Origin of the sequence: Actinomadura soli (assembly GCF_005889715.1) — a bacterium.
GTDB classification, from domain to species: domain Bacteria; phylum Actinomycetota; class Actinomycetes; order Streptosporangiales; family Streptosporangiaceae; genus Spirillospora; species Spirillospora soli.
On the sequence record NZ_VCKW01000014.1, the window covers coordinates 1 to 56551 of the forward strand.

Genomic DNA, 56551 nt, shown 5'->3' on the forward strand with positions numbered 1-56551 from the left:
ACCCAGCCCCGCCCTTATGCCCGCGTTAAGGATGGCCTGAGTGAGACTTATTCGGCTCTCGTCCGCCTGAGCCTCGGGGAGTCGCCCAGCGAGCCGCTCACCTGCGAAAACAAGGGAGGGAAGCCAGAGGAACAGGTCGGCACTGTCGATCTAGGTCGGCTAAGCCAACCTGTGCAGGCGCGTTAGGGGACGAGAGTGTTGCGGGTCTTCGTCGCCGTGGGATCGTCCGCGACCTCGTTAAGGAAGTGTTGGGTTCGAGGGTTAGGGGCGTGGTTTTACGGCGTAGGCGGTTAGGCGGGTTGTTAGGCGTCGGGTGCTGACGTTGTGCCAGTCTGAGCGGCGGGGTGGCCAGGCGTAGCAGGGCAGGCCGTCGCTGATGAGGTCCTCGATGCCCGGCAGGCCGAGTGACCCGGCGGCGAACTCGTACAGGGGGACGAGGCGCGGCACGATGATGCCGTAGTCGAGGGCGCGCGGGAGCGGGCCTTCGGCGGCGACGAGGTCTTCGACGCGCAGGCCGCGCAGCGGGTATCGCTCGGGGAAGGCGCGGCGGAGGTCGAGGAAGAATCCGACCGTGCCGCTGCGGGGGTCGCCGAGGAGGCGGCCGAGTGGGGCGAACGGGCCTAGGGCGAGGCGAGGGCGCGCGACCAGGGCGTGTGCGTACAGGACGCGGACCAGCGCGACGTTCATCATGAAGCGCTCGGCGGGTAGTTCCGACAGGGCGAGCGTGCTGTTCTGGAGGTAACCGGTGACGACGCTGGCGTTATGGGCGCGGTACCAGGCGGCGGGCGATGGTTTGTGGAGGAACTCTCCCCACAGCAAAACGCTGCGCGAGGACGGCTCGCCGTAGTGGCCATCGGCCAGCAGCGAGGCTTCGGTCTTGTCGCATAGAAGGCGGTCGTTGACGGCACGCCACCAAGGGCTGCCCGGCGGGTCGCCGTTGGGTGGGTTCAGTACGCCGCGGGCGATCTCCCAGCGGAGGAAGCTCAGTTCCGCGCGGCCGTAGCGGTCACCGGCGTAGAAGTCGGCGGCTAGCCGCATGCGCGCGGCCGCGCCGTCCGCGATCCGCCGGACCCGCAGGGCGGCCGCGTGCGCCGCGTCGATCATGCCTGGCCTCCCGGAACCCATTCCGCCTGCCTTCACCCACGGACGCGTCCCGGTCGCGGGTTCAACCTCTAAGATGAAAGCCGGGGGTGGTGGACGTGGGCAAGCACAACAAGCCGGCGACGCGAGCCTGCCCCGGCTGCAACGGGACCGGCACGAGCACCGCCAGTGGCGAGAAGTGCAACGTCTGCCGCGGTACGGGACGTATCTGACAACGCGCCCGCCGGGGGTCAGCGGGGGCCGCTCAGGCCGGACACGGCGCGCAGTCTGCCGGGGCGCAGGCCGGCCAAGGCTTCGGACGTGGCGTCGTCTGCGGGCAGGTAGGTGACGAGGACCTGGTCGTCGCCCGCCGGCAGTTCGAGGGTCTCGTACGCCAGTCGCAGCTCACCTACGTCGGGATGGACGAACCGTTCGACGCCCGAGCGCCGGGGCAGCCGTGGAGGGGCCTTGCCGCGCTCGCCGAACGGCGCGCCGGCGGTGATGATCAGCTCGTCGACGAGTCGTGTGAGATGCGTGTTGCCGGATGGGAAGGCGGCTCGGAGGCCGGCCACGCGTTCGTCGGCGACGCGGTCCCAGTCGGGGTAGACGGTTCTGGCGCGGGTGTCGGTGAAGACGTAGCGGACGAGGTTCGGCGGGTCTCCGTCGAGGAGTCCTACGGGGCCGGCGAGGCGTTCGTAGCCGTCCGTCCGGGCGAGCACGTCGCCGAGCATGTTGACGACGATCGCGGGGGTCGGTTCTAGGCGTTCCAGCAGCATCCGGACGGTCGGACGCACCGAGTCGGCGGGCGGCCTCGGGCAGCACTCCCCATCGTCGGACTTGGACAGGATGCGCAGATGGACGCGTTCGTCCGGGGTCATGCGGAGCGCGTCGGCGAGCGAGCCGAGGACCGCCGGCGACGGGTGGCGGTCGCGGCCCTGCTCGAGCCGCGCGAGGTACTCGACGCTGAGCCCGGCGAGTGTGGCGAGCTCGGAGCGGCGCAGGCCCGGCGTCCGGCGGCGTCCCCCTTCGGGCAGCCCGACCTGCGCGGGCGTGACGGCCTCGCGGCACGCGCGCAGGAAACCGCCTAGCTGGTTGTCGCTCACGTCCGCAACGTACCAAGTAGCGGACGCCCGGATCGTGGCCCTGTCAGTGCCTGTCTAAGCCCGGCCTCCCTCGTGGACGCGTGCCCGGCCAACGTGGAAGCACCGACCACGAAGGAGCACACAAATGGCACTCGATCTCGTCGTCATCGTCGCCAGCGTCAGGGAGGGCCGGTACGGGCCTCATTTCGCGAACTGGTTCGCAGAGCGCGCGCGGAAGCACGGGTCGTTCGACGTGGACGTCATCGACCTTGCCGATGTCGCGCTGCCGCCCGCCCTCCCGGCTGGTCCGGAGCAGTTCGAGGCGGGCGACGGCCGTACGCCCGCCATGGCGGACCTCGCGCGGCGACTGGACGGCGCGGACGCGTTCGTCGTCGTGACGCCCGAGTACAACCACAGCTATCCGGCGTCGATCAAGCACCTCATCGACTGGCACCAGTCCGAGTGGCACGCCAAGCCCGTCGGGTTCGTCTCCTACGGCGGGAGGGGCGGCGGGCTGCGGGCGGTCGAGCACCTCCGGCAGGTGTTCACCGAGACGCATTCGGTGCTCGTCCGCGACCAGGTCAGCTTCGATCAGCACTGGGGGCTCGTCGACGAGGACGGGAACCTGCTCGACCCGGACGGCCCCGACGCCGCCGCGAAGACGCTTCTGGACCAGTTGCACTGGTGGGCCTCCGTTCTGCATGAGGCGCGCTGCGAAATGCCCTACACGGCCGCCTGAGGCCCGGGGGCGGGGGCCCGGCGCCCGGCGGTGGGGGTCCGAACGCGTCCGCCGGGCGGCATGCGGGTGAAGATCGTGAAGCGGGAGGACGGGGACGCCTCCGAGATGGTTGAATCACGTCCCATGTGGCACTCGTCACAACGATCTTCCCCGTGGCGGCAGTGGTATCAGCCGGGCGTTCCCGGCGAATTAGACATTCCAGACATTCCTGTTACGCAGCTTCTCGACGACGCGGCGGAGCGGTATCCGCGGCGGCCCGCGCTCCTCTTCTTCGGCCGCCGGACCACCTACCGGGAGCTGCGCGCGGCCGTGGACCGGTTCGCCGACGGCCTCCACCGGCTCGGTGTCCAGCCCGGCGACCGGGTGGCGCTGATCCTGCCGAACTGCCCGCAGCAGGTCATCGCGTTCTACGGGGTGCTGCGCCGGGGCGCGATCGCGGTGCAGCACAACCCGCTGTACACCGAGGAGGAGATGCTCCACCAGCTCGCGGACAGCGGTGCCCGCGCCGCCGTCGTGCTGGATCGTTCCTACGCGACGGTGCGCGCGGTCCGCGCCGAGCTCCCGCTTGAGCACATCGTCGTGACGTCGCTGGCCGACTTCCTGCCGGCGGCCAAGCGGATCGCGCTGCGGCTCCCACTGGCGCGGGCGCGGCGGCGGCGGGCGGCCATCACCGCGGACGTGCCGGACGATCCCGGCGTCATCCCTTTCAGCGAAATGCAGCGGCAGCCGCAGGGGCCCGTGCGGCAATTGGAAATCGAGCCGTCGCGGCAACTCGCGGCCATTCAATACACGGGCGGGACAGAAGGGCGTCCCAAGGGCGCCATGCTCACGCACCGGAATCTCGTCGCGAACGCCTGCCAGCAGCACGCGTGGGACCGCGAGAGCCGTCCGGGCGAGGATGTGACGCTGGCGGTCCTGCCGCTGTTCCACTCGTTCGGGTTGATGAGCTGCCTCGTCGCGCCGGTGATGACGGCCGGGGCGGTGGTCCTGCTCCCGCGTTTCGACGCCGACCGCATGCTCGGTGCCATCCGCAAGTACCGTCCGACCATCTTCCCCGGGGTGCCGACGCTCTACGAGCAACTGCTCGACAGCCCGCGGTTCCTGCCGTCCGACCTGAACTCGCTGCGCGTCTTCATCTCGGGCGCGATGGGCCTCGGGCAGAGCACCATCGACCGGCTCGAACGGGTGGGCGCCAAGGGGCTGATCAACTGTTATGGGCTGACGGAGGCGTCCCCTGCCGTCAGCGCGAACCCGCTGGGTGGCAAGGCGCGGAACCTGAGCGTCGGGCTACCGCTCCCCTTGACCGAGGCCGTCATCGTCGACCAGGACGAGCCGACGAGGGTTCTGCCGCCGGGCGAGCCTGGCGAACTGGTCGTCCGCGGGCCGCAGGTGTTCGCCGGCTACTGGAACGCGCCGCTCGCCACCGCGCAGAGCCTGTCGAAGGGGTGGCTCCGCACGGGCGACATAGCGGTGATGGACGAGGACGGCTTCTTCACGATCCTGGAACGCCAGCGCGACATGATCAAGGTCAGCGGGTTCAGTGTCTTCCCGACGGAGGTGGAGAGAATCCTGCGGCGCCATCCGGCCGTCCACGACTGCGCGGTGGTCGGCGTGCCGGACGCCCGGCGCGGGGAGCGCATCATCGCGCACGTGGTGGAGCACCCGGCTTACCTTTTCTCGGCGGACGAACTGCGGCGCCACTGCGAACGCTACCTTTCGCATTACAAAGTGCCCGCGGAATTCCGTCCGCGGACGGAGCTGCCCCGCAACGTCCTAGGGAAGGTCGTCCGGCGGCGGCTCCGCGACGAGATCGTCAACTCGCCCGCGTAGCCCGGCGAACCCTGGTGCATGGGTGGTGGGCTCGCGTGCACGGGTGGTGGGCTCGTTGGTGTGGGCGTGACCGTTCCGTGCCGGGTGGTTGACTGGGCGGGTGCACACCGAGACCGTCCAGCCAGGGCTGTTGGCCCGGCTCATTGAGATCGGGCGCGAGTCGGCGGGCCACGTCACGTCTACGCCTTCCGCAGCGGCGGAGCCGGAGACGCTGTACGACCGGCACGGTGTGCTCGTGGTACGCGTCGGCGACCTGGCGGTGAAGCTGCATCAGGCCGACCGTGAGCACGGGGCCCCATTCCTCGAACGGATACGGCTGGCGGCCACCGTCCCGGACGTTCTGGTCGCTCCGCTGGGCCCGCCGCTCGACGTCGACGGACGGACGGTCACCGTCTACCCCTACGGCGAGCCGGTGGATCCGCAGCAGAAACTGCCCTGGGAGGAGGGTGCGCGGCTTCTGGCGGCGCTCCACTCCACGACGGTTCCGGCAGACGCGCCGTCTTGGGGACGTCCTGCGCGCGTGGCCCGCCGGGTCTCGGAACTGGGGCACGGCCCTGCCGTGGACGTAGTGCGGCGTGCATTCGCCACTCTCCCCGCCTGGATCCGAGGCGAAAACGGCGACGGGCCTCCTGACGCTGCGGAATACCTCATCCATGGGGACTGGCACCTCGGCCAGATGGTCCGCGCACAGGACGGACGGTGGCGGCTCATCGACATCGAAGACCTCGGCAGAGGCGACCCCGCCTGGGACCTCGCGCGTCCGGCCGCGCTCTATTCGGCGGGTGTTCTGCACCCCGATGAGTGGAGCCGCTTCCTGGGCGCGTACCAGGAAGCGGGCGGCCCAGCTGTCCCGGCGGAGGGCGACCCATGGACGTCCCTGGACGTGCCCGCGCGAAGTCTTGCGATCCAGATAGCCGCCACGTGCGTCATATCCGCGGAAAGGGAGGACCGGCCACTGAACGAGCCGGAGCAGGCGATGGTCGACGCCTGCGGAAGAATATCGGCGGCGGGGGACGCGGCATGACGTGGCGCGAAACCTGCCCTACATTTAGCCTCTACCTGGGGATCCATACTGGAAGGAAGACAAGGCGATGCACTGCCCTAAGTGTCGTGGCGTGATGCGGACCTACACCCGCAGCGGAGTCCACATCGAGCAATGTGACAGCTGTCGGGGCATCTTCCTCGACTACGGCGAACTTGAGGCCCTGGCGCAGATGGAGTCGCAGTACCGCGCGGCGCCTCCGCCCGCCGCGGCGCCGGGGTGGGGAGCCGCCCCGCAGGTGCAGCACCATCACCACCACGGTGCGCGTCACCACCGCCCCCACGGGGGGAGCGTCTTCCACATGCTCTTCACCACCTGACCGGTTCCGCACGAGCCGCTCAGGCGACGGTTCGGCGCGGCCCGCCGCCTAGGAACGCCTAGGGGCGGGCCGCGCGTCTGCAATCGAAGGGCCTCTACAGGCGCGGGTCGACGGGCTCGGACTCCAATGCCAGGACGGCGAAGACCGCCTGATGCACGCGCCAGAGCGGTTCGCCCCCGGTGAGCCTGTCGAGCGCCTCAACGCCGAGTGCGTGCTCCCGCATCGCCAGCGATCGCTTGCGGCCGAGCGACCTACCGCGCAGTCGGTCGAGGTTCTCCGGCTCGCCGTAGTCCGGGCCGTAGATGATGCGCAGGTATTCGGGGCCGCGGCATTTGACGCCGGGCTGGACCCGCCTGTCGTCCGGCAACGGCCCCAGCGGCTTGACGACCATGCCCTCGCCGCCCGCGGCGGTGAGCTTCTCCCACCATTCGGTGACGGCGCCCTCCGATTCCGGCGAGTTCAGGTCGGCGGTCACCGAGCCCGTCCGCTGGACGAGGCCGCTCGGGTCACAATCTGCGAGCCGTCCGGCCATGGACATGTGCCAGTCGTGTTCGCGTGCCACGGCCCAGGAGCGGCCTTCTCCGGCGAGGATCTGGAACGGCGCGAGCCGTAGGCCGGTGAGGCCGTCGACCGTCCAGCAGTAGCGCGCGTAGGCGTCGCGGAAGCGGGACGCGTTGGCGGCGCGCCGGTCGATGTGCTCCCGGAGGCCGCCGACGTCGAGGCCGCGTCCTTCCGCTCTCGCGAGGAGGCCGGACGCCATCGGCAAGGCCGCGCGTGCGGCCGCGCCGGTCGCGGCGTACTGCGTGCGGATGAGGTCCATGGCCTTGGCCGACCACGGCAGCAGTTCGCTGTCGATGACGAGCCATCCGGTGCCGAGCTCTTCCCAGAGCCCTGCGGCGCCTATGGCGGAACGGAGCCGGTCCAGTACCTCGGTCGTGCGCGACGGGTCGCGGAAGAAGGAACGTCCGGTGCGGGTGTAGACGGCGCCGGTCGTCCCGTCGTTCACGCCGAAGCGGTCTGCGGCGATCGACGCGTCGCGGCAGACGACGACTATGGCCCGTGAGCCCATGTGCTTCTCTTCGCACACAACGCGGTCGACGCCCTTGTCCCGGTACGCGGCGAGGGCCTCGGCGGGATGCTCCAGGTATCCGGGCAGCGACGACGTCTCGGCCGGGGCCATGGTGGGCGGCAGGTAGACGAGCCAGCGCGGGTCCACCGCGAACCGGCTCATCACCTCCAGCGCCGCCAGCGCGTTCTCCTCCCGGACGGCGACGCGGCCCATCAGGCGGGTCTCGACACCCTGCGCGCCGAGCACGTCCTCGATCTTCAGGACCTCGTCCTCCCGGTGAGCGCCCGCCGCGGCGCCGGCCGGGGCGTTCAGGGGGCGCGTCGGCTCGTACCAGACCTGCCGGGCCGGGACGGAGACCAGCTCACGCTCGGGATAGCGCAGCGCGGTCAGCTTCCCGCCGAACACCGCTCCGGTGTCGAGGCAGATCGTGTTGTTGATCCATTCCGCCTCGGGGACGGGCGTGTGCCCGTACACGACCATGGCCTTGCCCCGGTAGTCGCGCGCCCACGGGTACCGCACGGGCAGGCCGTACTCGTCGGTCTCCCCCGTGGTGTCGCCGTAGAGCGCGAACGACCGGACACGGCCGGACGCACGCCCGTGGTACTCCTCCTTCAGCCCGGCATGGGCCACGACCAGGCGGCCGTCATCCAGGACGTAGTGGCTGATGAGGCCGTCCATGAAGCGGAGTGCGTCGTCGCGGAACTCGTCCGGTACCGCGGAGAGCTGCTCCAGCGACTCGGCGAGGCCGTGCGCTACGCGGACCTTGCGCCCGCGTAGGGCGCGGACGAGTTTCGCCTCGTGGTTGCCCGAGACGCAGAGCGCGTTGCCTGCGGCCACCATGCCCATCACGAGGCGCAGCACGCCCGGCGAATCCGGTCCGCGGTCGACGAGGTCGCCGACGAAGACGGCCGTGCGCCTACCGGGATGGTTCGCGCCCACGGCGAGCCCCTGCGGGTCGCGGTCGATCTCGTAGCCGAGACCGGAGAGGAGGTCCTCCAGCTCGGCGCGGCAGCCGTGCACGTCGCCGAGGATGTCGAACGGCCCGGCCAGCTCCCGCCTGTCGTTCCACGCCTTCTCGTACGCGACCGTCGCGGCGTCGATCTCCTCGACGCCGGTCAGCACGTGGACGCGGCGGAACTCGCGCGCCAGCGACCGCATCCCGCGCCTCAGTTCGCGCCGCTGGCGCGGGATCACATGCGGAGGCAGGTTCCGATCCGGGCGGACGGCGTTCCGGTCGGCAGCGACGCTCTCAGGGACGTCCAGCACGATCGCGACGGACATCACGTCGTGGTCCTTGGCGATCCGCAGCAGCGACTGCCGCGCCGCGCTCTGCACGTTGGTGGCGTCGACCACGGTCAGCAGGCCGCGCCGCAGCCGCTTGGCCACGATGTAGTGCAGCAGGTCGAACGCGTCGCCGGTCGCGGACTGGTCGTTCTCGTCGTCCGACACGACGCCGCGGCAGTGGTCGGACGAGATCACCTGCGTCGGCCGGAAATGCTTGCGCGCGAAGTACGACTTGCCCGAACCGGTCACGCCGACCAGCACGACCAGGCCCATCTCCGGGACCCTGATCTCCGTCATCGGGTGAACACCCCCATCTGCGTCGGCGCGCCGACCTCCGGATCGTCGTCGCCTACGGGCACGTGCCGGACGCGGTAGCCGTGGGCGGCGGCGACCCGGTCCGCCCACGCGCGGAATTCTGCGCGCGTCCACTCGAAACGGTGGTCGGGGTGGCGCATGGCGCCCGGCGCCAGGCCCTCGTAGCGGACGTTGTGCTCGGAGTTCGGCGTCGTCACCACCACGACGCGCGGCCTGGCATACCCGAACACGACCCGTTCCACGGCGCTGAGACGCGGCGGGTCGACGTGCTCGATGACCTCCATCAGCACGGCCGCCTCGTAGTCGCGGAATCGTTCGTCGGTGTAGGTGAGCGCGCCCTGGAAGACGTCCTTGACGCGGTCGTTCGCGCGGCGGGGCTGCTGGTCCCAGCGGAGCCGCCGCCACGCGTGGCTGAGCGCACGGTGCGACACGTCCGTCCCTGAGATCTCGCTGAAGAAATCGTCCTGGGCTAGGCGCGAGAGCAGTTTCCCGGAGCCGCAGCCAAGGTCGATGACGCGCTTGGCGTTCTCGTCCCGCAGTGCTTGCACGACCGACTGGAGACGGCGTTCCGCTAGGGAAACGGGCTGCTCCTCCGACGGTGACTGGTCTTCGCCGTCCTCGACGGCAGGCGGCTCCTCCTCCACCTGCGCGGGGTCGAGCGCCTCCTCGGTCGCGTCTTCGGCGTCGGCGAGACGGCCCAGCGCGGTCCGGACGAGAGCGCGCCGGTTGGCCAGATAGCGGCGGGTGATGGTGCCGCGATCGGGATGCGTGGCGAGCCAGCCCTCCCCGGCGCGGATGAGCTTGTCCACCTCGTCCGGCGCCATCCAGTAGTGCTTGGCGTCGTCCAGGACGGGCAGCAGCACGTAGAGCTGGTTGAGCGCGTCGGCGAGACGCATGGTCCCGGTCAGCGTGAGCGTCACGTACCGGGAGTCGCCCCAGTCGCCGAACTCCGGGTCGAGCGGAACGGGAACGGCCGACATGTCCCAGCCCAATGGCGCGAAGAACCGCTCGGCCTGCCCGGGGCCACCACGGCATGGGAGCGCCGGCAGGACGACCTCTAGCGGAATCGGCGTCTCGGCGAGGTCGGGACGCAGGTCGCAGCGTCCCCGCATGGCGGTGCGGAACACGTTCGCCATGGCCGACGCCAGTAGCGACGACGCCGCGTACGGACGGTCGTTGACGTACTGGCCGAGGGAGAAGTCCGGTGTGCCCCTGCCACGCGTGCGCACGAGCTTGACCGGATCGACGTCCAGCAGCAGCGCCGCCGTGCAACGGGACTCGTCCGCGTCCGGATAGAAGACGTGCGCCGTGCCGAAGGACTGCTCGAACGCCTGCACCTTCCCGGGATGCTTGTGCAGGAGGAATCCCAGGTCGGTCGCCTGGCTCAGGGTAGTGGTGATCGTCAGAAGCACGACGACAAGTCTGGCGGACCAGCCCGAACGCACCACATTCTTTTTTCGCACGGACGGTCTTGCGCGGCTTAAGGCGGACAACAGAAAAGGGATTGCGGTCACGTTTCCGGTACCGCCAGAATCCGGAGCGTTATGAGCAGACATCCGCGCCGGGAGACGGCGCAGGAGACCGTGAGAATCCTCGACCGCGGCGACTACGTGGCGCCGTCCGGCCGCACGGTCTCGATAGGCGACGCCCTGGCCCGCACGGTCCGCGACACGGTTCTGTACCGTCCGGACGAGCTGGACGAGCTACTGCAGCGCCTGCCCGCCGCCGAACCCCGCACTGAGACGCGCATCGAGGTCACCGGCGAGACCACTCTCGCCGCCGCCCTCCGTCTGCGCGGCCAAGAAGCCATTCCCTTCGCGCTGAACTTCGCCTCCGCGAAGAACCCTGGCGGAGGATTCCTGAACGGAGCGCACGCCCAAGAGGAAGGGCTGGCCCGGTCGTCCGGCCTGTACGCCTCGCTGCTTTCGGCCAGGGAGTTCTACGACTTCCACCGTGCACAGGGCGACCTGCTCTACAGCGACCACATGATCTACTCACCGGGCGTGCCGGTGTTCCGGGACGACGCGGGAACACTGCTGGACGACCCGTACGAAGTCGCGTTCCTGACGTCCCCCGCTCCTAACCGTGGCGCCATCCACGACGCCGCGAAGGCGGACCGCATCCGCGACGTGCTTCACCTGCGCGCCCGCAAGCTCCTCGCCGTGGCGCTGGCCAACGGCCACCGGCGGCTGGTCCTCGGCGCCTGGGGCTGCGGTGTCTTCCGCAACGATCCGCGAGAGGTGGCCGAGGTCTTCGCCGAGCTGCTGCAGCCGGGGCAAGAGTTCGCCGACCGTTTCGAGCACGTCGTCTTCGCGGTCTGGGACACCGCCAAGGGCGCCCCCAGGCACGCCGCCTTCCGAAGCGTCTTCGCCTAGAGACCCGCAACGTTCACGATGGCTCCGGCGCATCGACGTAGGACGCGATGCCCCGGATCAGGATGTCGAGGCCGAACTCGAAGCGCGCGTCGCCGCCCGTCTCGGTCAGCTCGTCCGCCATCGCGACGACGTTCGGGTAGCGGTCGGCGGGCAGCGCCTTGAAGAAGTCGCGGATCTCGCCCAGGTAGTGGATGAACTTCTCCATCGCCTCCGCGCCGCCGTTGAGCCTGGCCGAGTAGATCGTGCCCTCGATGGCGTCGGCGTCCACGAACATGCCGAGGGTGTCGACGGCGAGCGCGGCGATCCTCGGAGGAACGCCGCCCGCCCGCATGAGGGCGAGCTGCGCCTCGGCCACCGACAGCAGGTTGGAGCCGGTGGGGATCAGCCCTATCGAGACCTGGGCGATGTCGCGGTGCGAGGTCAGCACGCGGTGGGTCTCCATGGCCAGCTCCTTCAGCTGCTCCTGCCACCGCGCGGGGTCGGGCACGGGCAGCCTGACCTCCCCGGCCACACGGTCCAGCATCAGCTCGCGGAGCTCCTCCTTGCCCGAGACGTGGGCGTAGAGGGAGGCAGCGCCGGTGCCCAGCTCCTGGGCGACGCGGCGCATGGTCGCCGCCTCCAGGCCCTCGGCGTCCAGGACGCGGATCGCGGTGTCGACGATCAGGTCCTGCGAGAGGGGCTGCCTTGCGGGGGCGGCCTTGCGGGGCTTGCGCCCGGGCGGTGTCGGCATGTCCGGGCGTCCGGTGACCACGGCGGGACCTCCCACTTTCGCGATACATCTTGACTTCGGCGAAACGCGATATATCTTCTCCATGAAAGAGAGAAGACGGACCCGGTATCGCCACGAACAGCGTACTTGACGCGAACACCATTCCTAGCTTAGAACACTGTTCCTAACTAACGAACGGTGTTCCCCTTGGGAGGTCCCATGGCCGAGACATTGACGTCCACCACGAAACACGTCGCGGAGGGCGCCTACCGCTGGCGCTGGGTCGCCCTCTTCGTGATCCTCGCCGGCGAGGTCATGGACATGCTGGACGCGCTGATCACCAACATCGCCGCCCCCACGATCCGCGCCGAGCTCGGCGGCTCGGCCGCCACCGTCCAGTGGCTCGCCGCCGGCTACACCCTCGCCATGGCGATCGGCCTCATCACCGGCGGGCGCCTCGGCGACCTGTACGGACGCAGGCGGATGTTCCTGATCGGCGCGGCCGGGTTCACGGCCGCCTCGCTGCTCTGCGGCATCGCCGTCTCGCCCGGGATGCTCGTCGGCGCCCGCGTCACGCAGGGCTTGTTCGGCGCGCTGATGCTGCCGCAGGGCATCGGGCTGATCAAGCAGATGTTCGCGCCGACGGAGATGGCCGCCGCGTTCAGCCTGTTCGGGCCGGTCATGGGCCTGTCGTCGGTCGGCGGGCCGGTGCTGGCCGGCTGGCTGATCGACGCCGACCTGTTCGGCACCGGCTGGCGGATGATCTTCCTGATCAACCTGCCGCTGGGCGCCGCCGCCATCCTCGCCGGGCTGAAATTCCTGCCCGCCGGGCGCTCCGATCACGCGACCCGGCTCGACCTCGCCGGCGCGGCGCTCGCGTCCCTCGCCGCCGGGCTGCTGATCTACCCGCTCGTCCAGGGCCGCGAGCACGACTGGCCCGCCTGGACGTTCCTGATGATGGGCGCCTCGCTCGCCGTCTGGGCCGCGTTCGCCTGGTACGAGTCCCGCAAGCAGCGCTCGGGCGGCGACCCGCTGATCGTCCCGAGCCTGTTCCGCAAGCGCGGCTTCACCGGCGGACTGATCGTCGGCCTGGTGTTCTTCTCCGGCATGGCGGGCCTCGGCCTGGTGCTGTCCCTGTTCTTCCAGATGGGGCTCGGCTTCTCGCCGCTCAAGGCCGGCCTCTCGCAGATCCCGTGGTCGGTCGGCACCGTCCTCGGGTTCGGCGTCGTGCAGGCCGTGCAGCGCTTCGGGCGCAGGGTCATCCACGCGGGCGCCCTCGTCATGGCCGCCGGAATCGCCGGGTTCTACTTCACGCTGCAGTACGCCGGGATCGACGTCACGCCGTGGCAGCTCGTCCCCGCGCTGACCGTGACCGGGCTCGGCATGGGCCTGCTGATGGGGCCGTTCTTCGACACCGCCCTCGCGGGCGTCGAGCCGGCGGAGACGGGCTCCGCGGGCGGCACGCTCACCGCCGTCCAGCAGCTCGGCGCGGCGCTCGGCGCGGCCGTCCTCGGGACGGTCTTCTTCGGCCTGCTGGGCGGGCAGGTGACGAGCGCGGCGGACGGCGGCGCGGCCGGGCTGCGCGAGGACCTCGCCGCCGCGTCCGTCCCCGCCGCCCAGCGGGACCGGATCGCGAACGCTCTGCGCGACTGCGGCCACGACCGCGCCACCGCCAAGGACGCCGCCGCCGTCCCGGCCTCCTGCCACCGGCTCCAGGACGACGTCAAGGCCGCGATCACCGCCGTGCCGCAGTCGGCGCCCGCCGTCCAGAAGGCGGTCGCGGACGCGGGCGAGCGCTCCGCGAAGATCGGCTTCAGCGACGCCATGAAGATCACCCTGTGGGTCGAGGTCGGGCTCCTCGGCCTCACCTTCCTGGCGACCTTCCTGCTGCCCATGCACGCCCGCCCCGAAGAGGAACCCGCCTGACCGGACGCGGCCAGACGGACCCGTCCGGACGCGAAAGGCCCGCCGCGGGGTGCTCCCCGCGGCGGGCCTCCGCGCCTCCGCGCCTCCCGGGACGGTCAGAGCTTGGCCATGACCTCCGCGGCCAGCAGTTCCAGGTGCTCCAGATCCCCGAGATCGAGGACCTGCAGGTACACGCGCTCGGCGCCCAGCTCCGCGAACCGGCCGATCTTGTCGACGAGTTCGCCCGGCGTGCCGGTCAGGCCGTTCGCCCGCAGCTCCGGCACCTCGCGTCCGATGGCGGCGGCGCGGCGGCTCACCTCCGCCTCGTCCCGGCCGCAGCACACGACCTGGGCGACCGAGTAGGCGAGCGGCTTCGTCCGCCCCGCCTCGGCGCAGGCCGCGCGGACGCGGTCGAACGCGGCGGCCGTGCCCTCCGGCTGCGTGAAGGGGACGTTGTACTCGTCGGCGTAGCGGGCCGCGAGCCGCGGTGTCCGCTTCGCCCCGGTCCCGCCGATGATGACCGGCGGGCCGCCCGCCCGGGCGGGCTTGGGCAGCGCGGGCGAGTCGGTGAGCGTGTAGTGCTCACCGCTGAACGAGTAGGTCTCGCCGGACGGCGTCCCCCAGAGACCGGTCAGGATTTCGAGCTGCTCCTCAAGCCGGGCGAACCGCTCCCTCAGGCTCGGGAACGGGATGCCGTACGCGGTGTGCTCCTCCTCGAACCAGCCCGTCCCGAGACCGAGGTCGACGCGTCCCGCGCTCATCCGGTCGACCTGCGCGACGGAGATCGCCAGCGGGCCGGGGTGCCGGAACGTCGCGGCCGTCACCAGCGTGCCGAGCCTGATCCGGCTGGTCTCCCTGGCCAGTGCGCCCAGAGTGATCCACGAGTCGGTCGGGCCCGGGTCGCCCGTCACGTCCCCCATCTTGACGTAGTGGTCCGAGCGGAAGAACGCGTCGAACCCGAGGTCCTCCGCCGCCTTCGCCACGGCCAGCTGTGTCTCGTAAGTCGCCCCTTGCTGGGGCTCGGTGAAGATCCGAAGTCGCATGGTCCCATCCTGCAACCCCCGCGGCCGCGACCATGGCACCGGGTCAGCGGCGCCGGGTGATCCGGGTGCGGGCGACGGCTCCGTTGTCCGTCCGGTCGAGGTCGGTGGTCGGCGAGGCGACCGTCCACGACGACTTCAGCACCGTCCCGGCCCGGACGCTCCGGCGCGGCGCCGCCGTGATGCGCAGCGTCTTGGACTCGCCGGCCCGGAGCGCGCCGACCGAGCACACGTAGGCGCCGCGTGCGGGCAGGCACGCGGTGTTCCGCCCGACGAGCCTGAAGGGCCCCTCGGAAAGGATCATCACGTTCTCGGCCGTGGACGGGCCGCTGTTGCGGACCTTCAGCCGGTACGGGATCTTCGCGCCGGCACGCGCCCGCGTCGGAGTGATCCCGGTGATGGCGAGGTCGGCGGTGGCGGCGACGCGCACGGCCGGGAAGCTCCTGGTGACGCGCGTCCCGGCCCACGCCACCGTCCCGCGAGGGCTGATCCGCTGCCCCGGCTTCGCCCGCTGGGCGACCTTGGCCCTGATCACTCCGCTGACCCTGCCGCCCGGCCGGACGGCGCCCAGCCGGCAGATGACCTTCCACCCGCTGGACGCGCAGTCCCTCGCGCCGGACACGAACGCCAGCGTCTTCGGCAGCGTCGTCCAGAACACCGCCTCACGGGGCCTCGTCCTGCTCGTCTGCAGCTTCCCGCTCTTCGCCTTGGTCTTGGCCTTGGTCTTCGCCTTGCCCGGCTTCGCCTTGACGGTCTTCGGCCGCGCCCTTTCGGCCACGCGGAACGTCCACTTCCACTCGTAGGTGCGGCCAGGGATCACGTCCGCCTTGGGACCGGCCGTGCGGAGCGCCACGACCTTCGCCTTCGCCTTGGGCTTCGCCTTCGGCTTGGGCTTGGCCTGCGTTCTCGGCCTCGGAGGCGGGTTGAGAACACCGTCCAGCCGTATCGGCTGCGAGGCCCGCGGCGGACCATCGGCGTCCGCTCCGGCCGTGGCGGGCACGGCCCCCAGCAGCGGCGCGGCCGTCAGCAGGACGAGACCGCGCACCTTCCATGTCCGGATCACAATGAGCCCCCCGTGGCCTGCGGTTCTTCGTACGGACACATCCGTTGTAGCGACCGCCGGCCGGACCGCATAGCGCCGTGTCGGCGTGTCATTACAGACAGTGACCATTGTTCCACGGGTGCGCCGTCACGGAGGGTCAACCGGATGATTCCGCTGCGCGATCACGGGTGCGCGCTGTTCAATCAGATGGACGGACCGGAACCGCGACCCATGGAGTTGGCATGGCTGTCTTCGGCGTCGACTACGCGTGGGGCCGTCCCGGGGTGGCCGCACTGAAACAGGCCGGGGCGCACTTCGCGTGCCGCTACCTCTCGCACGACACGACCGGCAAGAACCTGACCCGCGCCGAGGCGGACGAGCTCTCCGAGGCGGGCATCTGGCTCGTGGTCGTCTGGGAGACCACCGCGAAGCGGCCCCTGGACGGACGGTCCGCGGGCGCCGCCGACGCCGTGGACGCCGCCGCGCAGGCCGAAGCGTGCGGCATGCCGGGCGACCGGCCGATCTACTTCGCCGCCGACTGGGACGCCTCCCCCGGCCAGCAGGACGAGATCAACGCCTACCTCGACGGCGCCGCGAGCGTCATCGGGCGCGGCCGGGTCGGCCTGTACGCGGGGCACGGGCCGATGAAACGCGCGTTCGACGCCGAGAAGATCGCCTACGGCTGGCAGACCTACGCCTGGTCGGGCGGCCGGTGGGACGCCCGCGCCCAGCTCCAGCAGTACTCCAACGACCACGAGATCAACGGTGTCGCCGTCGACTACGACCGCGCCGTCCAGGACGACTACGGGCAGTGGCGTGTCGGCGTCTCGCCCGGGGAATAGGGCCCGGCCGGGAACGGCGTCCGCGTCGTCCGGAAAGATCCGGTAACTCAGCGGCCTTCGGGTTCGCCGTAGAGCGCCCGGAGGAACGCGAGCGCCATCCGCCGCTTCTCGCCGGGGCCGGTCCGCAGGTCGGCGAAGTAGGCGTTGAGCTCCGCGAGTTCGCGCGGGGTCTCGTCCGCCTCCGCCGGGTCCTGGCCGCCGAGCGGCTCCATCCCCTCGGCGATGCGCGCGAGGTCGCCGGCCCGCCACCGCAGCGCGTCCTCGATGGCGCCGCGGGTCCGCGCCTGCGGCCAGCGCTCCCCCGCCTCCAGGTTGTAGACCGTCTTGACCGTCACCCCGGCCCGCTCCGCCAGCTGCTCCTGCGTCAGCCCGAGCGATCCGCGCCTGGCCACCGCGTACTTGGCGACCCGCTCGCGGTCCACGTCCCCGGCCATGCCGCCCAGCATGCCGGAAACACCAGGAAACATCCACCGCCCCGCCCCCGGGCGCACCGCTCAGACGCGCCAGTTCGCCCGGTACTCCGGGTGGTCGGCGTACGGCGTCGCCAGGAGCCGCAGCGTCGTGCACCCGCCCTCCCGGACGTGCTCGCCGCACGCCTGGCAGACACCCGTCCCGTTCATCCGCGAATGCAGTTCGAGCAGGCGCCGCTTCAGCCGCACCTCGGCCACGACACGCGCCGGCGAATGGCGCGCCATGTGCAGCGCGACGCCCTCCTTGACGAACGAGACGTCCAGCACGTGGTGCGGCCCGAACCCCGGACGGCTCTGCCACGGGTACTCGTTGACGCTCCGCAGCGAAACCGGCCGCTGCAGATGGTCCATCGGCCGCCGTCCCAGCCGGAGCCGCTCCCCGGAATGCGTCTCGACCCACTGCCACCGCTCGTCCCCGGACAGGTCGGGCCCGCCGCTCGGACGCGACCGGTAGTCGGCCGCCCACCGCGCGGTGTCCTCGTCCTCGAAGAGCCGGGCCCGCAGGAACTCCACCAGATCGCTCACAGCCACTCCGTTCAGCCATCGACGCACCCGACACCGATCCTGCCACCGCAAGATCACCCATCGGTCCGGCCCGCGGCGGGCGCCGCGGCTAGCGGACGTGTCAGAAGTCGTCGTGGATGAACGGCGCGAGCGGCACGGCCAGCGCGGCCTCCAGGCGGGTGGCGGCGGACGGCGTGTGCTCGGTCACCGCGCCGACGCGGACCAGCGCGGTCAGGCGCGTGCCGCCGAGATAGACGGCGGCCAGGTCGGCGGCCGACAGGGTCAGGTCGGGGGAGTCCGCGGTCCGGTCGCAGGAGGGCGCGGACCCGGTCTTCAGCCGCCAGCGCCCCTCGTTCGCCGGGATGCGGGGATCGCGGACCTCCAGGACGAACGCGTCGCCGGCGGCCCAGGAACGGGCGCGCAGCGCGGCCGGGACGTCGACGAGCCGCAGCCAGAGCGCGCCGTAGTCGCCCTTGATGGCGACCTGGTCGGGGTCGGCCGCCATGTGCGGGAGCAGGTCGTCCACCGGACGGCCGGGGGCCTTGATGCGGGACGTGAGGTCGATCGACGCCAGGTACCGCCAGAGCGCCGCCTCGGCCTGCGGCGTCTCGGCGACGAAGTCGATGACCATGACCGTCCGGTCAGGGTGCGTGCGGTAGACGGCGTACCCGGCCGGATGGACGACGGCGCGCGGCTCGGTGTAGCCGGGCGCCTCGTGGTCGACCGGCTCCAGGACGATCTGCGCCCACCATTCGGGGTCGCGCAGCAGGCCACCGGGGCGGGACGACAGCGCCCGCGTGTAGATCGGGTCGAGGACCTCCGGGGCGGACGCGAGATCGACCAGCCGGAGCGGCGCGGGATCGGGCGTGGTGCGAAGGTCGAGCGGACGGGTCGTGTCGATCTCCATCGAGATCGCGCGGGTGGCGAGGCCGAAGCCGTACCGCCCGTAGATCAGGCCCTGCGAGGCCCAGAGCGCGGCGACCGGGCGGCCCGCGGCGATCGCGTCCGCGTGCATCCGATCGATCATCGAGGTGAGCACGCCGCGGCGGCGATGGGTGGGCAGCACCCCGACGAAGGTGACCGCCGAGCAGTCGAGGAACCCGCCCGGCACGGCCAGCCGGGCCGGTAGGGACGCGAGCTGCCCGGCCAGGACGCCGTCGTCGTAGGCGCCGAGGCGTTCGGCCCGGCGCGCCGGCCACGCCACGCGGTCGTACTCGTCCTTCTCGATGCGCTGGTGGAACACCAGGGCGGCGAGATCGACCATCTGGTCGACGTCGCCCTCCGGGACCTCCCTGATTTCGATCACGCTTCCACGGTATTCCCCGCCGCAACCCGTTTTCGCAGGTCCGGATGCGCAGGTCAGCGCGGAAGCTCAGCCGTGGACGAGGGTGGCGAGGCACTCCACGTGGTGGGTCATCGGGAAGGCGTCGAAGGCGCGGAGGGTCTCCAGCGTCCAGCCGCGCTCGGCGAAGTAGGCGAGGTCGCGGGCCAGGGTCGCGGGGTCGCAGGACACGTAGGCGATCTTGCGTCCGGCGAGGCGGGTGATGTGCTCGACGACGTCGCGTCCCGCGCCGGTGCGCGGCGGGTCGAGGACGACGAGGTCGGCGCGCCGGACGCGCTCGCCGCGGTGGTGGCCGCCGCCGCGCTTGTTCTGCGCCCGCGACCCGGCGGACGCGCGGCCGAACTCCAGGTCGGCGACGACCTCCTCGACGGGGCCGCGCTCGATGGACACGTTCGGCAGCTCGCGCAGGTTGAACCGGGCGTCGCGGACGGCCTGCCCGTCGGACTCGACGCCGACGACGAGGCCGTCCTGCCCGACCCGGTCGGCGAGGACGCCGGCGAACAGGCCGACGCCGCAGTACAGGTCGAGGGCGATGTCGCCGGGCTTCGGTTCGAGCGCGTCGACGACGGCGTCGGCGAGCAGCTGCGCGGCGCCCGGATGCACCTGCCAGAAGCCGCTGCCGCTGACCTGGTACAGGCGTCCGGACACCTCCTCGCGGACGTACGGGAGGCTCGCGCCGGGTTCGGGCTTGCCGCGGACGAGCCGGACCGGCACGTCCAGCCGGGGCACCTTGATCTTGCGGCGGTCGCGGCCGCGCAGCACGACCAGCCGGTCGCCGGCGGTCGCGGACACGATGCCCTCGACGCCGGACGCGCCCGGCCAGCGCTTGCGCTCGATGCCCATCAGCTCGACGCCCGGGTGGGCGATCAGGCATTCGTCGATCGGCTCGATGTCGTGCGAGCGGTGCCGGCGCAGCCCGACGGCGCCGCCCGAGACGGTGAACTGCACGCGGGTCCGCCATCCGAGCCCCGGCGGCGGCGCGACCTCCGAGTCGACCGGGTAGGGGACCTCCTCGACGGTGACCGTCCGGTCGATCCCGGCGAGGCGCTTGAGCTGCTCCTCCACGACGGCGGCCTTGAGGGCGCGCTGCGCGGGCAGGGAGGCGTGCTGCCAGTCGCAGCCGCCGCAGCGTCCGGGGCCCGCGAACGGGCACGGCGGCGCGACCCGGTCCGGGGACGCCTCGATGATCTCCACGGCGTCCGCGCGGAGGAAGGTCTTCGCGCGCTCGGTGACGCGCGCCCGCACCCGCTCGCCCGGCAGCGCGTGCCGGACGAAGATCACGCGTCCCTCGTGCCGGGCGACGCAGAATCCGCCGTTGGCGACGTTGCCGACCTCCAGGTCGAGGATGTCGGGCAGGACGTCGGGTTCCAGGTCAGTCACGTTCCGAAACATTACCCGCACCGGGACGCGACCCGGTCCGCGGCGGCCGCCGGGACGCGCCGGGGCCGGGCGGCTCGACCCGTCCCTTGAGCCGGTCGGACGACTGGAGCTGCCACGCGACGCTCGTCACCATGACGCCCGGCTGGAACAGCAGCCGCCCCTTGAGCCGCAGCGCGCTCTGGTTGTGCAGGAGCTGCTCCCACCAGTGCCCGACGACGTACTCGGGGATGAACACGGTGACGACGTCGCGCGGGCTCTTGCGCCGGACGCTCTTCACATACGACAGGACGGGACGGGTGATCTCCCGGTACGGCGAGTCGAGGATCTTCAGCGGGACGGGGATGTCGAGCGCGTCCCACTCGTCCTGGAGCCGCTGCGACTCTGCCGCGTCCACCGCGACCGTCACCGCCTCCAGCGTGGACGGACGGGTCGCGCGGGCATACGCCAGCGCCCGCAGCGTCGGCTTGTGGATCTTGGAGACGAGCACGATGCCGTGGATGCGGGCGGGCAGCGCGACGTCCTCGCCGGAGGGCACCAGCTCGACGGCGACCCGGTCGTAGTGCCGCCTGATCCCCTTCATCAGCAGGAACAGCACCGGCATCGCGATGCAGACGATGTAGGCGCCGAGCGCGAACTTGGTGATCAGCACGACGACGAGGACGATGCCGGTGAGGGTGGCGCCGAACGCGTTGATGCCGCGGGAGGTCATCATCCGGCGGCGCTGCGCCGCGTCGGTCTCGGTCGCCAGCAGCCGGTTCCAGTGCCGGACCATGCCGATCTGGCTGACGGTGAACGACACGAACACGCCGACCGTGTACAGCGGGATCAGCCGGCTGACGGACGCGTCGTAGGCGTAGATCAGCAGCCCGGCCATCGTGGCGAGGATGACGATGCCGTTGCTGAAGGCGAGCCGGTCGCCGCGGGTGTGCAGCTGCCGCGGGAGGAAGCGGTTCTGCGCGAGCACCGACCCCAGCACCGGGAACCCGTTGAACGCGGTGTTGGCGGCCAGGAACAGGATCAGCGCGGTCATCGTGGTGACGAGCACGAAGCCCAGCTCGAAGTTGCTGAACACGGTGTGCGCGACCTGCGCGATCACCGGGTCGGCGTGCTCGACCGCCCGCCCGGTCTCCGGGTCGATCAGCCGGCTGCCCTGGTCGGGTTCGGCGAACCTGGCGTCGGTGATGTAGGCGAACGCGATGACGCCGCCGAACAGCGTCATCGCGACGACCCCGAGCGCCAGCAGCGTCTTCGCGGCGTTCTCGCCCTTGGGCTTGCGGAACGCGGGCACGCCGTTGCTGATCGCCTCGACCCCGGTCAGCGCGGCGCAGCCGGACGAGAACGCCCGCAGCAGCAGGAAGACCAGCGCGAACCCGGCGACGTCCGTCTCGTCGCCGCGGACCTCGTAGCCCGCCGTCTCGGCCTCCAGGTCGGCGCCGGCGACCAGCCGGACGAGCCCCCACAGCAGCATGCTGACCATCGCGAACATGAACAGGTACGTCGGGATCGCGAACGCGACCCCGGCCTCCTTGAGGCCCCGCAGGTTCCCGATCGTGAGCAGCACCACGATGCCGATCGCGACGGCGACCTCGTGCGGCCGCATGAAGTTCAGCAGCGCCCCGAGGTTCTCCACCCCCGACGACACCGACACCGCGACCGTCATGACGTAGTCGACCAGCAGCGCGCTCGCGACGACCACGCCCCAGTTGCCGCCGAGGTTCTCGGTGGCGACCTCGAAGTCGCCGCCGCCGCTCTGGTACGCCCGGACGTTCTGCCGGTACGAGGCGACCACCGTCAGCAGGATCACCACCACGGCCGCGGCGACCCACGGCGTGTAGTGGTACATCACCAGGCCGCCGGCGCCCAGCGCGAGGAGGATCTCCTGGGGGGCGTAGGCGACCGACGAGAGGGCGTCGCTGGCGAAGACCGGCAGCGCGATGCGCTTCTTCAGGAGCTGCTCGTGCTGCTGCGCGCTGCTCAGCGCCCGGCCGACGAGCAGCCGCTTCGCAAGGTCCGGAACCTTAGACACGAGAGGAGACTCTAGCTCTTGGACGTGACGCCGCCGTTCCGCCCCCGCGGCCGGGAAGGAGGTGCCGTACCGGGTAGTACTCGCCTGGGCGGATGTGTAGGTTTGCAGCCCGGTAGGGATCATTCACAGGAAACGTTCCTCGGGTGCGGCACGGCATGGGCGGTCGGCGACGGGTGCCGTGCACGGCGCGGGGGGTACAGGGGGAGCGTCCCCCTGGACGGACAGAGGGAACGGCCGTGCATATCGTGATCATGGGATGCGGGCGGGTCGGCTCGACGCTCGCCCACATCCTGGAGGACAAGGGTCACTCGGTGGCCATCATCGACCAGAACCCGGAGGCGTTCCGCCGGCTGCGCAGCGGGTTCCGGGGCCGCCGCATCACCGGGTTCGGGTTCGACCGCGAGGTGATCGCCGAGGCGGGCATCGAGCGCGCGTCCGCGTTCGTGGCCGTCAGCAGCGGCGACAACTCCAACATCATCTCCGCGCGGGTGGCGCGGGAGACGTTCGGCGTCGACAACGTCGTCGCCCGGATCTACGACCCGCGCCGCGCGGAGGTCTACCAGCGGCTCGGCATCCCCACGGTCGCGACCGTCCGGTGGACCGCCGACCAGATCCTGCGGCGGCTGCTCCCCGAGGGCGCCGAGCCGCTGTGGCGCGACCCGACCGGCGCGGTCGTCCTCGCCGAGCTGGACTCCGGGCACCTGTGGGTGGGTGAGAAGGTCGGCGCGCTGGAGGAGCACGCGGGCACGCGGGTAGCGTTCCTGTCGCGGATGGGCGAGGCCCTCGTCCCGGACCGGGACACCGTGATCCAGGACGGAGACATCGTGCACATCATGGCGGGCGCCGACGACGTCGAGCGCGTGAACCTCGCGGTCGCGGCGCGGGACGGGGAGGAGTCCTGATGCGGGTCGCGATCGCCGGGGCGGGCGCGGTGGGCCGGTCCATCGCCCAGGAGCTGCTGGAGAACGGGCACGAGGTGCTCCTGATCGACAAGAGCCCCAAGGCCATCAAGGTGGAGATGGTGCCGCGCGCCGAGTGGCTGCTGGCCGACGCGTGCGAGATCTCCGCGCTGGACGACGCCGCGCTGCAGCGCTGCCAGGTCGTGGTCGCCTCGTCCGGCGACGACAAGGTCAACCTGGTGGTGTCGCTGCTGGCCAAGACCGAGTACGGGGTGCCGCGCGTGGTGGCCCGGATCAACCACCCGAACAACGAGTGGCTGTTCAACGAGTCGTGGGGCGTGGACGTGGCGGTGTCGACGCCGCGGCTGCTGTCGGCGCTGGTGGAGGAGGCGGTCAGCGTCGGCGACCTCGTCCGGCTGATGACGTTCCGGCAGGGCGAGGCGAACCTGGTCGAGCTGACGCTGCCGGAGGACGCGCCGCTCGGCGGGGAGCGGGTCGGGTCGGTGGCCTGGCCGCGCGACACGGCGCTGGTGGCGATCCTGCGCGAGGGCCGGGTGCTCGTCCCGACGGCGGACGACACGCTCGAACCGGGCGACGAGCTGATGTTCGTCGCCAGCCAGGACGTGGAGGACGAACTCGCCGAACTCCTGGGCGGCCACTGAGAAGACGCCCGGAACCCGCCCGGCCGTCGCGGCTAGGCGGGTTCTTTGCGTTCGATGGGGGTGCGGCCGCGGGCGAGGAGCCAGACCATGGCCGCCAGCGCCGCCACCTGCAGCGGCCAGCCCATCGCGATCTTGGCGGCGCCGAGCAGGCCGCTCTGGTCGCCGTCGGCGAGGTAGATCGGGTACTGGACGGCGACGCGGGCGGCGCACGGCAGCACCAGCAGCCAGGTGAGCTTCGAGCAGAGCCTCACGATGCCGGGGTCGCGGCGCCATTCGGTCGGGTCGCCGGTGACGGTGCCGATGATGAAGCCGACGACCGGCCACCGCACCGCGATCGAGAAGATCATCGCGGCGGCGTAGCCGGCGTTGAGGAGGATGCCGGGCAGGAACGCGTCCTCGGCCTTGCCCGAGCGCAGCGCGAAGAACGCGGCGACCGCGATGCCGACGAGGCTGTTCAGGACGAACTGCGGGTTGGAGCGCTGGGCGATCCGGACGGCGAGCAGCAGCACGGCCGCGCCGATGCCGGCGGCGACGGCGGGCTTGATCTCGTCCGTGGTGACGTAGGTGCCGGTGAACGCGATGGTGGGGACGGCGGCCTCGACCATGCCGCGGACGCCGCCGAGCGCCTTGGTGAGCTGGGCGCGCACGGCCGCCTCGACGGTGTCGTGCGCGGCGTTCCCCTCCGCCGGCGCACCGGACGTGCCCGGCGCGGCCGTCGCCCCCGACGCTGCGGGATCACCGGTTTCGGTGTCCGTGCCGTCCTCCCGGCTCGCTTCCACTTCGCTCACGTCGCACTCCCGGGCACCCGGCGCGGCCTCATGAACCGCCGCGCAGCTCGTATCGCGGATTGAACATGACCTTGCGCCCGTCCTGCGTGCTCACCAGCCCTTCGGCGCGCAGCATGCGCCCCGGGTCGATGCCGGCGATCTTGCGGCGGCCGAGCCAGACCAGGCTGATCACGTCGGTGCCGTCGTACAGTTCGGCCTCCAGGGCCGGGGCGCCGCCCCGCGGACGGAGCGTCACCGTACGTAGCGTACCGGCGACGCAGTGGCGCTTGCGCTCGGCGCACTGGGTGATCGGCGTCGCGCCCTCGTCGCCCGAGGATTTCTGCAGCTCTTCGGCCTCCAGCTCGGCCCGGCTCGACGCCATGCGCCGGAGGAAGCGGCGCAGCCCGCCCTTCCCGCGCTCGGCCGATACCTCGTCCATGTCTCGAAGCGTATGGCATCCCCGGACGAATCGGACCCCTTGCCCCGCCCCCGATCGATTCCCTCTCCCCAGGACTTGGAATGAAGCATTCCGTTCTGTTATTATTGGAACAGAGCATTCCGCTCCAACAGGAAGGAAGAGCCGTGGCCGCCACGCTCGACACCTCGGTCTCACCATCTGAGATCCGCCCCGACGCCCCCCAGGAGACCGCGGGCGCGCCCGTTCCTGTGGAAGGACGACCCTCCGGAACGGCGTTGAGCCCGCGCCGCTGGCTCGGCCTCTCCGCGGTCCTGGCCGCCACCCTGCTGAACCTGCTCGACTCGACCGTCGTGAACGTGGCCGCTCCCGCGATCCGCGCGGACCTCGGCGGGTCCTACTCCGCGCTGCAGTGGATGGCCGCCGGGTACACGCTCGCCCTCGCCGTGGCGCTGCTCACCGGCGGGCGGCTCGGTGACATGTTCGGCCGCAAGCCCGTCCTGCTGGTGGGGGCGGCCGGGTTCGTGGTCACCTCGGTGGCCTGCGCGTTCGCCTGGTCGCCCGAGAGCCTGATCGCCGCGCGGGTCGCGCAGGGGCTGTGCGCCGCGGTGATGATCCCGCAGGGCTTCGGGCTGATCCGCGACCTGTTCGGCGCCAAGGACATCGGCAAGGCGTTCGCGCTGTTCGGCCCGGTGATCGGGCTGGCCACGATCCTCGGCCCGGTGGTCGCCGGCCTGCTGGTCGACGCCGACCTGTTCGGCACCGGCTGGCGCGCGATCTTCCTGATCAACATCCCGGTCGGCGCGTACGCGCTGGTCGTCGGCGCGCGGGTCCTGCCGGCCCCGGCCCGGTCGCAGGGGCAGGCCGACCGCTCCGGCGGGCTGGACGTCCCCGGGATGCTGCTCGGCGGCCTCGGCATGAGCATGCTCGTCTACCCGCTCGTCCAGGGCCGTGAGCTGGGCTGGCCGGTCTGGTCGCTGGCGCTGCTCGCCGGTTCGGCGCCCGTCCTCGCCCTGTTCGCGCTGCACCAGCTGCGCCGCGCCCGCCGCGGCCGGACGCCGCTCGTCCGGCTGACCGTGTTCGCCAGCCGCTCCTACAGCTCCGGTGTCCTGTTCGTCGTCGTCTTCTTCGGGCTGATCACCGGGTTCTCGCTGGCCGTCGGGCTGTTCCTGCAGCTCGGGCTCGGCTACACGCCGCTCGCCGCCAGCCTGGCGATGTCGTCCTGGGCGATCGGCGCGTTCGCCGGGTCGGCGTTCTCCGGGATGACCATGAACAGCCTCGGCCGGAAGATCCTGCACCTCGGCCTCGGCATGATGCTCGCCGGGCTGGCCGCCCTGTACGCGGTGTTCGAGACGGCCGGGACGGGCCTCGGCGGCTGGCACCTGGTCGCGCCGCTGCTGCTCTTCGGCGCCGGGATGGGGATGATCTTCGTCCCGCTGTTCGACATCATCGTCGCGGGCATCGCCGACCACGAGGTCGGGTCCGGGTCGGCGGCGCTGGAGTCGATCCAGCAGCTCGGCGCCTCGCTCGGCATCGCGATCCTCGGCACGGTGTTCTTCGGCGCGATCGGCGCGCCGGTGGCCGGGCACTTCGACCCGTCCGCCGCGCTGGACGCCGCGAAGCGGGTCGCCGAGCTGACCCTCGTCCTCACCGCGGTCGCGTTCCTGGTCGCGTTCCTCCTCCCCCGCCGGGCCCGCGCCCACTGAGCCGTCCCGCCGAACTCGCCGTCCGCACCGGGCGGCGTTTTCGGCGTTCCCGGGCCCTCAGGAGCGGCGCAGCCGGGCCGACGCCATCGCGGTGAAGTAGCCGATCTCGGGGACGTTCATCAGCCGGGCGGTCACGAAGTACAGCGCGCCGCCGCCGAGACCGCCGACGGCGAGGGCGAGCAGGGCGGGGAGCCGGTCGCCCGGCAGATGGCCGAACCCCCAGACCGTCGCCGCCGCGAACGCGAGGCCGGGCAGCGCGGCCAGGTGCAGGCGGGTGAGCGCGCGGAGGATGCGGCGCCCGTCCATCCCGCCGAGCCGCCTGCGCAGGACGATCGCCGCGCCCGCCGCGCCGACCAGGTAGAACAGCCCGTACGCGATGGGCAGCCCGAGCACCACCTGCCGTGCCGGGACGAGCCACAGCAGCGCCAGCGCCGTGGCCGCCTGCGCCGCCCCGGCCGGGATGGCGATCAGCCCGGGCGTGCGGGTGTCGCCCAGCGCGTAGAAGACGCGCATGAGCAGCTGATGCAGGGTGAACGGCAGGACCATCACGGCGAAGACCATGAGGACGGCCCCGATGCGGCGCGCCCCGTCCACGCTGAGGCTGCCGTAGGCGAAGAACGTGACCGAGCCGGGGATCGCGAACACCAGCATCCCCAGCCACAGCGGGACGAGCAGCGCGCAGGCCAGCCGCAGGCCGCGGGAGAAGTCGTCCCGGACGAGGTCGCGCCGCCCGTCCGCGACGTGCGCGCTCATCCTCGGCAGCAGCGCCGTGATCACCGACACGGCGATGATCGCGTACGGGAGCTGGAACACGACGAGCGCGAACTTGTACGTGGCGAGCCCGCTCCCCGGGACCGGACGGCCCGCCGCCTCGGCCGCCCGGCCGGCCGCGCGCGTCGCGACGTTCGCGGTCACGAGGACGCCCACCTGCGCGACGACGATGTAGAGCAGCATCCACGACGCGGCCCGCACCGCCTCGCCGAGCCCGGAACCGCGCAGGTCGAGGCGCGGCCGCCAGCGGAACCCGGCGGACCGCAGCATCCACGCGAGCACCGCGCTCTGCGCGATCGTCCCGAACGCGGAGCCGAGGCCGATGAGGGCGAGCTGGCCGTCGGTGACGGTCTCGGCCGTCCGGCCGCGTCCGGCGACCCAGAGGAAGAGCACGCCCGCGGCCATCGTGATCAGGTTGTTGACGACCGGCGCCCACATCGGCGCCCCGAACCGGCGCCGGACGTTCAGCAGCGTGCTCGCCAGCCCGCTGACGCCGATGAAGAAGATCTGGACGAGCAGCAGCCGGGTGAGCAGCACGGCCACCTCGCGCTGCCGGCCCTCGTACCCGCCCGCGTACAGGGAGATCAGCTGGTCGGCGGCGAGCACGGCCACGACGGTCAGCACGGCGAGGGCCACCAGGACGACGCCGAGCAGCCGCCGCTCCGTCGCCGCTCCCCCGTCGGCGTCCCGCATCCGCCGCTTCACCAGGAACGGGACGAAGACGCTCGCGAGCAGCCCGCCGAGCAGCAGCTCGTACACCGTGTACGGGATCATCTCGGCGGCCTGGTAGGCGTCGCCGAGCAGCGCGGTGCCGAGCGCCGCGCCGATCACGACCGTGCGGAGGAAGCCGGTGGCGCGGGAGAAGACCGTCCCGATCGCCATGACGGCGCTGGAGTGCGCGACGCCCGGCGGCGCGGCCTGCGCGGCGCCGCCGATCTCGTCGCGCTCCGAGCCGGGCCGGTCGGCGGTCCCCGGGTCGCCGACGTCGCCGGGGTCGCGGACCGGGACGAGCCCGGTCTCCGGCTCGCCGGGCGGCTCCGCGCGCTCGGCCTCCTCGATGACCAGCGGCATGAGGACCCGGCGCCGGCCGGGTTCGGCCCGTCGCTCGGGTTCGTCCTGTATGTCGGGCTCGTCCACCGTCACCACCCCCGGAGGCGCCAGTATGCCCCGCGGGGTGCCCACCCTCTACGGATGAGCACCCCGCGGAGCCTCGCGGGGGGACGCGGCCTGCCGCCCCCCCGTCCTCCAACCGACGAGCTTCGCTCGACCCCCGTCTGGTCAGTTGAGCGCCGCCTCGACCGCGGGGACCCGGACGGCCCTGCGCGTCGCGCCGTAGGCCGTGGCCCCGGTGAGGACGGCGGCGAGCGCGACCACCGCGAGGTAGGTCCACACGCTTCCGTCCGGGGTGACCGAGTCGCGCCGGGCGAGGCCGAACGGCACGATCGTGAAGACCGACGCGACCGTCCCGACCACCACGCCGGTGACCGCCAGCACCGCCGCCTCCACCGCCGCACCGCCGAGCACCTGGCCGGGCGTCGCGCCGGCGAGCCGCGTCTGGCCGAACTCGCGGCGGCGGTGCGCGGTCGCCGCGATCAGCGTGTTCACCAGCATGATCGCGGTGAACAGCACCACCATGGCGATGACGACGAAGTTCAGCGTCTCGATGTTCTTCTGCTCGTTCGTCTTGGCGAGCCCGGCGGCCTCCAGCGCCGCGTTCTCGGTGGACTGCAGGAACAGCGTGCCGACCGCCGTCGCGACGAACAGGATGACCGGCGTGACCGCGGCGGCCAGCGCGCTCGTCCGGCGGCCCATGGTGTCGGCCGCGAGACCGCCGGCGGCGCCGCCGAACAGCCGCAGCGGACCGGCCACCAGCGCCGTCACCCGCCGCATGATCGCCGGGGCCAGCAGCGACAGCCCGATCGCGGCGAAGATGTCCGCCTGCCCGGACGTCGCCATCGCCATGCTGTCGCCGTCCATCACGGTCACGGTGATCACGGCCTGCTGGACGGCGACCAGCAGGAAGATCACCGCGAACACGACGCGCTTCCTGCTCAGCCTGCCGGTGTCGACGGCCGCGGCCGCCAGCGACTCCGTCACCCGGACGCGGGTCGTGCGGCGCGCGGTGATCAGCGCGGCGCCGACGGCGGACACGACGGTGATCCCGATGCCCATGGACACCGCGATCGGCCCGAAGGTGTACCCGACGTCCGCCGGGACCTGGTCGGTGTCGTGCAGCATGCCCAGCAGCGCGCGGCCGATGAGCATCCCCGGGACGATCCCGAGCAGCGCCGCCGCCACGGCCAGCCCCGCCGCCTCGCCGACGATCATCCGGCCGAGCTGCGCCGGGGTCGCGCCGACGCTCTTCAGCAGCGCCATCTCCACGGCCCGCTGCCGGACCGACAGGGTCAGCGTCGAGGTGACCGCGAAGACCACCAGCAGCAGGCCCCACCCGCCGACGACGTTCGCCATGGTGACGAGCGTCTCCCGAGCCGTCCCGGTCGCGCCGCTCGCCTCCGCCGTGTCCAGCATCGACGCGAACGCCATGATGATCGCCGAGCCGAGGAACATCGCGAGGAAGCTCGCGACGAACGCGCCGGCCCGCCTGCGCAGTGAACTCATCGCCAACTGGAACATCGTCACGCCTCCGTCATCGTCCGCTGACGCTCGACCTCGTCGGCCAGGTGCGTCATCCGCTCGGCGACGGCCTCGGCGGTCGGCGCGGCCTGGTGGCCGACGATCCGCCCGTCCGCCAGGTACAGCACCGCGTTCGCGTAGGACGCGGCGACCGGGTCGTGGGTGACCATCACGACCGTCTGGCCGTGCAGGTGCACCGACTCCTGCAGCAGGCCCAGGACGTCGCGGGCGCTCCGCGTGTCCAGCGCGCCGGTCGGCTCGTCCGCGAACACCACCCGCGGCCGCGTGACCAGCGCCCGCGCGATCGCCACCCGCTGCTGCTGCCCGCCGGACAGCTCCGAGGGCAGGTGGCCGAGCCGCTCGCCCAGCCCGAGGCGCTCAAGGACGTCCCGCGCCTCCCGCCGGTCGGCCTTGCGGCCGGCCAGCTTCAGCGGCAGCAGCACGTTCTGCATCACGTTCAGCGTCGGCAGCAGGTTGAACTGCTGGAAGACGAAACCGATGCGCTGGCGGCGGAACTTCGTCAGCGCGGCCTCGCTGTCCCCCGACAGCGCGGCGCCGTCCACGAACACGCGTCCCTCGGTGGGACGGTCAAGGCCCGCCGCGCACTGCAGCAGCGTGCTCTTGCCCGACCCGGACGGGCCCATCACCGCGGTGAACGACCCGGCCGGCAGCGACAGCGACACGCCGTCCAGCGCGACCACACGGTTGCCGTCCGCGCCGTACACCTTGCGCACGTTCTCCAGGCGGAGCGCCTCGTCCGGCACCTGGCCCGCCGGGTCCGCCGGCCCCGGTCCCCTACGTCCGATCATTGTTTCCCTCCAGCCCGGCGCCCCTTCCCGGTGCGCCTGTGGGAACGAAATTACGGACGGCGACGGCCGCGCAGGATGGGTCCAGCACGCCGATCGGGGTAGGCAAAACCCCACCATTTCCAAGGCTCGGACGACCCCGCCTCGGGCCGGGTCCAGCGCGTCGGGTTACAGTCGCTGGCGGTGCGCCGGGAAGTCTGGTCGGCAGGTCCTGTCAGCCCCATGCCGATCAGGAGGCGCCGTGCCGGCCATCGCCGCGATCGTCATCTTCGTCTGCGCCTACGTCCTGATCGCCTCGGAGCGGGTGCACCGGACGGCGGTGGCCCTCGGCGGCGCGGGCCTGATGCTGCTCCTGCACATCACCGACGCGGAGGACGCGTTCTTCTCCGAAGAGTCCGGGATCGACTGGAACGTAATCTTCCTGCTGCTCGGGATGATGGTCATCGTGTCGGTGCTGCGGCAGACCTCGGCGGCAACGCCACAGCCATCGGCGCCAGCGCCAACGTCGTCGTGCTCGGCATCGCCGCCCGCAACGGCACGCCGATCAGCTTCTGGCGGTTCACCCGCTACGGACTCGTCGTCACCTTCGTCACGGTCGCGCTGGCCACCCCCTACCTCTGGCTCCGCTACCTGTAGGGAATGGGCGAGGATGGAGGGATGGACGAGGTACCTGAGGACTGGGAACGGGCGCTGACGATCGTCGCGCACCCCGACGACCTGGAGTACGGGGCGTCGGCGGCGGTCGCCAAGTGGACGAGCCAGGGCAAGACGGTGACGGAGGTGATGGCGACCCGCGGCGAGGCGGGGATCGACTCGATGGACCCCGCGGAGGTCGCCCGGATCCGCAGCGCGGAGCAGATCGAGGCGGCGCGCGCCGTCGGCGTGGAGGCCGTGGAGTTCCTCGACTTCCAGGACGGCGTGCTGGAGTACGGGCTGCCGCTGCGGCGGGCGCTCGCCGCGGCGATCCGGCGGCACCGGCCCGAGGTGGTGCTGTCGCTGAACTTCCGGGAGTCGTTCCCCGGCGGCGGTTTCAACATGGCCGACCACCGCGTGCTCGGGCTCGCTGTCGCCGACGCGATCAGGGACGCGGCCAACCGGTGGGTGTTCCGCGACCTCGGCCTCGACCCGTGGCAGGGCGTCCGGTTCGCGCTGTTCGGCGGGTCACCGCAGGCCACGCACTACGTGGACGTCACCGGGCATCTGCGCGCCGGCATCGACTCGCTGCTCGCGCACCACGTGTACTTCTCGAACCTGGGCGAGGAGTTCGACGGGGAGGCGTTCCTCACCGGCATCGCCGAGAAGGAGGGGCGCGCCGCGGGCGTCGAGCACGCGATGACGTTCGAGATGATCGAGTGATAGCGCCGGGCGGCGGGCGCCGGGCTCGCTAACGGCGGGCGTTGGGCCGCTTGCCCTTGTTGGACTTGCTGCGTTTACGGGCCCGACGTTTGCGCGTCTTCTTCGACATGTCCCGATTGACCACCCGGGAGGCGTCCAGCGCAAGGAATCCGCCGCGCACGGCCCAGCGAAAACCCGCCGGCCGCACGTCCGAAAAAGGCGCGCGGCACGGCGGGCAAGATCTGGTGTGGAGCGGACGGCGGCCGGGGCCGGCGGCCACGGCGACCGGGTCAGCGGACCACGGCGGCGGGTCAGCGGACCTCGGTGATCTCGGGGCCGCGCTCGAAGGGGTCGAAGGTCTGCACGCCCTCCTCCTCCCCTTCCTCCTCGTTGCCCTCGCTGAACTCCTTCGGGATGCGCAGCTCCAGCAACTCGCGCGGGGGCATCGGGGCGTCGCCGCGGACGACGACCACGCCGCGCAGGACGTCCTCCAGGACCTGCCACTGCTCCTCGTTCTCGATCGCCGCGCCCTGCACGACGGCCTGGAGGAACCAGCGGGGGCCGTCCACGCCGAGGAAGCGGATGATCTGCGGCGCCCAGCCCTGCTCGACGAACTCGGCCGGGATCTGCTGGCGGAACTCCTCCGGCATCTCCGCGAGGACCTCTTCGGTCAGCGGCTGGGGGACCATCGCCAGCAGCTCGGAACCGAACGGGCCGTCGCCCTCCTGGGTCTGGCCCTGCGCCTCCTCCTGGATGTCCTTGGCGGTCTCACGGCGCACGTCGTCCCAGATGCCGCTGCGCTTCGGCGCCGCGAACGCCTGCAGCTGCATGGCGCTCTCCTCGTACTGCACCAGCACGGCGACGGGGCGCCCGTCGAGCGGGTTGCCCTCCTCGTCGACCTGGGTGGCCTCGAAGTTCACCTGGAAGGCGAGCCCCTGGGCGACGGGCACCTGGATGGATCCGAAGTCGAGCCGCTGCAACTCGGGGAAGGAGTCCTCGGAGTCCCACGGACCGCCCTCGGCCTTCTCGGCCTTCTCGGCCTTGGCGGGGGCCTCATCGGCGGCGTCCTCGGCGGCCTCCGCCGGCTCATCGGTCACCTCGGGCCCCTTCTCGGGCTCCTCGGCCTGCCGGCGACGTCCAAAAGCCACGACTCACGCTCCTTCTCGACTGTGCTCATTGCCTGCATTATCCGCGCCCGCGGGCCCTCGCCCTCCGGGCGCAGGACCGAATCCGCCGGTGGAGCCGAAGCCGTCGGTTCCGCGCGCCGATCCGGGAAGCTCGGCGACCTCGTGGAACACCGCCTGCTCCACCCGCTGCACGACCAGCTGCGCGATGCGGTCTCCGCGCCGCAAGGTGACGGTGGCGCGGAGGTCGGTGTTCAGCAGGGTCACCTTGATCTCACCCCGATAGCCGGCGTCGACCGTACCGGGTGCGTTGACTATGGTCACCCCCAACCTAGCGCCCAAACCGGACCTCGGGTGAATGAAAGCCGCGTAGCCGTCGGGCAGCGCGATCGCCGTTCCGGTCGGGACGACGGCGCGCTCACCGGGCGGCAGCTCGACGTCCACGGCCGCGACCAGATCGGCGCCCGCGTCGCCCGCGTGGGCGTACTGCGGCAGGGGCAGCCCGGGATCGAGCCGCTTGATCAGCACATCGACCTTGCTCACGCGTTCACCTCACGCTCACCTGCCGGAAAACCTCACGACCCTACCGAGGGCGCGGTGCCGGGCCGGGGCTGAAACGCCGCCGTCGCACGGGTCCGGCAGTTGACCCTACCCGTTCCCGAAGGTGACCACTTCCGGAAGATTCAGCCCCAAAGAGTGGAATTACGCGTAGCGTCACTTCTGTTACCCGCGGTGCTTCTGCGGGAATTGCGTCCCGCAGGAAAGGGGGCGTCATGGGCACATCCGAACGGGAGACCGTCCACCGCTCGCTGGACGGCGTCAGGGTACGGCTCTCGGGTCCCCATGACCTCGGCCGTCCCTGCACGTCGGTGGCGCGGATCGCCGACGGCGGGCGGCTCCACGAGATCTCCAGCGGCACCCGGGCGGACGCGCTCGCCTGGGCCGAGGACATCGGCGTCGACCGGTTCGAGGAGGAGTTCCGCGTCCAGGACGGGCGGCTCCGGGTCGGCCGGGCCGAGGCGGCGCACGACACCGGGACCGGGCTGCGCGAGACCGTCCTCGCGGCCGTGTGGGAGGGACGTCGCCACGCGGTGTTCACGCACCTCTACCACGCGCGCCCGGCGGACGCGGTGGCGTTCTTCGGCACGGTGCGGCTCACCGAGCACGGCGACGGGATCATCGCGGTCCCGCGCGGCCGGGCCCGGCGGCCCGAGCCCGCCGAGCTGGTCAAGGAGGTCCCGGGCCTCGGGCTCCTGGAGATCACGCCGCTGAACCGGCAGACGCGGCGGCGGCTCCCGACGTGGCGCGGCGCGCCCGTCGCGGGCGGCGAGCTGTTCCAGGACACGGTGGAGGGCCAGGGCCTCTACTTCCTGCTCGCCCTGAAGTCGCTGCTGGTGACCGTCCTGCCCGAGCAGGACCGGGCGCGGGAGGTCCCGCGGCGGCTCGCGGGACTGGCGGTCGAGGCGATCCCGTGACCGCGCTTCTGGCGGGCGTCGCGGCGGTCGCGGTCCCGCTCGTCCTGCTGGCGTCGGTGTACGGGCACGCCAGGCGTCCCGGCATGCTCGCCTCGGCACTGCGGGCGCACGGCACGGTTCCGCGCGCGCTCGCGGGTCCCGCCGCGGCGGCCGTGGTCGCCGCGGAGGCGCTGGCCGGCGCCGCCGGCGCGACGGCACTCCTCCTCCAGGTGGACGGGCCGATGCGCGCGGCGTCCGGAGCGTCGGCCGTCCTGCTCGCCCTCTACGCCGCCTACGCGACGTACGTGTCACGCACGCGGCACGACGCGCCATGCGGTTGCGCGGGCGCCGGCACGCCGATGACGGGCTGGGTCGCTGGACGCGCCGCCGCGCTGTCCGTCCTCGCGCTGATCGGAGCCCTGCACGGGCTCCCGGGCGGGCCGTCCGCCTACGAGTCGTTCATCGCCGTCACGGCGGGGCTGGGGTTCGCGGTCCTCCTCTGGACGCTCCCGTCCGCCATGATCGAAAGGAGGTCGGCCGGATGAGCTTCCAGAGCAGTGCGCTCCTGCTGTCGTGGGTGGCGATCCTGCTGCTCGCCCTGGTGGTCGCCGGTCTCGTCCGGCAGGTCCACGCGCTCGGCCAGGGGACGTCCAGCCCGACCGGTCTCGGCCCCGCGCCGGGCACGCCCGCGCCGTCGTTCGACCGCCTCGGGCCGGGCCTGCTGCTCTTCCTGGACCGCGACTGCGGCGTCTGCACCGACGTGCTGGCCGCCGCCGACGGCCTCGGCCCGCTCCACGCGATCTTCTCCGGCCCGCCGGCGGACGGCGCGGCCGCGCTGCCCGGCGCGACCGTGCTCACCGGCGAGCAGGACGGGCTGTTCGCCGACTACCGCGTCCCCGCCACCCCGTTCGCCGTGATGGTCGGCGCGGACGGCCGGGTGCGGGCCGCCGAACCCGTGGGCTCGCCCGGAGCCCTGCGCGCCATGACCTTGGAGGCGGCCCGATGATCGAGCTGGTCGACGTCCCGCCGCTGCGCGGCCCGCGACCGGCCGGCACCTCGCGCGTCCGCCGCCGCGTCCCGCCGGACGCACCCGTGTTCAGGCCCGTGCGGCGCAGCATCCTCACCGGCCTCGCCGCCGCGGGCGCGACCGCCGGGCTGAAGGCGCTCGGCGTGTTCCCGCCCGCGCGGGACGCGCTGTCCTCCGGATTCGAGCTGGTCGGCTACTACGACATCTATCCGCGCTGCCCGTCGTACGCGTCCGGGCACAACTGCTCCCCCGGCTGCGGCCCGAGCCTGGTGTGCGCCTCATGCTGCCGGACGAGCGGAAAGTACAAGGGCTTCCACAAATCCGGGGTCTCGGACCCGGGACGCTACAAACTGCGCCCGAGCGACTGCTACGGCAGCCACTGGGACGGATGGCTCTGGGCGTACGCCAAGTCCTGCGGCAAGTGCAAGAAGGGCGTCACCTGGCGCTGCCACGACGGCTGGAAGAAGTCGAAGGCGGGGAACTGGTACAAGACCATCTGCCGCGTGGCGACGGCGTGCAAGAACTGACCGCCGGACGGCTCCGGCGCGGACTGACCGACCCGCTCCTTCCCGTCACCGCCGTCGCGCTCCTCGCGCTGTCGGCCGCCGCCCTGAACGCCGCCGTCCTGTGCTGGGCCTCGATCGGCGTCCTCGCCGGATTCTCCCTGTCGGGCAGCGTTTGAACGCGCAACAGCGAATCCGTGCTGTTCTCGCCAGGTTGGCGGGCTCCCGTACGGCAGGGCGAGATCCTGGCCGTCTTCACCGCAGGGCTGATGCTCGGCGGCACCGTGAGCGCCACGGTGATCTGGCTGCTCTCGGGCCTCTCGGCGCCGCTGCCCTCGTCCGTCCGCACCTCGGCGATCCTGGGAATCGCGGCCCTCGGAGCGGCCCGTGAACTCGGCCTGCTCTCCCTTCCCCTCCCGCAGAACGCCCGCCAGATCCCGCAGGAGATCCTCCAGACGAATCTGCGCCGGGGCAGCCTGCAATTCGGCTTCGAACTGGGCACCGGCGTCCGGACTTACGTTTCGTCCACCGCCCCTTACGTCCTGGCCCTGGCCCTCCTCCTCAGCCACGAGCCCCTCGCCATCGCCCTCCTGACCGGCGCCGCCTTCGGCACCGGCCGCGCCCTGAGCGCCGCCCTCACCTACCTCTCCCAAGACGACGACCGCGCCGCCGTCATCGCGACTCGAATTCCGCACCTGAAAGCCGCCACGGCCGCCATATCCCTTTGCGCGCTCGCCCTCCTGCTCCTGTGAGGCGGTGGCAGACTGAGATCATCTCGTCGGTGCGGGTGCGGACGACGCTGAGAGAACGGACGCTGCGCACCGCCGTCCTACCGCAGACAGCGGTGGCATCCGAGGTAGGATTTGTTACATGAGCGAGCCCACCCGGAAGTACTCCGTGACCATGCCTCGCGACGTCGCGGAAGAGGCCAGGGCGAGAAGCGGCCCTTCTGGATTGTCCGCCTATGTCACGGCAGCCGTCGCGCGTCAGATCGAACGAGACAAACTAGACGAGCTCATCGCGGCCTGCGAAGCGGAGAACGGCCCAGTCGACCCCGCTGGGGTAGAGGCAAAGCTCGCGATCTTCGATCAAGCCGAGTCCGCTCACCCCGGCCAAGTAGCATGACGCGTTCGGCCGCGGTCCCCGACGGCACGCTGGTACTTGACTGCGAAGGTCTGGCCAGAGCCACCCTACGTGACCGCGACATGGCCGAATGGCTGGCCGCCGCGCGGGTGAGAGATAAACGCGTCATAACGAGCGCGGCCACTCTGGTTGAAGTGGCTCATCCAGGCATCAAATGGGCCGCGCTCCAATGGACTCTTTCACGAGTGAACGTTGAACCCGTGACCGAATCAATCGCTCGGCACGCCGCCGCTCTCCTGCGCGATGCCGGTCTGCACGGTCACAAATACGCGATCGACGCCATGCTCTCCGCAACCGCGCTGGCGGCCTCGCGCCCAGTCATGATCCTTACGTCCGACCCACAGGACATCCGCACGTTGTGCGGCGAACAGGTGACGGTGGTCAAGATCTAGCAGCGGCGGGAGCGTATCTCCTGACTTCCGGGGCGTGGACGGCGGTGGAGCGGGCGGTGCTGCACCGGAGGGTCGTGGCAGCCTCTTGACGGATGTCCGGTTGCCTCGGTTCCATGGAAACCGAATGGCATTCTGAACTCCGTGAGGACGGTGCCTGGTGACGACAGTGCGGGAGACCGGCGAGATCGACCTGTCGGACCTGAACTTCTGGTCCCTGCCCCCGGACCGCCGGCTCGCGGCGTTCGCGCGGCTCCGCGAGCGGGACCGGCCCGCGTTCTTCCGCGAGCTGAAGATGCCGTTCATCAGGACCGGGCGCGGCTACTACGCGCTGACCAGGCACGCCGACGTGGTGGAGGCCAGCCGGACGCCGGAGGTGTTCAGCAGCGAGCCGTCCGCCACCAGCATCGCCGACCTGCCCCGGTACATGGCCCGCTACTTCGGCTCCATGATCAACATGGACGACCCGCGGCACGCCAAGATCCGGCGGATCGTGTCGCGGGCGTTCACCCCCCGCGTCCTCGCCAAGCTGGACGCCGACCTGCAGGCGACCGCGACGCGCATCGTGGACGACCTGCGCGGCAAGGGCTCGGCCGACTTCGTCACCGACGTCGCCGCCCGGCTGCCCCTCGAAGTCATCTGCGACATGATGGGCATCCCCGGACGGCTGCGGCCCATGGTGTTCCAGCGGACGAACATCATCCTCGGCCTCGGCGACCCCGAGTACACCGGCGGCAAGGACCTCTACCGCGGCGACATCACCCGGATCGGCGTCCTGTACGGGCTGCTGCAGGCGATGACGGCCGGGTACGAGCTGAACCACCTGGCGATGAAGCTGGCGCGGAGGCGCCGCCGCCACCCGGGCGACGATCTGGTGTCGCGGCTCGTGACCGCCAACGTGGACGGCGAGTCGCTGACCGACCAGGAGATCGGGTCGTTCTTCATCCTGCTCGTCGTCGCCGGGAACGAGACCACGCGGAACGCCATGTCGCACGGCCTGAAGCTGCTCACCGACAACCCGGAGCAGCGGGCCCTGCTGACGGACGACTTCGACGCGCACGCGCCCGGCGCTGTGGAGGAGATCGTCCGGATGGCGACGCCGGTCATCCAGTTCCGCCGGACGGTGACCCGCGACCACGAGATGAACGGCCAGCGGTACCGGGCGGGCGACAAGGTCCTGCTGTTCTACAACTCCGCCAACCGCGACGCCGACGTGTTCACCGACCCGGACGTCTTCGACATCACCCGCTCCCCCAACCCGCACGTCGGGTTCGGCGGCCCCGGCCCGCACTTCTGCCTGGGCGCCAACCTCGCCCGGCAGGAGATCACGGTGATGTTCCGGGAGCTGCTCACGCGCGTGCCGGAGATCCGGGCGAGCAACGAACCCAAGATGCTCTACTCGCACTTCATCAACGGCATCAAGCATCTTCCCTGCACGTTCTGAGCGGTGGGCCCGGACGCCGTGGCGCGGCTGACGGCGCCCGGGCCCGCCGCGGCTCAGGGAGCGGCCCTGTCCCTGGGCGCTTCCCCGGCCGCGTACCCGGCGGCCCGCGCGGCGGGCGGTGCAGCGGCGTGTCCGCCCAGTCGAACCGCACGCGCCGCGGGGTGATGACGGGATGCCGCTCGTCGATCTCGCTCATCGCCCTCCACCCCAATTGGACCCGAAATCCAATATTGGGAGCGGAGCGGAACCGCGTCAAGGGCGGAGCGGAGTCGCTCAGGTCACAGGGGCGAGGACGACGTCGACGGTCAGGCCGGCCGGGGCGTCCTCCAGCGTCAGGTCGGCGATGCGCCCGGCCGCGGCCAGATCCGGACGTGCGATCCTCATCACCTCGGCGCCCCGCACCACCGCGCGGGCCACGTCGGCCCGCATCGACGCCTTCGCCTCCGACTTGGCCTTGCGGACCTGCCGGAGCGCCTCCCCCGTCGCCGCCAGGACGGCCGGGTCACCGCCCGGAGGCAGCTCCGCCGTCGTCGGCCAGGACGCCCTGTGCACCGACCCGTGCCGCCACCACGACCAGACCTCCTCGGTCACGAACGGCAGGACGGGCGCGAACAAGCGCAGCAGAACCGACAGCGCGGTGCGCAGCGCCGCCCGCGCGGACTGGCCCTCCGGCCCCTCGCCATAGGCGCGCGCCTTGACCAGCTCCAGATAGTCGTCGCAGAACTCCCAGAAGAACCGCTCCGTGCGCTCCAAGGCCCGCGCGTAGTCGTAGCCCTCGAAGGCGTCCGTCGCGTCCTGGACGACCCCGGACAGCGCCGCCAGCATCGCCCGGTCGAGGGGCTCCGTCACCGCCGCGTCCGCGCGCACCTCCCCCAGCCCCAGCACGAACTTGGACGCGTTGAGGATCTTGATGGCGAGGCGCCGCCCGACCTTGATCTGGCCGGTGTCGAACGCGGTGTCGGTGCCCGGACGCCCGCCGGCGGCCCAGTACCGGACGGCGTCGGACCCGTACTCGCGCAGCAGGTCGATCGGCGTGACGACGTTCCCCTTCGACTTCGACATCTTCTTGCGGTCCGGGTCGAGGATCCAGCCGGACAGCGCGGTGCCCTTCCACGGCAGCGAGCCGTGCTCCAGATGCGCGCGGACGACCGTGGAGAACAGCCACGTCCGGATGATGTCGTGCGCCTGGGGGCGCAGGTCGTACGGGAAGACCCGGCCGAACAGGTCGGCGTCGCGCTCCCAGCCGCCCGCGATCTGCGGGGTCAGCGACGACGTCGCCCAGGTGTCCATGATGTCGGGGTCGCCGATGAAGCCGCCCGGCTCGCCGCGCTGCCCCTCGGTGAACCCGGGCGGGACGTCGGACGACGGGTCGACAGGCAGCGCGTCCTCGGACGGGACGATCGGCTCGTCGAAGCGCGGCTCGCCCGTGCCGTCCAGCGGATACCAGACGGGGATCGGCACGCCGAAGAACCGCTGCCGGGAGATCAGCCAGTCGCCGTTGAGGCCCTCGACCCAGTTCTCGTACCGGGCCCGCATGTAACCGGGGTGCCAGTGCAGCTCGCTGCCGCGCGCGAGGAGCTCCGCGCGGACGCCCTCGTCGCGTCCGCCGTTGCGGATGTACCACTGCCGCGTCGTGACGATCTCCAGCGGCCTGCTGCCCTTCTCGTAGAACTTCACCGGACGGGTGATCTTGCGAGGCTCGCCGTCCAGGTCGCCGGACTCGCGCAGCAGCTCGGCGACCCGTTCCTTGGCGGAGAAGACCGTCCTGCCCGCAAGCTCGCCGTACGGGTGCGCGGGGACGCCGTCCGGCGGGTCGGCGGCGAGCCGGCCGTCCCAGCCGATGATCGCGCGGGTGGGCAGGTTCAGCTCGCGCCACCAGGTGACATCCGTGACGTCGCCGAACGTGCAGATCATCGCGATGCCGGACCCCTTGTCGGGCTCGGCCAGCCGGTGCGCGACGACCGGGACCCGCACGCCGAACAGCGGCGTGCGGACGGTCGTCCCGAACAGCTCCCGGTACCGCTCGTCGTCGGGATGGGCGACCAGCGCGACGCACGCGGGCAGCAGCTCCGGCCGCGTCGTCTCGATGTAGACCGGCCGCTCGTCGCCGTGGAACCGGATCCGGTAGAACGCGCCGGGCTGCTCGCGGTCCTCCAGCTCGGCCTGGGCGACGGCCGTGCGGAACGTGACGTCCCACAGCGTCGGCGCCTCGGACAGGTACGCCTCGCCCCGCGCGAGGTTGCGCAGGAAGGCCCGCTGGGACGCCGTGCGGGAGACGTCTCCGATCGTCGTGTAGAGGTGGTTCCAGTCGACCGAGAGGCCGACGCGGCGCCACATCTCCTCGAACGCCTTCTCGTCCACCGCGGTGAGCCGCTCGCACAGCTCGATGAAGTTGCGCCGCGAGACCGGCTGCTGCCGCTTGGCGTCGGGCTCGGCCGGAGGCGCGAAGTCCGGATCGTACGGAAGAGACGGATCGCACCGCACGCCGAAGTGGTTCTGGACGCGGCGCTCCGTAGGCAGGCCGTTATCGTCCCAGCCCATGGGGTAGAAGACCGCCCGACCGCGCATGCGGTGATACCGCGCGACGGTGTCGGTGTGGGTGTAGGAGAAGACGTGGCCGACGTGGAGGGAACCGCTCACGGTGGGCGGCGGGGTGTCGATCGAGTAGACCTCGCCGCGCGGGCGTGTGCGGTCGAAGCGGTAGACGCCCTCGTCCTCCCAGACGCGTACCCACCTGTCCTCCAGGCCGTCCAGGGAGGGCTTGGGCGGGACGTTCGGGGTACGCGGCTGCTCTGTCATGGATCAATCGTATTGACCGCGCCCCGGATCGCATGCCGATTACCGGCGCCAACGCGGCGATCACCGGCGAACGGTTCCGGTAGCGTCGGAACCACTGGACGACTGGAGGACGATCATGGCGGACAAGGGCGACCTCGGCTGGCGGGTGATGGCCGGCGCCGCGGCCTTCGCGGGCGGCTTCGTCGCGAAGAAGGCCATCACGCTGGCCTGGAAGAAGAGCACCGGGAAGGAGCCGCCGACCAACCCCGAGTCGCCCGAGGTCGCGCTGACCGAGGCGATCGGCTGGGCCGTGGTGATGGGCGTCGGCATGGAGCTCGCCCGCCTGCTCGCCACCCGCGCCGCCGCGAGGCAGTGGGCCAAGGGCACCGGCGAGCTCCCGGCCAACCTCAAGACCGAGGGTTAGGAACGAGGGCGGCCGGAGCTCAGTCCGCGGACTTCAGCCGCCGTGGTCGCGTGGGAGCGGGGGCGGGGCTCCCATCGACTGGCGCAGGTCGTGGCGGATCTTGGCTGCGAGGGCCTTGGTGGCGGAGCGGTTGAGGGCGGCGCCGGCGACGGCGCCCGTGAGGAACGGGCCCATGGTGCCCAGGCTGCGGCCGAAGGTGCGCAGCATGCGTTTGCGCAGGGCCGTCTTCGCGGCCGTTCCGAGCGCGCTGGTGAGGGAGCCCGTCTCCAGGGGGTTGATGCCGCGCTGCCGGGCCCAGGACGTGACGAACGCCGCGCCGCGCGCGGTTCCGTTGCCCTGGACGGTGAGGCCGTACACCTCGTGCAGTTCGGCGATCATCTTGACCTCGATGGCCGCGACGACGAGGGTCTCGGCCGCCAGCTGAGCGGGGGCGGTCAGCAGGAGCGGCGGGGCGGCGAACTGCACGGCGGCGAGCGCACCGCCTGCGGCGCCGACGGCGGTCGTGCTGTTCCCGGCCGCTTTCACCAGCTTGTCGGCGAGGTCCTCGCCCATCAGGCCGGGGTGGTGGGCCTGCAGCGTCTCAAGGTCGCGGATCGGGATGTGCGGGGCGGCCTCCACGAGCAGGTCGCCGAGCCAACGGCCGCGCGCGACGCCCGCGGCGCCTGCTCTGCGGGCCTGCTGGCCCAGCAGCGCGGCCAGTCGGCCGAGCAGGCGGCCGCGGGTCTCGCGGTCCATGTCCTCTTCGGCGGTGAGCCGCCCGAGCAGCTCACCGAGTTCGGCGGAACCGTTCCGGCGGGACGGCTCCATGTCCTCCTGAGGTTCGATCTCTCCCGGCACCTGCGGCCACTCCCGGTCAGGCGGCGCACTCGCGGCAGATCGGCTGGCCGTTCTTCTCGGTGGCCAGCTGGCTGCGGTGGTGCACCAGGAAGCAGCGCGTGCAGGTGAACTCGTCGGCCTGCCGCGGAACCACCCGGAAGGTGAGCTCCTCGTTCGACAGGTCGGCGCCGGGCAGCTCGGCCACCTCGCCGGCGTCCAGGTCCTCGTCAATGATGCTGGCGGCCTTGTCGGCGCGCCGGGCCTGGAGCTCCTGGAGGCTGTCCTCGCTGAGATCGTCGTCTGTCTTGCGTGGGCTGTCGTAGTCGGTCGCCATCTTCTATCTCCATCCCCCTCAGTGCTTTATGCGCCCCGTCGCGCGGAACTAACGCTCGGGGGACCGTTCTTGTGCCCGATCCGGGCGGGAAATTCTGTCACGGTTGGTGACCTGCGACACACAAGGCGCGACCGTCCCCACGAGTGACACCCGTCACCCGCATCTCTTTCTAGAAATGTGTCTTCTGTCACATATCCGACGGATGTCGCGATGCGATGGCGTAACCAGGGCTCCCGCCGCGGATCTCACGGCGGTCGGGGATCATATCGGTCCGGGGGGCGTTGTGCGCGCCGACCTGCCCGGCGCGGCGGGATGGCCGATCGGGCAGGTCGGACATCGAACCAGACTCTTCAGTGAAACGTCTGAACTAACGCGATATCGTGCCCGCCTGAGGTTGGGGGCGGGCCCCCTGCGGGGCCTGCCCGGCGATCGCCGGCGGAAGGCCCCCGCTCCGGGGTCCGGCGCACACTATCGCGGGACATCACTGCGGGTCACTGGAGGGTCAGATGCCGGATGCCGCTCCGCTGGAGCCGGGCGATCCTAGGGCACTCGGGCAGTACGAGGTCGTCGGACGGCTCGGCGCCGGGGGTCAGGGCGCCGTCTTCCTGGGCAGGACGCCGGGAGGCGAGTACGTCGCCGTCAAGCTGCTGCACGCGCAGATGGCGAACGACCCGGCCGCGCGGGCCCGGTTCACCCGCGAGGTGGCGGCGGCGCAGAAGGTCGAACCGTTCTGCACGGCCCGCGTCCTGGAGGCCGACGTCCACGGCGACCAGCCGTACGTCGTCAGCGAGTTCATCGACGGGCCGTCCCTGCACGACGTCGTCGCGCACGACGGGCCGCGCAGCGCCCAGGAACTGGAGCGCCTCGCGATCGGCACGGTGACGGCGCTCGCCGCCATCCACGAGGCCGGGATCGTCCACCGCGACTTCAAGCCGAACAACGTCATGCTGGCGGCGGACGGCCCCCGCGTCGTCGACTTCGGCATCGCCAGGACGGTCAACTCGCAGGAGAGCGCGGTCACCGCCACCGGCATGGTGGTCGGCACCCCCGGCTACCTGGCGCCCGAGCAGCTCACCGGCGCGCCGCTCACCCCGGCCGTCGACATCTTCGCCTGGGCCGCGACGATGGTGTTCGCCGCGACCGGGCAGTCGCCGTTCGAGGCGGACACGCTGCCGGTCATCATCAACCGGATCCTCAACGAGGAGCCCGACCTGTCCGCGCTGCCCGCGGGGCCGCTGCGCGACCTGGTCGGACGCTGCCTGTCCAAGGACGCGGGCCTGCGCCCGCCCGCGGCGCAGCTCCTGCTGAACCTGCTGGGGCACGTGGGCGTCGCGCCGGGCTCCCAGGCGGGCGGGCCGGACGACCTGCTCAACCAGGGCACCCGGATCGCGTCGCAGCTCGCGCCGCCGCCCCCGGTGCCGCCCGCGCCGCGGCCGCAGTACCAGCCGCCGCAGCAGCAGATCACCCCGCCGCCGATGCCGATGCATCAGGCCGGGATGCCGCCGGGGCCGCACACGCCGCCGCCGCAGCCGATCACGCCGCCGCCCATGCCGATGTACCAGGGCGGCGCGATGCCGCCCCCGCCGCCGAACCAGCCGCGGATGCCGATGGGGCAGCCGGTCCCGCCCGGGCCCGGGTACGGGCGGCCGAAGCAGTCCGGCGGCGCCGGGCCGATCCTCGCGATCGGCTGCGGGGTGCTCGCGCTGATCGTCGTCATCGTGGTCGTGGCGATCGTCCTGGTCGCCGCCGGCGACGACACCCCGGACCCGGATCCGTACACGCCGCCGATCACGTACACGCCGCCGTCCTCCACCTACACGCCGTCGCCGTTGACGACCCGCGGCGGCCTCATCGGCGTGTGGCGCGGTGACGGGAACCAGCCGGGCGCCAGCGCGGGGCACACGAGGTTCGAGGTCCGGTTCACGCTGGTGTACTCCAGCGGCATCGCGACGTACACCTACCCGTCCGGGTCGCAGGTCGACTGCCGGACCCGGCTCTCGCACCTGTCCGGCGACAGCGGCAGCTCCCGGATCGAGTACCAGGAGACGCCGTACACCGGGATGGACCCGAAGGAGTGCGCGCCCGGGTACATCACGTTCATCCCGTCCGGGTCCGGCACCACCATGCGGTGGGAGTGGCGGCAGACCCGCTCGGCCTCGACCGCCCAGGCCTTCGGAACCGTGAGCAGGTGACGGACGAGGTCACACCGCTTCGCGCGGGTGACCCGTCCCGGCTCGGCTCGTACCGCCTGACCGGCCTCCTCGGGGAGGGCGGTCAGGGCACCGTCTACCTCGGCGAGGACGAGCCGGGCCACCGGGTCGCCGTGAAGCTGCTGCACGCGCGGTTCAGCGGCGACCCGAAGGCCAGAGCGCGGTTCGCGGCCGAGGTGGCCGTCGCCAAACGGGTGTCGGCGTTCTGCACCGCCCGCGTCCTCGACTCCGACGTCGAGGGCGACCGGCCCTACATCGTGAGCGAGTACATCGACGGCCCGCCGCTGTCGCAGGTGGTGTCCGCCGAGGGCCCGCGGCACGGCACCGATCTGGACCGGCTGGCGATCGGGACGATGACGGCCCTCGCCGCCATCCACCAGGCGGGCGTCGTGCACCGCGACTTCAAGCCCGCCAACGTGCTGCTCGCGCCGGACGGCCCGCGGGTGATCGACTTCGGTATCGCGCGGGCGCTGGACGCGACGGGCACGATGTCGAGCACCGCCGTCGGCACGCCCGCCTACATGGCCCCCGAGCAGATCTCCGGGGCGCGGGTCGGGCCGGCGGCGGACGTGTTCGCGTGGGGCGCCACGATGGTCCAGGCGGCCACCGCGCGGCCCGCGTTCGGGCACGACTCCATCCCGGCGGTCATGCACCGCATCCTCAACCTGCCGCCCGACCTCGGGAACCTGCACGCGCCGCTGCGCCAGATCGTCGCGGACTGCCTCAGCAAGGACCCGGCGGCGCGGCCCGCGTCCCAGCATGTCCTGGCGCATCTTCTGGAACTCGCGGGGAGCCTGCCGCGGCCGGGCGCCCGGCCGGACGCCCCCGGCGACGACTCGGTGATCCTCACGCATGGGGCGGCGACCGCGGCGACGGGGTCGGCGCGGCTGCAGATCGTCCCTGCGCAGCCGCCCCATCAGCCGCCGCCGAGCGCGGCGGCGTGGCCGCCTCTGCCTCCGCCGCACAACGGGCAGGGATATGCCGGGCCATGGCCCTCCCCCGCGGTCCCGTCCCCGGGGCCCGACGCCGCGCCGCCACCGGGCAAGCGCGGCAAGCGCGGCATGGGCGTGCTGGCGAGCGCGGGCGGCGCCGCACTGGTCGCCCTGGTGGTCGCCGGCACGGTGATCGCCGTCAAGCTCGCCGGCCATGGCGGGCCCGACCCGACCACGACGGCGGCCGGACGGACGGGCGGCACGTTCCCGATGACGGTCAGAGGCCCCGGCACGAGCGCCGACGAGATCGACCCGTCGCACGCCTACGGCGGGACGGAGCGGTTCCTGACCAAGCAGCTGTTCACCGGCCTGACCGAGCTCGGCCCGGACGGCGTCGCGCGCAACCGCCTCGCCACGCAGATCACGCCGGACGCGTCCTGCCGGCGGTGGAAGATCCTCGTCAAGGACGGGACGACGTTCAGCGACGGCAGGCCCGTCGACGCGAACGCGTTCGCCCGCGGATGGTCGCGCAGCGCGGCGACGGACACCGGCGGCGGCTCCTTCCTGATGAACGACATCGAGGGCTTCGCCGCGGTCGCCGCCGGCAGGTCCGCCACGCTGTCCGGGGTCAAAGTGGTGTCCGGCACCGCCCTCGACGTCACGCTCACCTCCCCCAACTGCGACTTCGCCGCACGGCTGTCCGAGCCCGCCTTCATGCCCGTCCCCGAGGAGGCGGGCAAGCCCGACAACGCGGCGTTCAACACCCGGCCCGTCGGGAACGGGCCGTTCAGGCTGCAGGAGTATCAGCAGAACAGGCGGGTCTCGCTGGTGCGCAACGACGCCTGGGCGTTCGGCAAGACGAAGTTCGACGGCGTGGACGTCCGCATCAGCGACGAACCGGTCCTCGGACGCACGGCCTACGCCGCGGGCGAGGTCGACTGGTACACCGTCGGCACCGACCAGCTCGGCACCACCCCCACGGCCGACCTGATCTCGCGGCCCGCGCCGTTCACCCGGATGCTCGTCCCGATCACCGCCCGCGGGCCGATGAGGTCCAGGGAGGCCAGGGAGGCGGTGTCCTACGCCGTCGACCGCGAGGGGCTCGGCGCGCTGTTCGGCAACGCCTACAAGCCGGCGCACGGCCTCGTCCCGCCGGGGATCCCCGGCTTCGGCAAACCCGGCGCATGCCCGTCGTGCGACGGGACGGACCCGGTGAAGGCCAGAGCGCTCGCGGAGCGGGCGGGGCTCGGGCCGGGGTCGCAGGTCCGGCTCTACCACCGGGCCTCGACCGCCGACGAGAAGCTGGTCCACGCCGTGCGGAGCATGCTGCAGACGGTCCTCGGCTGGAAGGTCGACCTGCGGGTGATCCCGCTCAGCGAGTTCGAGCGGTTCCGCAAGGAGCTCGTCGCGGACGACGCGTCCGGCCTGGCGTTCTTCTCCTGGGGCCCCGACTACCCGAGCGCCTACTCCATGCTGTGGCCGCTTCTCGGCGGCACGCTGGTGGCGACCGCCGAGAACGCCTACTACAACCTGTCCCGCTGGAAGAACCCGAACTTCGACAACCTGATCTCCAGCGCCCTCAGGACGCAGCCCGCCGGCACCCGCGCGAACCTGTTCCGGCAGGCCGAGAAGCTGGCGCTGGACGACATGGCCCTCGTCCCGCTCGTGAACAACGGAGCGGCCGCGGTGCGCAGGAACGGCAAGTACGTCGGCCTGGAGATGGACTACGACGGCGACCCGACCGTGGCGACGGCCGCGCTCAAGTAGCCCGCGCTCAGAGCGGGGATCAGCCTGGTGGGAGCCGGACCGTGACGATCAGCCCGCCGCCGGGCCGCGGCGCCGCGTACACGGCGCCCCGGTGCGCCAGCACCACCGACCGGACGATCGACAGGCCGAGCCCGGCGCCCTTGGCCGACTCGACGCGGTCGGCGTTCAGCCGCCGGAACGGCTCGAACAGCCTCTCCACCTCGTAGGCGGGCACGGCGGGACCGGTGTTCTCGACCTGGATCGTCGCGTACCCCTCCAGCATGCCGGTGCGGATCCACAGCTCGCCGCCGTCCTCGACGTTGTGCTTGATCGCGTTCTCGACGAGGTTGGACACCAGGTGTTCCAGCAGCACCGGGTCGCCGAGCGCCTTCCCGGACGTCAGCTCCGGATGGACGGCCACGTCGAGGTCGTGGTCGCCGCGCGCCGAGTGCTCCAGCACCGTCGTCGCCACCTCGGCCAGGTCGACCGGGGTGCGGGTCGCCAGCTCCCGCTCGCTGCGGGCGAGCAGCAGCAGGCCCTCGATGAGCCGCTCGTGCCTGGCGTTGGTCGCGAGGAGCGTCCGGCCGACGGCGCGCAGGTCGTCGGAGACGTCCGGGTCGCCGAGCGCGACCTCCAGCAGCGTCCGGTTGATCGCGAGCGGGGTGCGCAGCTCGTGGGACGCGTTCGCGACGAACCGGCGCTGCGAGTCGAACGCCATCCCGAGCCGTTCGAGCATCGCGTCGAAGGTGTCGGCCAGCTCCTTGATCTCGTCGTCCGGGCCCTCCAGCGCGATCCGCTCGTGGAGCGTGCTCTCCGACAGGCGGCGCGCGGTGGTGGTGACCCGCTGCAGCGGGCTCAGCGCCCGGTCGGCGACGAACCAGCCGAGCACCAGCGTGATGACCCCTACGCCGCCGAGCGCCAGCAGCGACCGTCCGACGAGCTGGCGCATCGTCTGCTCGACGAACTGGCGCTGCAGCGCCGCGGCCTCCTCGTCGGAGATGTTGAAGCCGATCACCTTGACGCCGCCGAGGATGTCGGCCATCAGCACCGACATCACGAACAGCAGCAGCGCCCCCGCCATGAAGAACAGCAGCCCGTAAAGGAGGGTGAGGCGCAGCCGCACGCTCATGCGGGGCAGCGCCTTCATGTCGCCGAACGTCCCGCCGCCGTCGCCGCGCCACATGCCCTTGGGGGCCTGAGCCGGCTGCGGGACCTGCTGCGGGCCGGGACGCCGCCACGGCCCGCCGCCGCCACCGGACGTCTCCGGTCCGTTGCGGGGCGCGGGTTCGGTGGTCACAGCCGGTACCCCACGCCGGGCACGGTCTCGATCACCGGGGGGTCGCCGAGCTTCTTGCGCAGCGTCATCATCGTGACCCGGACGACGTTCGTGAACGGGTCGATGTGCTCGTCCCAGGCCTTTTCCAGGAGCTGCTCGGAGCTGACGACGGTGCCCTCCGCGCTGAGCAGCACCTCCAGGACGGCGAACTCCTTGCGGGTCAACTCGACGGGGCGCCCGTCCCGCGCGACCTCGCGGCGGGCCGGGTCGAGGCTGATCCCGGCGCGCTCCAGGACGGGCGGCAGCGGCGCGGCGGCGCGGCGGCCGAGGGCCCGCACCCGGGCGATCAGCTCGGCGAACGCGAACGGCTTGGCCAGGTAGTCGTCGGCGCCGATGGACAGGCCCTCGACCCGGTCGTCCAGCTCGCCCGCCGCGGTCAGCATGATGATCCGCGCCGGGTAGCGCTGCGCGACGAGCTGCTTGCAGACGTCGTCGCCGTGGACCTTGGGCAGGTCGCGGTCCAGCACGATCACGTCGTACTCGTTGACGCCGGCCCGCTCCAGCGCGCCGGCGCCGTCGTAGGCCACGTCCACGGCCAGCGTCTCTCTCCGCAGGCCGGTGGCGATCGCGTCGGCGAGCACCCGCTCGTCCTCGACGACTAGAACACGCACGAGGTCCCCCTCCATGGGCCGGGACGCGGTCCGTCCCGGCCTCCAGATATGCCACGGGCACCGTAAGACGCCCGTAAACACCTGTTCAGATGATCGTTATGCGCGCCGTGGTGGCAGGGGCGCAAGAATCCGCGAAAATTGCATTGGCGTTCAGGTTTACCTTCAGCCTAGGCCTGGGTAGGCATGGGCACGATCCGGGAGGAGGCCTATGGGCGAGTTGTCACGCATGATCCAGCAGCGACTCGATGACGCGTACGCGTCGCTGCGCAGCGCCCATGCAGAGGGAGACACCTACCTGGCGGACATTCGCCAGGAGGAGATCAACGATCTGCGCCGGATCGCAGCGAACAACGACATCGGTGTAGAGCCACCCCGCTGCGACTGAACACGCGCGAACGACACAGGAGCCCGGGCCTGCGCGGTCCCGGGCTCCCCGTTTCACGGCCCACCTCAATCGCCGAGCGGGTCCAGCGGGGCCAGAAGGTCGTGCAGGGCCTCGAAGATGACCGGATCTGCGGCGATGGTCAGTTCCGGGCCGGGCGCGGCGCCGTGCAGGCCCTCGACGCGTCCGCCCGCCTCCCGGACGATCAGCCCGCCGGCGGCGATGTCCCACGCCTGGACACCGCGCTCGTAGTAGGCGTCGACCCGTCCGGCCGCGAGGGAGCACAGGTCGACGCAGCAGGAGCCGCCACGCCGGATGTCGCGGACGTTCGGCAGCACCCCCGTGAGGACCTGCGCCTGTCTGGCTCGCCGTCCGGCCGCGTAACCGAACCCCGTGGCCACCAGCGCCTTGTCGAGCGGCACCCGAGAATTCACGCGGAGTTCGCGCGTGCCGGACGCGGTGTGCTGGAGAGCGCCCGCGCCGCGCACGGCCGTGTACGACTCGCCCCGGCGCGGGATCTCCACGACCCCGGCGACGGCCGTGCCGTCCACCTCGGCGGCGATGCTGACCGCCCAGTCGGGCAGGTCGTACAGGTAGTTGACGGTCCCGTCGATCGGGTCGACCACCCAGCGGACGCCGCTGCCGCCGGCCCGGTCGCCGCCCTCCTCGCCGAGGAACGCGTCGTCGGGGCGCACGGCCCGGATCCGCTCGATGACCAGCTGCTCGGCGGCGCGGTCCATGCGGGTGACGACGTCGGTCGGGGACGACTTGGTCTGCACGACGTCCGGGCCGTCCGCCGGACGCTTGTCGACCAGCATCCGGCCGGCCTCCCGCGCGGTCGCGACGGCCAGCTCCAGCAGGTCATCCGCCAGGCTCATCGTCTTGCTCCTCGTGGGGGGACGACCCCCCACACCCCCCGCTTCGCTGCGCTCATTTCGTATCGGCCAGAAGGTGGCGGGGCAGAGCCGCGAACCGGGGGTCGGTGCCGGGGGTGGCGGCCCGCGCGAAGGCGATACCGAGGTCGGCGGCGCGCTCCGCGGCCTCGACGTCGAGGTCGAACTTGACCTCCATGTGATCGGACACGAACCCGATCGGGACGACCGCGACGGCGCGGTCGCCGTCCCCGTGCAGCTTCTCCAGATGGTCGGTGATCTGCGGTTCCAGCCAGGGCTGCGCCGGGGGGCCGCTGCGGCTCTGGTAGACGAGATCCCACGGCGTCCTAGGGGCCGCCTTCTGCGCGACCGTCCGCGCGGCGGTCTCCAGCTCTTCGGCGTACAGGTCCCGGTTGGGCTGGGACAGCGGCACGCTGTGCGCGGTGAAGACCAGTCGTGCGCCTTCTGGGAGACGGCTCAGGGCGTCCTTCGTCGCGTCCACGAAAGGTTCGATGAAGCCTGGCCTGTCGCAGTAGACGGGGAGCTTGTCTATCTCGGGCGCGTCGGACACCTCTTCGCGCGCGCGCGCGATGTCGTCGAGGTACTGGTCGTTGGTGGAGTAGCCGCTGTAGGCGGACGTGACGAACGCGGCCGCCCGGCGCACACCGTCCGCCTTCATCTGCCGGACGGTGTCGGCCAGGTACGGGGTCCAGTTCCGGTTGCCCCAGTAGACGGGCAGGTCCACGCCGTGGGCGGCGAAATCGGCCTCGATCGCGGCCTTGAGGTCGCGGCACTGCTGGTTGATGGGGCTGACCCCGCCGAACAGGTGGTAGTGCTCCCCCACCTCTTCCAGGCGGTCCCTGGGGATGTTCCGGCCACGGGTCACGTTCTCCAGGAACGGGATCACGTCCTCGGGCCCCTCCGGCCCCCCGAAGGACAGCAGAAGCAACGCGTCGTACGACGTCATGCTCCCATCCAATCAGCTGAACCTCGCGGCGTACGCGCGGGCGAGGCTGAGGACCTTCTGGACGTACCAGTGCGCGTGGTTGTACTGGAACACCGCTTTGTAGAGCTGCTTGCCGCCCCTGCCCGCACCGTTCGCGCACAGGTATTTCGCGGCTCCGGGAATGGCGTCGTAGGGGTTCATGATGTCGGCCTTGCCGTCTCGGTCGCCGTCCACCCCGTAGGCCCTCCAGGTCGCGGGCATGAACTGCATGGGGCCGAGCGCGCCCGCGCTGGACGGGCCCGCGTTGCGGCCGTGGTCGCTCTCGACCTGGCCGATCGCGGCGAGGACCGTCCAGGACAGGCCCCGGCAGGCGGTGGCCGCCTGCTTGTACAGGTCCAGGTAGCTGCTCGGACGGCCGCCGTCGCCGGGCGTCTGGTACTCGTGCAGGTTCACGACGTTCGTGCCGGGCCCGAGGACCCTGGTCACCGCCTTGACGACCTTGGCCGGGCTCACACCGGGCGCGTTGACCAGGACGGCCACGTTCGGGACGAGCCCGATCCGCGCTCCGGAGCCCCCGCTGACGAGCATGTCGATGCCGGGCAGGCCGAGGGGCCCGGCGCCGCCCATCGTCAGGTTCGGCATCGTCCGTCCGATCACCGGGTACCGCATGCCGCGGTTGAGCCCGAGCTGCTCCGCGGCGGCCGTGGACACCACGAAACGGTCGGCGGCCAGCGCCTCCCACAGGCCGTTGTCCTTCGCCGTTCCGGGCGGCGTCCACGAGCGGAACGCGGACGGGTCGACGGCGAACGCGTTGACCTGGCGTCCCTGGAGCTGGACGGCGCCGCCCGCGACCGCGACGACGTCCCTGACCCGGCCCAGCGACGCGATCTTCTTGATCTTCGCCGCCGGGATCGAGCCGCGGCCGACCGCCAGCACGTCCGGTGGCACCACGCGCCGCAGCGGCGCGACCTCGCCGCCGGTGGCCACGTTGACGGGGTCGCCGGGCGGCACGCTCGGGGGCGGCTGCGGCCGCGACGAGCCGGTGGGCTCCTCCCGCTCCGCCGTCAGCGCCGCGATCGCGCCGCCGGACGCGGTCGCGGCGGCGAGGACCGCTATACCGGCGATGGCGACCGGCAGCCCCCGGCCGCGGCGGCGCGGCCCGGGACGCGCGTCGCCGCCGTGCGGCCTCCGCCGCTTCTTCTCCGGCCTCGGCCTGCGCGGTCGCGCGTCGGGCCCGGTGCGCGGTGCTGAAGGAGGAGCCACAACATTTCCCAACGACTGTCGCTACAGGCGGTTCCCCCGCCTTGTCACTTCTTTCCCACCTGTACCGGGATCATGGGCGGGCCGATATCCGACCGGATAGTACGGTATCGCCGGATTCGCCCCTGGCACCTCCGATCAAAGAACATGAACTTTCCTCATGAACGGGGGCCGAGTAGAGTCACGGCATGTCCCCCGTGACCAACCAGAAGTGGCAGAACTGGGCGGGAAACCAGCAGGCCACGCCGCATCGCGTCGTGACGCCGCGCACCGCGGGCGAGGTGGCCGAGGTGGTGCGGTCGGCCGCCGGCGACGGCCTCACGGTCCGCATGACGGGCACGGGCCACTCCTTCACCGGCGCGGCCGTCGCGGAGGGCGTCCTGCTGCGTCCGGGCGGGCTCACGGCCGTCCGCTCGGTCGACACCGCCTCCGGGCTCGTCACCGTCGAGGCGGGGCTTGCGCTGCACGCGCTCAACCGCGTCCTCGACGACCACGGGCTCGCGCTGGCCAACATGGGCGACATCCAGGAGCAGACCGTCGCCGGGGCCCTGCAGACCGCCACGCACGGCACCGGGCGCGACAGCGCCGGGCTGGCCTCCCAGGTCGCCGCGCTCGAACTCGTGCTCGCCGACGGCACCGTCGTGACCTGCTCGCGCGAGGAGCGTCCCGACCTGTTCGACGCGGCGTGCGCGGGCGTCGGCGCGCTCGGCGTCATCACCGCCATCACCTGGCGGGCCGTTCCCTCGTTCCTCCTGCGGGCGCAGGAGGAACCGATGAAGTGGGACGAGGTCCTCGCCCGCTTGGACGAGTTCGACACCGCCAACGAGCACTTCGAATTCTACTGGTTCCCGCACACCGAGGGCTGCCTGACCAAGCGCAACAACCGCGTCGAGGGCCACGCGGAGCCGCTGTCCAGGTTCAAGCACTGGCTGGACGACCAGTTCCTGTCCAACACCGTGTTCGGTGCCGTCAACCGGCTGACGCACCGGGTTCCCAGCACAACGCGCTTCGTGAACGGCGTCTCCGCCAGGGCCCTCGGCGCGCGCGCCTACAGCGACACCTCGTACAAGGTCTTCACCAGCCCGCGGACCGTCCGGTTCAAGGAACAGGAGTACGCGATCCCCCGCGAAGAACTCGTCCCCGCGCTGCGCGGACTCCGTGCCCTGGTCGCGCGGAGGGACTGGCGCATCAGCTTCCCGATCGAGGTCCGGACGCTTCCCCGCGAGGACGCCTGGCTCTCGATGGCCCACGGACGGCACAGCGCGTTCATCGCCGTGCACGTCTACCACCGCGACGCCCACGAGGACTACTTCCGCGGCGTCGAGGACATCATGACCGCACTCGACGGGCGTCCGCACTGGGGCAAGCTCCACACGCGCGACGCCGCGTACCTGGAGAAGGTGTATCCGAGGTTCGGTGACTTCCGCGCCCTGCGCGACGAACTCGACCCCGACCGCCGCTTCGCCAACCCGTACACGAAACAGGTCTTCGGCGACTGAGGCGGCTTCGGCGATTGAGGCGACCTAGCCGGCGGGTGCCTGCGGGTCGGCGCCGCCCGGCTCCTGGCCGCCGCCGTCCGGCGGGCCCTCGGTGGGCGCCGGAGTGTCCGGAGCCGTCGGGACGGACGACGTGGGCGGCGTCGTGGGCTGGCCGGTCGGCTGCTGGGTCGGCTGCGTCGTCGACTGTCCGTCCGGCGTGGTCGGCTGCGTGGACGGCGCGTCACCGGTGGGCGTCTCGCCCGGCGTGGCACCCGGCTCGCTCGGGTCACCGGACGGGGCGGGCGACGGATCGTCGTCCTGCTGCCCGCCACCGCCGCCCAGCACGTTCGTGACGGTCAGGCCGCTGCCGCCCTTGCCGAGCGCCTGCCCCGTCGTCGCCTCGTAGATCGTGATCCCGCCGATCACGATGGCGAACACCACGGCCGACGACGCCGCCGGCGTCACCCAGTGCGCCCTGGCCCACTCGACCGTGCTCTCCCACGCCGAACGCCGGGCGGCCTGGCGCACCGCGTCCTCCCCGGCCGCCTCGGCGAGCGAGGCGGCGACCGCGTCCACCGGGTCCAGGCGCGTCGCGTTCGGATCACCGTGTCCGGCAGCGCCGCCGGACGGCAGGTCGAACCGTGTGGCGTTCGGGTCGCGGTTCGTCAGAGGGTCGTACCGGGTGGCGTTGGGGTCGCCGCCGGACGCCGAGCCGAACCGGCGGGTGGCGTTCGGGTGGCCGGACCACACCACGGTGCGGGTCGGGTCGGCGCTGGTCGCCTCGTCCGCGGCGCCCTCCGCCGCGCCCCGCCGCCGCGCCGCCGCCTGCAGCTGCGTCAGCTCCCTGAGCTGGTCCTTGCCCTGGTCGAGGTAGTGCTTGCCGACCGCCGCACCGGCCGTCGAGATCACGCTCATCAGCGCCGCGCCGATGATCGTCCCGTAGACGCCCAGA

At 71.9% G+C, this 56551-nt stretch carries 54 protein-coding genes and 1 pseudogene (1 of these 55 cut by a window edge); 27 read left to right on the forward strand and 28 right to left on the reverse strand.

Annotation, left to right across the window (positions count from 1 at the left end; genetic code table 11):
* Window positions 1–261: 261 nt before the first annotated feature.
* Window positions 262–1104, reverse strand: a complete 843-nt coding sequence (locus tag ETD83_RS04345) for a hypothetical protein (RefSeq protein WP_138643733.1) — start codon at window positions 1102–1104, stop codon at window positions 262–264.
* Between the two features lie 227 nt (window positions 1105–1331).
* A complete protein-coding gene (locus ETD83_RS04350) occupies window positions 1332–2183 on the reverse strand; it encodes a helix-turn-helix domain-containing protein (RefSeq protein WP_138643734.1) in 852 nt (283 codons plus the stop codon).
* 124 nt (window positions 2184–2307) lie between these two features.
* Here ETD83_RS04350 and ETD83_RS04355 point away from each other — a divergent pair, with 124 nt between their 5' ends.
* The 4 genes from ETD83_RS04355 (at window position 2308) to ETD83_RS04370 (ending at window position 6092) form a co-directional block, all read left to right on the forward strand.
* Window positions 2308–2901 carry an NADPH-dependent FMN reductase gene (locus ETD83_RS04355; protein ID WP_138643735.1) on the forward strand — a complete coding sequence of 198 codons (594 nt, stop codon included), beginning with the start codon at window positions 2308–2310 and terminating at the stop codon, window positions 2899–2901.
* 60 nt (window positions 2902–2961) lie between these two features.
* Window positions 2962–4731: an AMP-binding protein gene (locus tag ETD83_RS04360; RefSeq protein WP_230420664.1), complete on the forward strand. Its 1770-nt coding sequence runs from the start codon at window positions 2962–2964 to the stop codon at window positions 4729–4731.
* Window positions 4732–4831: 100 nt separating this feature from the next.
* A complete protein-coding gene (locus ETD83_RS04365) occupies window positions 4832–5755 on the forward strand; it encodes a phosphotransferase family protein (protein WP_171064013.1) in 924 nt (307 codons plus the stop codon).
* 67 nt (window positions 5756–5822) lie between these two features.
* Entirely contained in the window at window positions 5823–6092 is a 270-nt protein-coding gene (locus tag ETD83_RS04370) for a TFIIB-type zinc ribbon-containing protein (protein WP_138643737.1), read from the forward strand.
* 94 nt (window positions 6093–6186) lie between these two features.
* Here ETD83_RS04370 and ETD83_RS04375 read toward each other — a convergent pair whose 3' ends face one another.
* Window positions 6187–8742, reverse strand: coding sequence for a polynucleotide kinase-phosphatase (locus tag ETD83_RS04375; RefSeq protein WP_138643738.1), 2556 nt, complete (start codon window positions 8740–8742; stop codon window positions 6187–6189).
* Window positions 8739–10172, reverse strand: a complete 1434-nt coding sequence (locus tag ETD83_RS04380; protein ID WP_138643739.1) for a 3' terminal RNA ribose 2'-O-methyltransferase Hen1 — start codon at window positions 10170–10172, stop codon at window positions 8739–8741. Before ETD83_RS04380 ends, ETD83_RS04375 begins: the two co-directional genes overlap by 4 nt.
* 132 nt (window positions 10173–10304) lie before the next feature.
* Here ETD83_RS04380 and ETD83_RS04385 point away from each other — a divergent pair, with 132 nt between their 5' ends.
* Window positions 10305–11135 (forward strand): TIGR02452 family protein, encoded by an 831-nt coding sequence (locus tag ETD83_RS04385; RefSeq protein ID WP_138643740.1) that lies wholly within the window; start codon window positions 10305–10307, stop codon window positions 11133–11135.
* Between the two features lie 13 nt (window positions 11136–11148).
* On the opposite strand, the gene ETD83_RS04390 is transcribed toward ETD83_RS04385, so the two are convergent.
* Window positions 11149–11886, reverse strand: coding sequence for a TetR/AcrR family transcriptional regulator C-terminal domain-containing protein (locus ETD83_RS04390; RefSeq protein WP_230420666.1), 738 nt, complete (start codon window positions 11884–11886; stop codon window positions 11149–11151).
* 177 nt (window positions 11887–12063) lie between these two features.
* Here ETD83_RS04390 and ETD83_RS04395 point away from each other — a divergent pair, with 177 nt between their 5' ends.
* Window positions 12064–13770, forward strand: a complete 1707-nt coding sequence (locus ETD83_RS04395) for an MFS transporter (RefSeq protein ID WP_138643741.1) — start codon at window positions 12064–12066, stop codon at window positions 13768–13770.
* A gap of 95 nt (window positions 13771–13865) precedes the next feature.
* Here ETD83_RS04395 and ETD83_RS04400 read toward each other — a convergent pair whose 3' ends face one another.
* Window positions 13866–14792 (reverse strand): LLM class F420-dependent oxidoreductase, encoded by a 927-nt coding sequence (locus tag ETD83_RS04400; RefSeq protein WP_138643742.1) that lies wholly within the window; start codon window positions 14790–14792, stop codon window positions 13866–13868.
* 43 nt (window positions 14793–14835) lie between these two features.
* A complete protein-coding gene (locus tag ETD83_RS04405) occupies window positions 14836–15834 on the reverse strand; it encodes a DUF11 domain-containing protein (protein ID WP_171064014.1) in 999 nt (332 codons plus the stop codon).
* A gap of 239 nt (window positions 15835–16073) precedes the next feature.
* Here ETD83_RS04405 and ETD83_RS04410 point away from each other — a divergent pair, with 239 nt between their 5' ends.
* Window positions 16074–16673, forward strand: coding sequence for a glycoside hydrolase domain-containing protein (locus tag ETD83_RS04410; RefSeq protein ID WP_230420667.1), 600 nt, complete (start codon window positions 16074–16076; stop codon window positions 16671–16673).
* A 47-nt stretch (window positions 16674–16720) separates the two neighbouring features.
* Here ETD83_RS04410 and ETD83_RS04415 read toward each other — a convergent pair whose 3' ends face one another.
* From ETD83_RS04415 to ETD83_RS04435, 5 genes are all read right to left on the reverse strand, one after another.
* Window positions 16721–17107 carry a helix-turn-helix transcriptional regulator gene (locus ETD83_RS04415; RefSeq protein WP_171064015.1) on the reverse strand — a complete coding sequence of 129 codons (387 nt, stop codon included), beginning with the start codon at window positions 17105–17107 and terminating at the stop codon, window positions 16721–16723.
* A gap of 60 nt (window positions 17108–17167) precedes the next feature.
* Window positions 17168–17668 carry a DUF6221 family protein gene (locus ETD83_RS04420; protein WP_138643745.1) on the reverse strand — a complete coding sequence of 167 codons (501 nt, stop codon included), beginning with the start codon at window positions 17666–17668 and terminating at the stop codon, window positions 17168–17170.
* Window positions 17669–17768: 100 nt separating this feature from the next.
* Window positions 17769–18953, reverse strand: coding sequence for a GNAT family N-acetyltransferase (locus tag ETD83_RS04425; protein WP_205717488.1), 1185 nt, complete (start codon window positions 18951–18953; stop codon window positions 17769–17771).
* Window positions 18954–19019: 66 nt separating this feature from the next.
* On the reverse strand, window positions 19020–20369 hold the full coding sequence (locus ETD83_RS04430) for a class I SAM-dependent RNA methyltransferase (RefSeq protein WP_230420668.1): 1350 nt from the start codon (window positions 20367–20369) through the stop codon (window positions 19020–19022).
* On the reverse strand, window positions 20362–22395 hold the full coding sequence (locus ETD83_RS04435) for an APC family permease (RefSeq protein ID WP_138643747.1): 2034 nt from the start codon (window positions 22393–22395) through the stop codon (window positions 20362–20364). Before ETD83_RS04435 ends, ETD83_RS04430 begins: the two co-directional genes overlap by 8 nt.
* Before the next feature lie 236 nt (window positions 22396–22631).
* On the opposite strand from ETD83_RS04435, the gene ETD83_RS04440 reads away from it, so the two are divergent.
* Window positions 22632–23297 carry a potassium channel family protein gene (locus ETD83_RS04440; RefSeq protein ID WP_138643748.1) on the forward strand — a complete coding sequence of 222 codons (666 nt, stop codon included), beginning with the start codon at window positions 22632–22634 and terminating at the stop codon, window positions 23295–23297.
* The gene (locus ETD83_RS04445; protein WP_138643749.1) at window positions 23297–23956 is read left to right on the forward strand and encodes a potassium channel family protein; all 660 of its coding nucleotides are present in this window, start codon (window positions 23297–23299) and stop codon (window positions 23954–23956) included. The genes ETD83_RS04440 and ETD83_RS04445 overlap by 1 nt, the downstream gene beginning before the upstream one ends.
* 32 nt (window positions 23957–23988) lie before the next feature.
* Here the strand turns inward: ETD83_RS04445 and ETD83_RS04450 are convergent, their stop codons facing one another.
* Together ETD83_RS04450 and ETD83_RS04455 are read right to left on the reverse strand one after the other, a co-directional pair.
* Entirely contained in the window at window positions 23989–24744 is a 756-nt protein-coding gene (locus ETD83_RS04450; protein WP_407921468.1) for a DUF3159 domain-containing protein, read from the reverse strand.
* A gap of 28 nt (window positions 24745–24772) precedes the next feature.
* The gene (locus ETD83_RS04455; RefSeq protein ID WP_138643750.1) at window positions 24773–25162 is read right to left on the reverse strand and encodes an OB-fold nucleic acid binding domain-containing protein; all 390 of its coding nucleotides are present in this window, start codon (window positions 25160–25162) and stop codon (window positions 24773–24775) included.
* Window positions 25163–25305: 143 nt separating this feature from the next.
* Here ETD83_RS04455 and ETD83_RS04460 point away from each other — a divergent pair, with 143 nt between their 5' ends.
* The gene (locus ETD83_RS04460) at window positions 25306–26844 is read left to right on the forward strand and encodes an MFS transporter (protein ID WP_205717489.1); all 1539 of its coding nucleotides are present in this window, start codon (window positions 25306–25308) and stop codon (window positions 26842–26844) included.
* Between the two features lie 57 nt (window positions 26845–26901).
* On the opposite strand, the gene murJ is transcribed toward ETD83_RS04460, so the two are convergent.
* The 3 genes from murJ to ETD83_RS04475 all read right to left on the reverse strand — a co-directional run bounded on the left by murJ (window position 26902) and on the right by ETD83_RS04475 (window position 31058).
* A complete protein-coding gene (gene murJ, locus ETD83_RS04465; RefSeq protein WP_138643780.1) occupies window positions 26902–28686 on the reverse strand; it encodes a murein biosynthesis integral membrane protein MurJ in 1785 nt (594 codons plus the stop codon).
* Between the two features lie 207 nt (window positions 28687–28893).
* Complete coding sequence (locus ETD83_RS04470; protein ID WP_230420669.1) at window positions 28894–30234, reverse strand: FtsX-like permease family protein; 1341 nt, start codon at window positions 30232–30234, stop codon at window positions 28894–28896.
* Between the two features lie 17 nt (window positions 30235–30251).
* The gene (locus ETD83_RS04475) at window positions 30252–31058 is read right to left on the reverse strand and encodes an ABC transporter ATP-binding protein (RefSeq protein WP_138643753.1); all 807 of its coding nucleotides are present in this window, start codon (window positions 31056–31058) and stop codon (window positions 30252–30254) included.
* 316 nt (window positions 31059–31374) lie between these two features.
* On the opposite strand from ETD83_RS04475, the pseudogene ETD83_RS45650 reads away from it, so the two are divergent.
* The 3 genes and pseudogenes from ETD83_RS45650 to ETD83_RS04485 form a co-directional block, all read left to right on the forward strand.
* Window positions 31375–31470 (forward strand): annotated as a pseudogene (locus ETD83_RS45650) (hypothetical protein); the annotation flags it as partial.
* Window positions 31471–31565: 95 nt separating this feature from the next.
* Window positions 31566–31691 carry a hypothetical protein gene (locus tag ETD83_RS45240; RefSeq protein ID WP_268920410.1) on the forward strand — a complete coding sequence of 42 codons (126 nt, stop codon included), beginning with the start codon at window positions 31566–31568 and terminating at the stop codon, window positions 31689–31691.
* A 21-nt stretch (window positions 31692–31712) separates the two neighbouring features.
* Complete coding sequence (locus ETD83_RS04485) at window positions 31713–32411, forward strand: PIG-L deacetylase family protein (RefSeq protein WP_230420670.1); 699 nt, start codon at window positions 31713–31715, stop codon at window positions 32409–32411.
* A gap of 290 nt (window positions 32412–32701) precedes the next feature.
* Here the strand turns inward: ETD83_RS04485 and ETD83_RS04495 are convergent, their stop codons facing one another.
* Window positions 32702–33538, reverse strand: a complete 837-nt coding sequence (locus tag ETD83_RS04495; protein ID WP_138643756.1) for a DUF3710 domain-containing protein — start codon at window positions 33536–33538, stop codon at window positions 32702–32704.
* 3 nt (window positions 33539–33541) lie between these two features.
* On the reverse strand, window positions 33542–34057 hold the full coding sequence (gene dut / locus ETD83_RS04500) for a dUTP diphosphatase (protein ID WP_138643757.1): 516 nt from the start codon (window positions 34055–34057) through the stop codon (window positions 33542–33544).
* A gap of 230 nt (window positions 34058–34287) precedes the next feature.
* On the opposite strand from dut, the gene ETD83_RS04505 reads away from it, so the two are divergent.
* The 9 genes from ETD83_RS04505 to ETD83_RS04540 all read left to right on the forward strand — a co-directional run bounded on the left by ETD83_RS04505 (window position 34288) and on the right by ETD83_RS04540 (window position 39474).
* A complete protein-coding gene (locus ETD83_RS04505) occupies window positions 34288–34989 on the forward strand; it encodes a hypothetical protein (protein WP_138643758.1) in 702 nt (233 codons plus the stop codon).
* On the forward strand, window positions 34986–35513 hold the full coding sequence (locus ETD83_RS04510) for a MauE/DoxX family redox-associated membrane protein (RefSeq protein WP_138643759.1): 528 nt from the start codon (window positions 34986–34988) through the stop codon (window positions 35511–35513). Before ETD83_RS04505 ends, ETD83_RS04510 begins: the two co-directional genes overlap by 4 nt.
* Window positions 35510–35974 carry a hypothetical protein gene (locus ETD83_RS04515; protein WP_138643760.1) on the forward strand — a complete coding sequence of 155 codons (465 nt, stop codon included), beginning with the start codon at window positions 35510–35512 and terminating at the stop codon, window positions 35972–35974. Before ETD83_RS04510 ends, ETD83_RS04515 begins: the two co-directional genes overlap by 4 nt.
* Window positions 35971–36522 carry a hypothetical protein gene (locus ETD83_RS04520; RefSeq protein WP_138643761.1) on the forward strand — a complete coding sequence of 184 codons (552 nt, stop codon included), beginning with the start codon at window positions 35971–35973 and terminating at the stop codon, window positions 36520–36522. Before ETD83_RS04515 ends, ETD83_RS04520 begins: the two co-directional genes overlap by 4 nt.
* Window positions 36510–36677, forward strand: a complete 168-nt coding sequence (locus ETD83_RS42235; RefSeq protein ID WP_171064016.1) for a hypothetical protein — start codon at window positions 36510–36512, stop codon at window positions 36675–36677. The genes ETD83_RS04520 and ETD83_RS42235 overlap by 13 nt, the downstream gene beginning before the upstream one ends.
* Before the next feature lie 18 nt (window positions 36678–36695).
* Entirely contained in the window at window positions 36696–37250 is a 555-nt protein-coding gene (locus ETD83_RS04525; protein WP_205717490.1) for a hypothetical protein, read from the forward strand.
* A gap of 118 nt (window positions 37251–37368) precedes the next feature.
* A complete protein-coding gene (locus ETD83_RS04530) occupies window positions 37369–37623 on the forward strand; it encodes a CopG family transcriptional regulator (protein WP_230420671.1) in 255 nt (84 codons plus the stop codon).
* Entirely contained in the window at window positions 37620–38033 is a 414-nt protein-coding gene (locus ETD83_RS04535) for a type II toxin-antitoxin system VapC family toxin (RefSeq protein WP_138643762.1), read from the forward strand. Before ETD83_RS04530 ends, ETD83_RS04535 begins: the two co-directional genes overlap by 4 nt.
* Before the next feature lie 157 nt (window positions 38034–38190).
* Window positions 38191–39474, forward strand: a complete 1284-nt coding sequence (locus ETD83_RS04540; protein ID WP_407921469.1) for a cytochrome P450 — start codon at window positions 38191–38193, stop codon at window positions 39472–39474.
* Between the two features lie 273 nt (window positions 39475–39747).
* On the opposite strand, the gene valS is transcribed toward ETD83_RS04540, so the two are convergent.
* The gene (gene valS, locus ETD83_RS04550; RefSeq protein ID WP_138643765.1) at window positions 39748–42273 is read right to left on the reverse strand and encodes a valine--tRNA ligase; all 2526 of its coding nucleotides are present in this window, start codon (window positions 42271–42273) and stop codon (window positions 39748–39750) included.
* Between the two features lie 115 nt (window positions 42274–42388).
* Between valS and ETD83_RS04555 the strand changes: the two genes are divergently transcribed.
* Window positions 42389–42676, forward strand: coding sequence for a DUF4235 domain-containing protein (locus ETD83_RS04555; RefSeq protein WP_138643766.1), 288 nt, complete (start codon window positions 42389–42391; stop codon window positions 42674–42676).
* A gap of 33 nt (window positions 42677–42709) precedes the next feature.
* Here the strand turns inward: ETD83_RS04555 and ETD83_RS04560 are convergent, their stop codons facing one another.
* Together ETD83_RS04560 and ETD83_RS04565 are read right to left on the reverse strand one after the other, a co-directional pair.
* Window positions 42710–43513 (reverse strand): hypothetical protein, encoded by an 804-nt coding sequence (locus tag ETD83_RS04560; protein WP_329602675.1) that lies wholly within the window; start codon window positions 43511–43513, stop codon window positions 42710–42712.
* A gap of 16 nt (window positions 43514–43529) precedes the next feature.
* On the reverse strand, window positions 43530–43826 hold the full coding sequence (locus tag ETD83_RS04565) for a DUF4193 domain-containing protein (protein ID WP_067893074.1): 297 nt from the start codon (window positions 43824–43826) through the stop codon (window positions 43530–43532).
* Between the two features lie 506 nt (window positions 43827–44332).
* Between ETD83_RS04565 and ETD83_RS04570 the strand changes: the two genes are divergently transcribed.
* Together ETD83_RS04570 and ETD83_RS04575 are read left to right on the forward strand one after the other, a co-directional pair.
* Complete coding sequence (locus ETD83_RS04570; protein ID WP_138643767.1) at window positions 44333–46018, forward strand: serine/threonine-protein kinase; 1686 nt, start codon at window positions 44333–44335, stop codon at window positions 46016–46018.
* Complete coding sequence (locus ETD83_RS04575; protein WP_138643768.1) at window positions 46015–48735, forward strand: ABC transporter substrate-binding protein; 2721 nt, start codon at window positions 46015–46017, stop codon at window positions 48733–48735. The genes ETD83_RS04570 and ETD83_RS04575 overlap by 4 nt, the downstream gene beginning before the upstream one ends.
* Window positions 48736–48754: 19 nt before the next feature.
* On the opposite strand, the gene ETD83_RS04580 is transcribed toward ETD83_RS04575, so the two are convergent.
* The gene (locus ETD83_RS04580) at window positions 48755–50011 is read right to left on the reverse strand and encodes a sensor histidine kinase (protein WP_230420673.1); all 1257 of its coding nucleotides are present in this window, start codon (window positions 50009–50011) and stop codon (window positions 48755–48757) included.
* Window positions 50008–50661 (reverse strand): response regulator transcription factor, encoded by a 654-nt coding sequence (locus tag ETD83_RS04585; protein ID WP_138643769.1) that lies wholly within the window; start codon window positions 50659–50661, stop codon window positions 50008–50010. The genes ETD83_RS04580 and ETD83_RS04585 overlap by 4 nt, the downstream gene beginning before the upstream one ends.
* A 208-nt stretch (window positions 50662–50869) precedes the next feature.
* Between ETD83_RS04585 and ETD83_RS42240 the strand changes: the two genes are divergently transcribed.
* Window positions 50870–51046, forward strand: a complete 177-nt coding sequence (locus ETD83_RS42240; protein WP_165964506.1) for a hypothetical protein — start codon at window positions 50870–50872, stop codon at window positions 51044–51046.
* 65 nt (window positions 51047–51111) lie between these two features.
* Here the strand turns inward: ETD83_RS42240 and ETD83_RS04590 are convergent, their stop codons facing one another.
* From ETD83_RS04590 to ETD83_RS04600, 3 genes are read right to left on the reverse strand one after another with little or no spacing between them, the layout of a single operon-like run.
* Entirely contained in the window at window positions 51112–51921 is an 810-nt protein-coding gene (locus tag ETD83_RS04590; RefSeq protein ID WP_138643770.1) for an inositol monophosphatase family protein, read from the reverse strand.
* 52 nt (window positions 51922–51973) lie between these two features.
* The gene (locus tag ETD83_RS04595) at window positions 51974–52882 is read right to left on the reverse strand and encodes a ferrochelatase (RefSeq protein WP_138643771.1); all 909 of its coding nucleotides are present in this window, start codon (window positions 52880–52882) and stop codon (window positions 51974–51976) included.
* Between the two features lie 12 nt (window positions 52883–52894).
* Window positions 52895–54124 carry a lytic transglycosylase domain-containing protein gene (locus ETD83_RS04600; RefSeq protein ID WP_138643772.1) on the reverse strand — a complete coding sequence of 410 codons (1230 nt, stop codon included), beginning with the start codon at window positions 54122–54124 and terminating at the stop codon, window positions 52895–52897.
* Window positions 54125–54309: 185 nt separating this feature from the next.
* Here ETD83_RS04600 and ETD83_RS04605 point away from each other — a divergent pair, with 185 nt between their 5' ends.
* The gene (locus ETD83_RS04605) at window positions 54310–55620 is read left to right on the forward strand and encodes a D-arabinono-1,4-lactone oxidase (RefSeq protein ID WP_138643773.1); all 1311 of its coding nucleotides are present in this window, start codon (window positions 54310–54312) and stop codon (window positions 55618–55620) included.
* A gap of 24 nt (window positions 55621–55644) precedes the next feature.
* Here ETD83_RS04605 and ETD83_RS04610 read toward each other — a convergent pair whose 3' ends face one another.
* Window positions 55645–56551, reverse strand: the 3' portion of a protein-coding gene (locus ETD83_RS04610) for a hypothetical protein (RefSeq protein ID WP_138643774.1). The gene runs 86 nt beyond the window's last position; the window shows 907 of its 993 coding nt (coding positions 87–993); its start codon lies off the right edge, out of view — the gene reads right to left on this strand; its stop codon occupies window positions 55645–55647.

Excerpts from the sequence above, each read along its gene's own strand:
- ETD83_RS04345 (WP_138643733.1), bottom strand. The coding sequence starts at position 1,104 with ATGATCGACGCGGCGCACGCGGCCGCCCTGCGGGTCCGGCGGATCGCG.
- ETD83_RS04355 (WP_138643735.1), top strand. The coding sequence starts at position 2,308 with ATGGCACTCGATCTCGTCGTCATCGTCGCCAGCGTCAGGGAGGGCCGG.
- ETD83_RS04360 (WP_230420664.1), top strand. The coding sequence starts at position 2,962 with ATGCGGGTGAAGATCGTGAAGCGGGAGGACGGGGACGCCTCCGAGATG.
- ETD83_RS04370 (WP_138643737.1), top strand. The coding sequence starts at position 5,823 with ATGCACTGCCCTAAGTGTCGTGGCGTGATGCGGACCTACACCCGCAGC.
- ETD83_RS04375 (WP_138643738.1), bottom strand. The coding sequence starts at position 8,742 with ATGACGGAGATCAGGGTCCCGGAGATGGGCCTGGTCGTGCTGGTCGGC.
- ETD83_RS04385 (WP_138643740.1), top strand. The coding sequence starts at position 10,305 with ATGAGCAGACATCCGCGCCGGGAGACGGCGCAGGAGACCGTGAGAATC.
- ETD83_RS04395 (WP_138643741.1), top strand. The coding sequence starts at position 12,064 with ATGGCCGAGACATTGACGTCCACCACGAAACACGTCGCGGAGGGCGCC.
- ETD83_RS04400 (WP_138643742.1), bottom strand. The coding sequence starts at position 14,792 with ATGCGACTTCGGATCTTCACCGAGCCCCAGCAAGGGGCGACTTACGAG.
- ETD83_RS04410 (WP_230420667.1), top strand. The coding sequence starts at position 16,074 with ATGGCTGTCTTCGGCGTCGACTACGCGTGGGGCCGTCCCGGGGTGGCC.
- ETD83_RS04415 (WP_171064015.1), bottom strand. The coding sequence starts at position 17,107 with ATGGCCGGGGACGTGGACCGCGAGCGGGTCGCCAAGTACGCGGTGGCC.
- ETD83_RS04445 (WP_138643749.1), top strand. The coding sequence starts at position 23,297 with ATGCGGGTCGCGATCGCCGGGGCGGGCGCGGTGGGCCGGTCCATCGCC.
- ETD83_RS04455 (WP_138643750.1), bottom strand. The coding sequence starts at position 25,162 with ATGGACGAGGTATCGGCCGAGCGCGGGAAGGGCGGGCTGCGCCGCTTC.
- murJ (WP_138643780.1), bottom strand. The coding sequence starts at position 28,686 with ATGCCGCTGGTCATCGAGGAGGCCGAGCGCGCGGAGCCGCCCGGCGAG.
- ETD83_RS04470 (WP_230420669.1), bottom strand. The coding sequence starts at position 30,234 with ATGAGTTCACTGCGCAGGCGGGCCGGCGCGTTCGTCGCGAGCTTCCTC.
- ETD83_RS04475 (WP_138643753.1), bottom strand. The coding sequence starts at position 31,058 with ATGATCGGACGTAGGGGACCGGGGCCGGCGGACCCGGCGGGCCAGGTG.
- ETD83_RS04485 (WP_230420670.1), top strand. The coding sequence starts at position 31,713 with ATGGACGAGGTACCTGAGGACTGGGAACGGGCGCTGACGATCGTCGCG.
- ETD83_RS04505 (WP_138643758.1), top strand. The coding sequence starts at position 34,288 with ATGGGCACATCCGAACGGGAGACCGTCCACCGCTCGCTGGACGGCGTC.
- ETD83_RS04515 (WP_138643760.1), top strand. The coding sequence starts at position 35,510 with ATGAGCTTCCAGAGCAGTGCGCTCCTGCTGTCGTGGGTGGCGATCCTG.
- ETD83_RS04520 (WP_138643761.1), top strand. The coding sequence starts at position 35,971 with ATGATCGAGCTGGTCGACGTCCCGCCGCTGCGCGGCCCGCGACCGGCC.
- ETD83_RS04530 (WP_230420671.1), top strand. The coding sequence starts at position 37,369 with ATGAGCGAGCCCACCCGGAAGTACTCCGTGACCATGCCTCGCGACGTC.
- ETD83_RS04535 (WP_138643762.1), top strand. The coding sequence starts at position 37,620 with ATGACGCGTTCGGCCGCGGTCCCCGACGGCACGCTGGTACTTGACTGC.
- valS (WP_138643765.1), bottom strand. The coding sequence starts at position 42,273 with ATGACAGAGCAGCCGCGTACCCCGAACGTCCCGCCCAAGCCCTCCCTG.
- ETD83_RS04555 (WP_138643766.1), top strand. The coding sequence starts at position 42,389 with ATGGCGGACAAGGGCGACCTCGGCTGGCGGGTGATGGCCGGCGCCGCG.
- ETD83_RS04565 (WP_067893074.1), bottom strand. The coding sequence starts at position 43,826 with ATGGCGACCGACTACGACAGCCCACGCAAGACAGACGACGATCTCAGC.
- ETD83_RS04570 (WP_138643767.1), top strand. The coding sequence starts at position 44,333 with ATGCCGGATGCCGCTCCGCTGGAGCCGGGCGATCCTAGGGCACTCGGG.
- ETD83_RS42240 (WP_165964506.1), top strand. The coding sequence starts at position 50,870 with ATGGGCGAGTTGTCACGCATGATCCAGCAGCGACTCGATGACGCGTAC.
- ETD83_RS04590 (WP_138643770.1), bottom strand. The coding sequence starts at position 51,921 with ATGAGCCTGGCGGATGACCTGCTGGAGCTGGCCGTCGCGACCGCGCGG.
- ETD83_RS04595 (WP_138643771.1), bottom strand. The coding sequence starts at position 52,882 with ATGACGTCGTACGACGCGTTGCTTCTGCTGTCCTTCGGGGGGCCGGAG.
- ETD83_RS04605 (WP_138643773.1), top strand. The coding sequence starts at position 54,310 with ATGTCCCCCGTGACCAACCAGAAGTGGCAGAACTGGGCGGGAAACCAG.